Consider the following 47,757-nt stretch of genomic DNA (forward strand, 5'->3'; position numbering starts at 1 on the left):
TGTGGTTGCCGGCCGTGTCGAACGTGTGCTGCAACGTCGCCGTACCGTTCGACACCACCACCGGCGCACCGATATTCGTCGACCCATCCCTGAACTGCACCGAACCCTGAGCATTCGACGGCGTCACCGTCGCCGTGAGCGTCACCGCAGAACCCGTCAACGCCGACGCCGGAGCCGAAACCGTCATCGACGTCGCCACCGACACCGAAACCGACTGCGGCGCCGACTCCGACGCCTTCGCCTTCGCCGTCCCCGCAAACTTCGCCTGCAACGAATGCGCACCCGCCGACGACGGCATCCACGCGAACGTCGCCGCACCCGACGCATTCAACACACCGGTCCCGACCTTCGTCGCACCGTCATAGAAATCGACCGAATCACCCGCCACCGCACCGGACACCGTGGCACTGAGCGTCACCGACTGCCCCACCTGCACACCCGACACCGCAGCCAACGACGTCGACGTCGCGTTCTTCGCGACCGTGACCGTCGGACCCTTGTCCGCATACGTCCCCGAACCCAACGAACCGCTGTAGTGCACCGTCGTCATCAACGGCGTCTCACGCGCACAATCCGCACCCACCCGATACGTCACATCGTAAGTCTGCAAATTCGGCTCGATATGCGGGTACAACGCCCAACTACCCGTCACACGGGTGTAATCCGACTGCACCTCCGGAGTGATCGAACTCCCCGACAACCGAGCCGAACCCGCCACATACGTCATGCACGGAGGATGAATGTCCTTGATCGCCTGGATGTACTCCACCACACCACCGGTACGGTCGAACTGCGTCGACACCGTAACCTGATCACCCTCGTTCGGCGTCGTATTACTCACCGTCCGCGTGATCCGCTCACTCCCGTCATCCCACGTGACGGACCCCGGTGCCGCACCGGACACACCGGCACCCACCGTCACCACAAACCCCGCAGCCACCGCGGCGGCAGCCCCCGCCGCCACGGCCATCCGTTTTCTCGATCGGGCCATTTCCGTTCTCCCTTCAGAGCACTGTGCGGCCCCGAGGGATCTCGAAATCCCGACCGCTCATGTGATCGCGTTTTGACTACCACTCCCCCACGCCGGCCCGACACCGAGCGCAGAAGGTTTCGATCTTGTTGTACGACTGGGTCGGTCCGCTTCCGGACCACGCGAGGCCCTGCCCACTCGGAGCGAAGCCTCGCGTTGTCAGGTCAGGAACCGAACGGTGATCGTCCACCGCCCAGGGAACCGAGCGAACCGGTCCCGCCACCGTCGCCGCCACCGGATGCGGCGACCTGCACCGTCTGGGGCGCGGACGTCGATGCCTGCGAGCCGGATCCGCCGGAGTACACCGCGGTGATCACGTGTGCGCCAGGGGTGGTGAAGGCGTACTCGAGGACCGCCACGCCGTTGTTCACCGACACACCCGCGCCGAGAGGAGTTGTCCCGTCGTAGAACTGGACGGTTCCGCTCAGCTGATCGGCACCGGTCACGCGAGCCGAGAGGCTCGCGGTCCGACCCACGGTTGCAGTTCCCGGAACGGTCACCTCAGTGGTGGTCGCCGGATCGGTCGGATCCGGATCCGAGACCTGCACCGTGTGCGCGGTCGACGTCGATCCGATGAAGCCGGCGCCCGCGGTGAACACTGCTGTGATCGAGTGTGATCCCGAAGTCGTGAACGTGTGCTGGAGGCCGGCGGCACCGCCGTTCACGGCGACCGGATTTCCGATGTTGTTGCCGTTGTCCTTGAACTGCACGGTGCCCGACGCGTTGGCAGGCGTCACGGCCACGGACAGCGCCACAGCCGCACCCGTCTGCGCGGTCGGCTGGACGGTCAGCGCCGTGGTGGTCTCCACGTCCGCCGCGGGCGGGTTGGTCGCGATCACGTTCTTCGCCGTTGCGGTCGATCCGAGGAACCCGGTGCTCCCGGTGAAGACCGCAGAAACGCTGTGGTTACCTGCGGAGGTGAAGGTGTGGCTGAGCTCGGCCTTGCCACCCGACACGGTGACCGGAGATCCGATGTTGCTGCCGCCGTCCGTGAACTGGACCGTGCCCGCCGCGTCGGCCGGATCGATGTCCGCTGTCAACGTGACGGCGGTTCCGGTCTCCGCGGTGGGCGGAACCTGCAGCGTGGTGCTCGTCTGGACGTCGGGAGCGGTGACCGTCACCGGCTGCGGCGCCGATGTCGATTCCCCGAACCCGGCGCCGGACGTGAACGCTGCGGAGATGTCGTGGTTGCCGGCCGTGTCGAACGTGTGCTGCAACGTCGCCGTACCGTTCGACACCACCACCGGCGCACCGATATTCGTCGACCCATCCCTGAACTGCACCGAACCCTGAGCATTCGACGGCGTCACCGTCGCCGTGAGCGTCACCGCAGAACCCGTCAACGCCGACGCCGGAGCCGACACCGTCATCGACGTCGCCACCGACACCGAAACCGACTGCGGCGCCGACTCCGACGCCTTCGCCTTCGCCGTCCCCGCAAACTTCGCCTGCAACGAATGCGCACCCGCCGACGACGGCATCCACGCGAACGTCGCCGCACCCGACGCATTCAACACACCGGTCCCGACCTTCGTCGCACCGTCATAGAAATCGACCGAATCACCAGCCACCGCACCGGACACCGTGGCACTGAGCGTCACCGACTGCCCCACCTGCACACCACCCGACACCGCAGCCAACGACGTCGACGTCGCGTTCTTCGCGACCGTGACCGTCGGGCCCTTGTCCGCATACGTCCCCGAACCCAACGAACCGCTGTAATGCATCGTCGTCATCAACGGGGTCTCCCGAGCACAATCCGCGCCCACCCGATAGCTGAACTCGAAAGTCTGCGACTGCGGGCTGATGTTCGGATACACCGGCCAGTTCCCCGTCACCCGCACATAATCCGCAGCCACCTCCGGACCGGAAGTATTTCCACTGACATACGTGAAACAGGTCGGATGCAGATCCTTCACCGCCTGCAACCACTCGACCACACCACCCGTGCGCTCGAACTTCGTCGACACCGTCACGATGTCACCCTCGTTCGGCGTCGTATTGCTCACCGACCGCGTGAACTTACTACTACCGTCCTGCCACGACACCGAACCCGACGCCGCACCGGACACACCGGCACCCGCCGTCACCACGAACCCCGCAGCCACCGCAGCAGCAGCCCCCACCGCCACGGCCATCCGTCGGCGAGTCCTTCTGTCAGACATAGGTTTCCTCTCGACGACGGACTTCGCCGACCGCCATGGAGTGAGAAGTGGACCTCCGGCCCGGGACCGAGGTCCTGGGCCGGAGGGAAATCGAAACTCGAGGCGACTATCCGCCGAGCGAACCGAACATCGTGCCGAGCGAACCGGCACTGCCGGTGCCGCCACCATCGCCGCCGGTGCCTGCCGGCGCGACGGTGATCGACAGGTCATCGGACGAGGCATTCACGGTGCCGGCACCCGAGTACTCGGCCCGGATGACGCGCTGCCCCTGGGTCGTCGGGGTCCAGGTGACCGATGCGCGGCCGCTGCCGTCGACCGTGGCCGTGCCGATGACGGTGTTGCCGTCCTTGAAGGTCACGGTGCCGCCGGCACTCCCGGTGACCTGCGCCGAGATGGTCTGCGCCACACCGACCTGACCGTTGCCGGCCGAGACGACGGTGCCGGACTCGGTGTTGTTCACCGGCTTCGCGGCGACAGTCACGGTCGCGCTGGAGTTGGAGCCTGTGACTCCGTCCCTGCCGGAGAACTCCGCCTTGATCGTGTGGCTGCCGTCGGTCGTCGGCGTCCACGCGTAGGTGGCCTCACCGGCACCGTTCACAGCGACCTCGGCGAGGAGCTGTCCGCCGTCCGTGAACTTGACGGTTCCGCCGGCGGCGGCCGGGTTGACGGTGGCCTTGAGCGTCGACGCCTTGCCGACCTGGGCGCCCGAGACGGCGGCGATCGCCGTGCTCGACGGAAGGTCCGCCTGGATGACCTCGATACCCTGCACGGCTGACTCGGAAGCGGTGGCCCTCGCGGTACCGAGGAACTTCGCCTTGAGGTTGTGCGTGCCACGCGCCCCGGGCGTCCACGCGTAGGTGGCGGTGCCGTTCGCGTCGAGGGTTCCGGTGCCGATCTTGGCACCGCCGTCGAAGAAGTCGACGGCGTCGCCCTGCACGCCACCGGTCACCGTCGCGGCCAGAGTGGTTACCAACCCGACCTGGGCGCCGGAAACCTGCGCGAGCGTCGTCGACGTGGTGTTCTTGTTCACCGTGATCGTCGGGCCCTTGTTCGAATATGTGCCGCTACCCAGGCTGCCGCTGTAGTGCATCGTCGTCATCAACGGGGTCTCCCGAGCACAATCCGCGCCCACCCGATAGTTGAACTCGAAAGTCTGCGACTGCGGGCTGATGTTCGGATACACCGGCCAGTTCCCCGCCACCCGCACATAATCCGCAGCCACCTCCGGACCGGAAGTGTTTCCGCTGACATACGTGAAACAGGTCGGATGCAGATCCTTCACCGCCTGGATCCACTCCACCGGAATTCCGGTCCGCTCGAACTTCGTCGACACCGTCACGATGTCACCCTCGTTCGGCGTCGTATTGCTCACCGTCCGCGTGAACCGGCTGCTGCCGTCGTCCCACGTAATGGATCCCGGTGCCGCACTCGCCGCACCGACACCGGCAGTGACCGCGAATCCGGCGGCGACTGCGAAGGCACTCAGGCCGGCGAGTACACGACGGGTGTTCTTGTCAGACATGCATTTCCTCTCGACAACGAACCTCGATGAACATCGAACCCACGTTGCGGACGACTGGGGCGACTCGCGTGGTGGACATGGTTGTGCCAGTCAGAGGGCGTATCGGTATGACGATCCGAACACGCGGGCCGCGCGGCACTCCGCCGCTGTTCCCGCGGTCGACGAAGTGAATCGCGTCGTCGATCGGGCCATTCTCCGACTCCCCTCAGAGCACGGTCACCGTGGTTCCGGATCCTTGAATCACCGGGACCACGTGTTCTTCCGCCCAGGTGTCGGCCCGACTCCACACACCTGGCTCGTTCTTCTCGACCACAAACGTCGAGTGAAACGCGCCCCACTGTATCGAACAAACGTCCAGATCTGTGTGGAAACCGTTACCGCGAAAGATTCGAGGCCCCCTGCGCATGCGCAGGGGGCCTCGAATCGAGCATCGGATCAGGAGCCGAACGTCGAGCTTCCCCCACCGAGGCTTCCGAGGCTTCCGGTGCCGGGCGAGATGGGCGCGTCAGCGACCTGCACGGTCTGCGAGGTGGACGAAGAGCCCCTCACACCGGGTCCGCCGGTGAAGGACGCGCTGATCTGGTGCGGGCCGGTCGTGCTGAAGATGTGATCGATGCCGACGACACCGTTGCCGACAGGGATACGGGGTCCGATCGGGTTACCGCCGTCGTAGAACTGGACCGTACCGGTGAGCGGCGCCGTGCTCGAGACCTGCGCGCTGAGACGCACCGAGGTGCCGGCGGTCGCATTATCGGGAGCGGTCATGAGCGTCGCCGATTCCTTGGCACTCGGGTCCGGCGTGGACACCTGGACCAGACGCCCTGCCGCACTCGAGTTGGAGAATCCGGCGCTGCCCGAGAACTCCGCAGAGATCGCATGGGATCCGTCGGTCGTGAACGTGTGCGACATGCTTGCGATGCCCCCGGCCACCGGCACGGGCGCGCCGATGTTCGTGTTGCCGTCCTTGAACTGCACCGTGCCGGACGCGTTCGACGGCGTCACAGCCGCCGACAGGGTCACCGGTGCACCCTTGTCGGCCGTCGGCGGAACCGTCACCGCGGTGGTCGTGTTCGTGACCGGCTGCTGCACCGACAGGTTCAGCTGGTTGAGAGGGTTGTAGACCTGGGTGGAACCGAACGTCTCGACGTTGAACGCCATGCCGGTGTTCCGGGGACCCGGTTGCGCGTTCGCCGCCACCTTGTAGGTGAACGTCAGCGTCACGCCCTTGTTGATCACGGCCATCTTCCCGGCAGGACCCATCGCCGTTCCGTGATCTGTCCACCACAGCTTGACAGCGCCGGAGGGATTCTGCGATCCAGGCCCGTCGAACTGGGCGGGAGCGTTCCAGGCGCCCATGAGCGGGCCACCCCGCCACGCGTTTGCCTGGACTTTCTGCAACTCGTAACCCGCCGGCGGGTAGTCGGTGAAGTCCCGGAGGTAGCGGTCCACTCCGCCGTCCCGCTCGATCACCACTGTCGTCGTCACCGTGTCGCCCGGGAACGGGTTGGGATTGTCGACTGTCTTGGTCGCCTTGATGTTCGACGTCGTCACCGTCTGCGACACCGGATCGGCCGCAGCGACGCCGCCGCCGAGGACCGCCTGTCCGACTCCGAGCGTGGCGACCGCCATCGCCCCGACGAGCATCTTCGACACGGTTCTCCGCATCACCGATCGGGCCATTCCGACTCCTTCCAGAGCGTCCACCCCGCGCGTCGGTGGGGACACCGACTCCACGCAGCGCATACGAACGCATGTGCAAATGATTCGTCGACCGCCGGCCCGACTCCAACGTTCGACCGTGCTCGATGTGCCGCAATGGCACTCGGAGCCCGTCTCGATCTTTATAGAACAAACGTCCAATATCAGCGAGTTTTCGTTACACCCGCCCGAGGAGGACGGCGGATCTCGCCGCCGCCCTCCTCACGGATGCTTACGACCCGAAGCTCGGCAGACCCGCGAGGCTGCCCGTGCCGGTGGTGCCGCCGGGTGCCGTTTCGGTCGAGGTGATCTCGACGACGCGCACATCCGACGACGAACCCTTCAGGCCTGCCGCACCGGAGTAGACCGCGGTGATCCGGTGGGCACCGGACGTGGTGAACGCGTGGTCCCGCGTGGCGACGCCGTCGACCAGTTCGACGGCCTCCCCGATCGGCGTGTCACCGTCGAAGAACTGGACGGTCCCGTCGACGGGGCCCGACGACACCACCGAGGCCCACAACCGGACGGTGCTGCCACTGGCCGCGCCGGCCGGAACTGTCAATGCCGTCGCGGTGTCGGCATCGGTCGGCGCCGGTGCCGTCACGTTCACCATTCGGGTGACGGCCGTCGACCCGTCGAGCGATGAAACTCCGGAGAACACTGCGGAGATCGCATGTGCACCAACGCCACTGAACGTGTGTGGCAGCCTCACCACACCGTCGGTCACCGCGATCGGGGCGCCCAGATCGGCCCCGCCGTCGCGGAACTGGACCGTGCCACCGTCGACGGCGACACCGGCCGACGTCCGGACCGTCGCCCAGAGATCGGTGACGACGCCCGACTTGGCCTCGCCGGGCACACTGAGCAACGTCACCGTTCCACGGGGCGACACGACGGGATCGGTCACCGAGACGGACTGCGGCGGCGACGTCGACGGCTCGAATCCCGCTGCGCCCGAGTACGTCGCGGTGATGCGGTGACTGCCGACGGACGTGAAGGCGTGGTCGAGCGTCGCAGCGCCGTCGACGACGGCGATAGGGCCGCCGATGGCGGTGGCGCCGTCCTTGAACTGCACGGTTCCGCCGGTCGGCTTCGGGCTGACCGACGCCGACAGCGTCGCCGCGGCACCGGTCTGAGCGGCCGACGGCGCGGTGACCGTCGTCGTGGTCTTCAGATCCGGATCGGTGACCGAAACCAGCTGCGGCTCAGAGGCGGACGAAACGAAACCGACGCCGGTGAAGGCCGCCGTGATCGGATGCGTGCCCGCCGAGGCGAATGTGTGAGACACCTGAGCTGTGCCGGCGGTGACCGGAACCGGTGCACCGATGTTCGTGTCGCCGTCCTTGAACTGCACCGTGCCGGAGGCGATCCCGGGCTCGACCTTGGCGGTGAGGTTCACGGCGGTGCCGGTGAGGGCGCTCGGTGGCACCGTCGCGGTCGTGGTGGTCGGGACGTCGGCCTCGGCGACGGACACCGACTGCACGCCCGACTCGGATCCGTTCGCGAACGGCGTGCCGGCGAACTTGGCCTGCACCGACCGCACTCCGGCCGTCGACGGCGACCACGCGAAGGTGGCCACACCCGACGCGTTCAGCTGACCCGAACCGACCTTCGCCGGGCCGTCGTAGAAGTCGACCGGGTTGCCCTCCGCGCCACCGGTCACGGTTGCACTCAAGGTCACCGACTTCCCGACCTGCGCACCCGGCACCGCGGCCAGCGCCGTGGTGGTGGTGTTCTTCGCGACTGTGATCGACGGACCCTTGTTGTTGTACTCCCCCGAACCCAGCGATCCGCTGTAATGCATCGCCGACGTCAACGCCACCCCACGCGCACAGTCCGCACCGACGCGATACGAGAACTCGAACGTGTGCGGCTTACCGTTGATCAACGCGCCCACGGGCCATTCCACGGACGACCCCTGGACCCGTGCGAAGTCGGCGCCCTGGCTCTCCAACCCACGCACCGAACCGTTCACCTTCGCCGACCCGTCGACATACGTCAGGCACGTCGGATGAAGATCCTTGACGGCATAGATGTACTCGCCGGGAATCGCCGTCCGTTCGAACTTCGTCGAAACGGTGATGACGTCGCCCTCGTTCGGCGTCGTGTTGCTCACCGTCCGCGTGAACTTGGTGCTGCCGTCGTTCCAGGTCACCGAGTCCGACGCGGCACCGGCCGTACCCGCGCCGAGAACGACGGTGAGCCCCGCCGACAGCGCGGCCACACCCGCGGCGGCCACCAGCCTCCGCTTGGTCCTACTCGACATGCCCATCTCCCGTTCCTCGTGCCACGTCGTCGTTTTCGTCATTCGCTCGCGCATCGTTTCGTTTCCGCTCACGAGCCGAAGGCCGGGATGGCGATGCTGCCGGTGGTGGTGCCACCGCCGGTGGTGCCGCCGGCTTCGGTGACCGCCAGAGTTCCGGAAGTCGACGTGGCGGCGATGAATCCCTCCGCGCCGCTGTACTTCGCGGTGATCGAGTGGGCACCGGTCCCGGTGAACGTGTGCGCGAGCGTCGCGCGCCCGTCCACCAGGTCCACGGCCACACCGAGGGGCTTGTCGCCATCGAAGAACTGCACGGTGCCGTGCGGGGTCCGCGGCGCGATCACGCGCGCGGTGAGAGTAACCGGGCTCCCGGCCGTGCCGGACGCCGGAATCCCCAGCTCGACAGCCGTCGCCAGGTCGCTCACGGCTGCCGCAGTGACGTTGATGCCCTGAGTGTCGGTGGTGGAGGTGCCGTAGGCTCCCGCGCCGCTGTAGACGGCCGAGACCGCATGCGTGCCGGCGGTGTCGAATGTGTGCACCAGCTTGGCAGTTCCGCCCACGACCGGCACCGGAGAACCGAGATTCGTCGCGCCGTCACGGAACTGCACCGTGCCGCCGTTCGACACCTCGGTGCCCTCGGGCAGCTCGAAGACCGTGGCCCACAGCTCGATCGGCGCGCCCGTCTTGGCCTCACCGGGAGCGTTGAGCAGCGTCACCGTACCGATGTTCGACGCCGTCACGGCCACGTTCACCGGCGAGGCGCTGGAGCCGAGGGAGCCCACACCACCGCTGTAGACCGCGGTGATCGGATGCGACCCGCCACGCGCGAACGTGTGGGCGAGCGTCGCGACACCGTCCGAGACGAGCACCGGAGAACCGAGATTGGTTGCACCGTCACGGAATTGCACGGTGCCGTCGAGAGGTGCCGGGGACACCGTCGCCGAGATCGTCACCTCTGCGCCGACCTCGGCCGTCGAGGGTGCCGTGACGACGGTGGTGGTCGCGACCGCGTCCGGCATCGGCTCGGACACCGTCACCGTCCGGTTGCCCGACATCGAGGGCGCGAATCCGGTGCCGCCCGAGAAGCTGGCGCTGATGCCGTGCGCACCCGTCGTGGTGAAGGTGTGCGACAGCGTCGCGATCCCACCGGCCACCTGGACCGGCGCGCCGATGGCGTTGCCGTTGTTCGTGAACTGCACGGTGCCCGACGCGGTGGACGGCGTCACCGCGGCCACGAGATCGACGGCGAGGCCGGTGGTTGCGTTCGGCGGCACCGTGACCGCCGTCGTGGTGGCGGCTACGGGCGGCGTGACCGTCACGGTTCGAGCCTCCGAAGTCGACGACGCGAAGCCGGATGCGCCCGAGAACTCGGCGGTGATGCTGTGCGCACCGAGCGAGCCGAACGCGTACGACAGAGCAGCCGAACCGTTGGCGACGGGTACCGCCGCGCCGATGGCGTTGCCGTTGTCCTTGAACTGCACGGTTCCCGACGCGTCCGCGGGCGAGACCGCGGCAGTCAGCTGGACGGCGGAACCGGTCGCGGCGGTGCTGGGCACGGTCAGCGCCGTCGTGGTGGCCGCGTCGGGCACGGTGACCCGGATTGTCGCGAGCGGACCCGCGCCCGCGTTGAGGCCGCTGGATTCCCCGTTGCGCGGGCTACAGCGCGTCGGCGCCCACTGCACGCCCAAGAACGACGCCTTTGCAAGCTGGGTACTGAAGTTCTTGTCGTTGTTGTAGCTGCCCGCGTCACCACTCGTGCGGATCTTCGGCTGGATGACACCGGGCTGCCCGGCGACCATCGTGACATCGATCGCCGGCATCTGGAACCAGGAGTCGCCGTTGCCGTTGGGCGTGCCGTTGATGTTCTTCTTCAGCTTGGGGGCCAGAATGCCGCCCTCGCTGTTGGTGCTGTTGGAGGCGCCGTTTCCGATGACCTCGTTGTTGCCGGAGATCCGAAGAATCGTGCCGTTCGGGTCGACGGTTCCGCTGTCGTTGACCCGGATGACGCTCGGTGCGACGCCCGAGATGTTGACCGCGGAGTTCCCCACGATCGACGCGCTGACGAACGTCGCGTTGGTGGGGATCTCGAAATCGTTCTTGAGGCGCGACAGGTTCGTCGTGGACGCACCCGAATCGGAGTCGGGGAACGACTGCGCGTTCGTCTGCATGCGGAAGGTGAACGTCTCACCCGGCGCGACGCTCGCGGGACTCGTCACCGTCACCGAGGCGGCGGGAGTCTTGGTCACGTTCATCGTCGCCGTGGCCCGGCATGTGGTGGTGAACTCGACCGTCGACGTTGCGGCCGAAGCCGGTTGGACGATCAGTAACGGCCCGGACAGCACCACGGACCCGGCGAACGCGACAGCGCAGCGCCTCCGAAACGAGGAACTCATCAAACTCCCTGAACAAACAGTCGAAGGGCGCCGCGGCTGCAGAGCTCCCGAGCCGGAAGGATAGACCCTCCCACTGGAACGTGTGTCAGTTTTCTAAGTCAAACGTTCAGTTAGCCATTTGACGACAACGACCGAACGAACGAACTGGTCGGATGCTGTTCTTTCGCTACACGAAACAAGGAACTATCCGCCGGTGAAGGACGAATGGCCCCCTGCCCGATACCGGGCAGGGGGCCACTCACTCAGGAGCTACGGAGTCAGGAACCGAACAGTAGGCCGCTCAGGCTGCCGAGCGAACCCAACGAACCGTTACCACCGTCACCGCCGCCGGACTGCGCGACGTCCAGCGTCTGCACCGGCGACGTCGAACCCTGCACGCCCGGGCCGCCCGAGTACACCGCGTAGATCTGGTGCGGCCCACTCTGAGTGAAGGTGTGCACCAGTTCGGCGACACCGTTCACCACCGACACCGGCTGACCGATCTCGACACCGCCGTCGAAGAACTGGACCGTGCCCGGCAATGTCGGAGCACCGCCCACCTGGGCAGTCAACGTGAACGCGGTACCCGCCGTTGCCGACTGCCCCGACGCGATCACCACCGTCGACGGCACGTCGGTCGGATTCGGCGCGGACACCTCGACCGGATGCGGCGTCGACGTCGAAGCCGCGAACCCGGCACCCGGAGCGAATACCGCGGTGATCTGATGCGTCCCTACCGTGGTGAACGTGTGATCGAGCGTTGCCGCACCGTTCGACACCGTCACCGGCGAACCGATCTCGATGCCGCCGTCACGGAACTGCACCGTGCCCGTCGGCACCGCCGTCCCGGACTGCGCCTGCACCGTCGCCGAGAGAACCGTCTCGATGCCCGTCGTGGCCGTCTCCGGGGAACCCACCACGGTCACCGTCTCGACATCGATCGGGGCAGGATCGGAAACCGTGATGCTCTGCGTCGCGGCCGTCGAGCCCTCGAATCCGGGCGCGCCCGAGTACACCGCCGAAACCGCGAACGATCCAGCCGAGTTGAACGTGTACGGCATGCCCGCGTGGCCGCTCGCATCCACAGTCACCGGAGCGCCCGCATCGGCACCGGCCACCTTGAACTGCACGGTTCCGCCCGTCGGAGCCGGCGACACCGCCGCCGACAGCGTCACCTGCTGACCGGTCTCGCCGGTCGCGGGAAGAGTCACCGCCGTGACGGTTTGTGTATCCGGGACAACCGGATTCGTCACCGCGATGCCCTGCGGGGCAGCGGTCGAGTTCGTGAATCCGGCAGCGCCGGTGAACTCAGCCGACACCTGGAACGAACCAGCAGCACCGAACGTGTACGGCAGCGTTGCGGAACCACCCGACACCGCCTGCGCGGTTCCGACCGGTGCGCCGTCGACCTTGAACTGCACCGAACCCTGGGCATTCGACGGACTAACCGTCGCCGACAGGTTCACCGAAGCGCCCGTCTCCGCAGAGCCCGGAGCGGCAACCGTCAGCGACGTCTTCTGATCAGGATCCGTCACCGTCACCGACTGGGCCGCAGCCGACGAATTCACGAAACCGGGGCCCGCCGCGAAATCGGCAGTGATGCTGTGGGCGCCCGACGTAGTGAAGGTATGCGGCAGAGTGGCAGCACCGTTGACGACGGCTACCGGGGATCCGATGTTCGTGCCGTTGTCCTTGAACTGAACCGTGCCTGCAGCATCCGATGGCGACACCGTCGCCGTCAGATCAACCTCGGAGCCGGTCTGAGCCGAACCCGGAACCGCCAACGACAACGACGTCTCCTGATCGGGGTCGGTGACCGTGATGTTCTGCGCCGTGGCAGTCGAGTTCGTGAACCCGGCAGCACCGGTGAACTCCGCCGTCACCGCATAGGTTTCAGCGGCATTGAACGTGTACGCGTACGTCGCCGTACCACCTGACACCGTCACCGGGCCACCGACAGCAGTGCCGTCCACCGAGAACTGCACCGTGCCTGCAGCATCCGACGGCGTCACCGTCGCCGCCAGATCAACCTGGGCACCCGTCTCCGCAGAAGCCGGAACACCAACCGTCAGAGACGTGGTCACATCGGGATCGGTCACCGTCACCGACTGGGCCGACGCCGACGAATTCACGAAACCGGGCCCGGCAATGAAATCGGCCGTGATGCTGTGCGAACCAGCCGTCGTGAACGTGTGCGGCAAGGTCGCCGAACCACCCGACACCGACACCGGCGAACCGATATTCGTGCCGTTGTCCTTGAACTGCACAGAACCCTGAGCATCCGACGGAGACACCGTCGCCGTCAGATCAACCTCGGACCCCGTCTGAGCCGAACCCGGAACCGCCAACGACAACGACGTCTGCTGATCGGGATCCGTGACCGTTACCGACTGTGCGGTGGCAGTCGAGTTCGTGAACCCGGCAGCACCGGTGAACTCCGCCGTCACCGCGTAGGTTTCAGCAGCGTTGAACGTGTACGGCATGGTCGCCGAACCACCAGCAACCGGAACAGCTGCACCGACGTTCACACCATCAACCTTGAACTGCACCGAGCCCTGCGCATCCGACGGAGACACCGTCGCCGTCAGATCAACCGACGAACCCGTCTCCGCGGAAGCCGGAACACCAACCGTCAGCGCCGTCTCCACATCGGGATCGGTCACCGTCACCGACTGCGCCGACGCCGACGAATTCACGAAACCGGAACCGGAACCGGCAATGAAATCGGCCGTGATGCTGTGCGAACCAGCCGTCGTGAAGGTGTGCGGAAGGGTAGCCGTGCCACCGGACACCGTCACCGGCGATCCGATGTTCGAACCATTGTCCTTGAACTGCACCGAACCCTGCGCGTTCGACGGAGACACCGTCGCCGACAGATCCACCGAAGCGCCCGTCTCAGCAGAAGCCGGAGCCGCAACCGTCAACGACGTCGCAACATCAGGATCGGTGACGGTGATCGACTGCGCCGCAGCGGTCGAACCCGTGAACCCGGCAGCACCCGTGAACTCAGCGGTCACCGAATACGAACCAGCAGCACCGAACGTATGCGGCAGCGTTGCCGAACCACCCGACACAGGAACCGCCGCACCCGCCGGAGACCCATTCACCGAGAACTGCACCGAACCCTGAGCATTCGACGGAGACACCGTCGCCGACAAATCCACCGACGCACCCGTCTCAGCAGAAGCCGGAGCCGCAACCGTCAACGACGTCGCCACATCAGGATCCGCGACCGTCACGGTCTGCGCCGCTGCCGACGAATTCACGGAACCGGAACCGGCCACGAAGTCGGCGGTGATGCTGTGCGCGCCGGTAGCTGTGAAGGTGTGCTGCAGCGACGCCTGGCCACCGGACACCGTCACCGGGGATCCGATGTTCGAACCATTGTCCTTGAACTGCACCGTGCCCGACGCGTTCGACGGCGTCATCGCCACGGACAGGGTCACCGGAGTGCCGGTCACGGCAGTTCCCGGGACCGACAAGGCGGCGCTGGTTGCAACCGGGGCGTTCACCTGCACGTTCTGCGCGGCGGACTGCGACGAGGCCGCGATCGCCGTGCCCGGGAACTTCGCCGTCAGACTCCGGGCACCCGCCGTGGTCGGAGTCCACGCGTAGGTCGCGACACCCGCCGCGTTCGACTGGCCGTCACCGAGCTTCGTTGCACCGTCGTAGAACTCGATCGTGCTGCCTTGCGCCACGCCGGTCAGCGTCGCACTCAGAGTGACCGCCTGCCCCGTCACGATCGGATTGGGCACCGCGGCCAACGTCGTGGTGGTGGCGTCCTTCGCGACGGTGATCGTCGGACCCTTGTCCGTGTAGGTGCCATCGCCCAGTCCGCCCGAGTAGTGCATCGTCGTCATCAGCGGAGTCGCACGGGCACAGTTCGCGCCCACTAAGTAGTTGAACTCGAACGTCTGCGACTTCGGGCTGATGTTCGGATACACCGGCCAGTTCCCCGTCACCCGGACGTAGTCCGCGGCGATCTCAGGACCGGAAGTATTTCCACTGACATACGTCATACAGGTCGGGTGGAGGTCCTTCACCGCCTGCAACCACTCCACCGTACCGCCGGTGCGCTCGAACTTCGTCGACACCGTGACGGTCTCCCCCACCGACGGCGTGGAGTTGCTTACCGTCCGCGTGAACTTGCTGTTGCCGTCGCTCCAGCCGACCGACGCCGGCGCGGCACCAGCCGCCCCCATGCCGAGGCTCGCCGCGAAGCCCGCGGATAATGCGAAAACACTTATACCGCCGACTATTCGGCGTAGTCCCCTGCCAACCATGCACTTCCCTCTCGACGACGACTCGACGGCCGCCAACTCAACGGATCAGGTACGACCTGGGACATCGCGCTGAGGGGATCGAGTCCGGGGCGCGTTGCAGGGCCCATGCCACCCCCTGCAACCAACCGCAGCCCGACTCCGCGTCTGAAATGCGGCTCGAACTCTACCGGACAAACGTCCAGATCAGGATCGAACGAGGGATTCGACCAGTGGAACGACTGTGGCCCCCGGACCATCAGGTCCGGGGGCCACAGTCTGCGTCAGTCGAGAGGTGTCAGGACCCGAACCGCAGCCCGCTCAGGCTGCCGAGAGACCCCGTCCCCAACGACCCGAAGCTGCCCGTGCCGTCACCGGACTCGGCGACATCGAGCACCTGCACCTGGGACGTCGAACCCGCCACGCCCGGGCCGCCCGAGTAGACCGCGTGAATCTGATGCGGACCGCTCAGGGTGAAGGTGTGCGCGACCTCAGCGAAGCCGCCCACCACCGGCACCGGCTGACCGATCTCGACGCCACCGTCGAAGAACTGCACGGTGCCCGGCAGCGACTGCGCACCGATCACCTGAGCCCTCAACGTGAACGGCGTGCCGGCCGTCGCGGATGTAGTCGACGTCATGACCGCCGACGTCTGGACGTCCACGGGGTTCGGCGCGGACACCTCGACCGGACGCTGCGTCGACGTGGATCCCGCGAAGCCCGAGTCGGGCTGGAACACCGCGGTCATCTGACGCGTCCCCGGGGCGGTGAACGTGTGCTGAAGTGACGCCGAGCCGTTCAGCAGGGCTACCGGCGAACCGATCAGCGAATCGCCGTCACGGAACTCCACCATTCCCGTCGGGACAGCTGTCCCGCTCTGCGCCTGCACCGTCGCCGACAGCGTGGTCTCCACGCCGGTCGTCGCCGAACCCGGAACACCCAGCAACGTCACGGTCTGGATGTCGACCGGAGCCGGATCGGTCACCGTGATGTTCTGACCCGTGGCCGTCGAGTTCGTGAACCCGGTAGCACCCGCGAACTCGGCCGTAACCGTATACGTATCAGCAGCATTGAACGTGTATGGCACTGCCGCAGCACCACCCGACACCGTCTGCGGCGATCCCACCGCGACACCGTCGACCTTGAACTGCACCGAACCCTGAGCGTTCGACGGTGACACCTGAGCCGACAGGCTCACCTGCTCACCAGTCGTAGCGGTCGCCGGCACCGACACCGTCGTCGTGGTCTCCTGATCCGGATCAGTCACCGTCACCGCCTGGGCCGAAGTGGTAGAGCCCGCGAAACCCGCAGCACCGGTGAACTCCGCCGTCACCGCGTACGTGTCAGCGGCATTGAACGTGTGCGCCAGAGTCGCCGAACCACCCGACACCGTCACCGCAGCACCAACCGTGCTGCCGTTGACCGAGAACTGCACCGTTCCTTGAGCATTCGACGGAGTAACCGTCGCCGACAGATCCACCGACGCACCCGTCACCGCAGAACCCGGCACCGTCAACGACAACGACGTCTGCTGATCCGGATCCGAAACCGTGACGTTCTGAGCCGACGCAGTCGAATCCGTGAACCCGGCCGCACCCGTGAACTCAGCGGTCACCGAGTACGAACCCGCAGCACCGAACGTATACGGCAGCGTCGCAACACCACCCGACACCGTCTGAGGCGAACCCACCGCGACACCGTCGACCTTGAACTGCACCGTGCCCTGAGCATTAGCCGGAGCCACCGCCGCCGACAGGCTCACCTCGGAACCGGTCTGAGCCGTACCCGGCACCGTCAACGACACCGACGTCGTCACATCAGGATCCGTCACCGTCACCGACTGGGCCGCCGCCGACGAATCCACGAAACCGGGGCCGGCCGTGAAATCGGCAGTGATGCTGTGCGAGCCCGCAGAGGTGAACGTATGCGGCAACGTCGCAACACCATTCACCACGACAACCGGAGAACCGATCGGGGCACCATTATCCGAGAACTGCACCGTGCCCTGAGCATCCGAGGGAGACACCGTCGCCGTGAGATCCACCGACGAACCCGTCACCGCAGAAGCGGGAGCGGCAAGCGCCAGCGAGGTAGTTACATCGGGATCGGTGACCGTGACGTTCTGTCCCGGGGCCGTCGAGTTCGTGAACCCGGCAGCACCGGTGAACTCGGCCGTCACCGCGTAGGTGTCAGCCGCGTTGAACGTGTGCGGCAACGTCGCCGAACCACCGGACACCGGAATAGCCGTACCCACCGGAGCGCCGTTCACCGAGAACTGCACCGAGCCCTGAGCATCCGACGGCGACAACGTCGCCGTCAGATCCACCTCGGCACCCGTCTGGGCCGAACCCGGAACCGTCAACGACAACGACGTCGCCACATCAGGGTCGGTGACCGTGACGGACTGCGCGGCCGAAGTCGACCCGAAGAAGCCGGCGCCGGGGACGAACTCCGCGGTGACGCTGTGCGCGCCGACCGAGTCGAATGGATGAGAAAACGTGGCCACACCGTTCACCGGCGTCACCGGCGAACCGATGTTCACACCGCCGTCCTTGAACTGCACCTGGCCGATCGCGTTGGTCGGGTTCACGGTCGCTGTCAGCGTCACCGGCTGCCCCGTCGTCGCGGACGTCGGCGCCTGGAGTGTGGTGGTCGTGGCGAACTCCTCGACCCTGACCTTCACGTTGAACGGATTGGCACCCTTCGGGTTTCCGGAGAACGCCCACACGTCCAGCAGCACGCCGCTGTCATACGTACCGAACGCGAAACTGTCCGGTACCCGGTAGCTGGTCTCGAACGTGACGTTCTGCCCGCTCTTGACGATGAACCCGTTGCCGAAGGCGTTGCAGCCACTGCCGCTGCACTTGGCGCTGACGCCGCCATCCGACTCGTTGGTGAAGGTGGCCTTGTTCGTGGCACCCAGGTACGTCACCTTGGGGCTGCCCGACACCAGCGTGAACCCCGCGGGCGGCACGTCTCGAAACTTCGGAATGTAGCGCTCCACACCACTGTCCACCCAGATGGTGCTCTTGTATGTGACCGTGTCGCCTCGATGGAGGACGTTGCTACCGATCACTTCCTTCTTGAACTTGACGTTGTCGGACGAGCCCTGGTTGCTGGCCGGAGGTGGATCGGCCGCGAAGGCCAGGCCACTTCCCGCGACCAAGAGTCCGACCGCCGCTACACCCGCTACGACCGGTGTAGCGAGCCGCCGCAAGGATGACAAACCCACTGAATCCTCCCTCAGGTATGCGCTTCCCCGACCCAGCGGTGTAAAAAGAATGCCGACGCTAGCTGGACTGCAGCGTCACCGTTTGCTGATCGTTGCAGAGTCGTTTCTCGGCAACCGCCAAGAGCGATTTCCATTCGCCAACAATCATTTTCGGATCTGACGATCTCAGGCGCGGCCCCGTCTCCGCATGGAGGCGAGACCGCGCCTGGATCAGGAACTACTTACGAGCCGAACTTCAAGCCACCAAGAAGGCCGCCGAATAGTCCGCTCAGACTGCCCAAGCTTCCGCTCGGGTTGCCCCCGGAGACCTGGACGGTCTGCGAACCCGAGGTCGAGTTCGCGATGCCCTGGCCGCCACTGAACACCGCGTGGATGCTGTGCGCACCCGACGTGGTGAAGGTGTGGTTCAGAACCGCCGTGCCATTGACCACCGGCACCGCGTCCCCGATCGGGTTGGCCCCGTCGAAGAACTGGACCGTGCCGTTCACCGCAACGTCACCCGCACCGGTCACCTGCGCCGACAACTGCACCGAGGTTCCGGCCGTCGCGTTCGCCGGCACCGTCACTACGGTGGCCGTCTCGACGTCGGCCACTGTCGGCACCGTGACCACGACCTGCTTCGCCCCGGCGGTGGAACCGGCAAACCCGGTCGCGCCGCTGAACGTCGCGGTGAGGGTGTGCGTGCCCGCCGCGGTGAAGGTGTGCGCCAATGTGGCAACACCGTCAACCACCGGAGCTGTTCCGATCGACGTTGCGCCGTCGAAGAACTCGACAGTGCCGCCGCTCGGGACGACCTCCGCAGTCGCGGCGTTGTACACGGTTGCGTACAGATCCTCCGACTCACCGGTCTTGGCGTTGCCCGGGACGTTCAGCATCGTCGTGGTGTCCGCCTCCACCGGAGTGGGATCCGAAACCGCGATCGTCTGCGCAGACGCAGCCGAGTCCGTGAATCCGACCGCACCGGTGAACGCTGCAGTCACATTGAACGAGCCCGCGGCAGCAAAGGTGTGCGTGTACGTTGCCGCACCGCCCGACACCGTGACCGGAGCACCGACCGGAGCACCGTTCACCGAGAACTGCACCGTGCCAGCAGCATTCGCCGGAGTGACCGCAGCAGACAGATCCACCGCAGCACCCGTCTCGGCCGTGGCCGGAACCGTCACGCCCAGAGCCGTCTCCACATCCGACGGAGCCGGATCCGAAACCGCGACGTTCTGAGCCGACGCCGTCGAACCCGCGAACCCGGTGGTTCCCGAGTACACCGCGGTCACTGCATACGAACCCTCCGCATTGAACGTGTACGGCATGCTCGCGTGACCGGTGCCATCGACATTCACCAGAGTACCGACATCACTGCCGGCGACCTTGAACTGCACCGTGCCACCGGTCGGAACCGGGGCAACCGCAGCAGACAACGTCACCGAGGAGCCCGTCTCAGCGGTGCCCGGGGCCGTCACGGTGGTGGTGGTCTCGGTGTCCGGCACCACCGGATCGGTCACCGTCACGGTCTGTGCACCCGCGGTCGAGCCCGCGAATCCCGCTCCACCGGTGAAGGTGGCCGTGATGCTGTGCGAACCGGCCGAGGTGAACTGATGCGACAGCGTCGCAACACCGTTCGAGACCGTCACCGGCTGACCGATGTCGGTGCCGTTGTCCCGGAACTGCACCGAACCGACCGCATTCTGCGGAGTGACGTTCGCCGTCAGGTCCACCGCTGCGCCGGTCTCCGCGTCCTGCGGGACCGTGAGCTCAGTCGTCGTCGTGGTGACCGGATCCGTCACAGTGACGTTTTGCGTCTGCGCCGCAGTGGAGGCAGCGAATCCGGCGTCACCGGTGAATGCTGCGCCGACCGCGTACGAGCCGGCAGTGGCGAACGTGTGCGGCAGCGTCGCAACACCGTTGGACACCGTCACCGGCGAACCGATGTTGCTGCCGTTGGCCGTGAACTGCACCGTGCCGGAAGCATTCTGCGGGGCGACGTTCGCGGTGAGCGTCACCTCGGCCCCGGTCGCGGCGTTGGCCGGAGCCGACACCGTCGTCGTGGTCTCGACATCCGGAACCACCGGATCGGCGACGGTCACGTTCTGGGCTCCCGCGGTCGAACCCGTGAAGCCGGGTGCGCCCGTGAAGTCGGCCGTGATCGCGTGTGCGCCGGCCGCGGTGAACGAGTGCGACAACGTCGCCGCGCCGGACGCCACCGTCACCGGGGAACCGATGTTGTTGCCGTTGTCCTTGAACTGCACGGTGCCCGCGGCATTCGCCGGGGTCACGGTGGCGGTCAGGTCGACGGCCGTGCCGGTCTCCGCGTTCTGCGGAACCGTCAATCCCAGCGTCGTCGCGACATCGACCGGGGTCGGGTCGGACACGGTCACGGTCGAAGCCGCCGACGTCGAACCGGTGAAACTACCGGTACCGGTGAACACCGCCGTCACCGAGTGCGAACCGGCAGACGTGAACGTGTGGTCCAGGCTGGCCGACCCGCCCGCAACCGGCACCGGGGAGCCGATGTCGGTGCCGTTGTCCTGGAACTGCACCGAGCCCGTCGCGTTGTTGGGCGCGACGTTGGCAGTCAGTGTGACCGGGGTGCCGGTCTCCGCCGCGGCCGGCGCAGCGAGGGTAGTGGCGGTCGACACCTGAGCAGCAACGACATTGATCGTGGCCAGCGGGCCGGCGCCGGCGTTGAGCCCTGCGCCCTTGTCGTCGCGCGGCGTGCACCGCGTGGGCGCCCACTGGTTCCCGAAGAAGCTCGCCAGCGGCAGGAAGGTGTAGTAGCTCTCATTGGCGTTGTAGTTCGCGGCGCTGCCTGCTGTGCGCACCGTCGGCGTGATCACACCGGCTGACCCAGCCACCATGGTCACGTCGACAGCGGGCAGTCGGAACCAGCTGTCACCGCCGGTCCCGTTGCCGTTGAGGTCCTTCTTCAGCTTGGGTGCCCGAATGCCACCTTCGCTGTTGGTACTGGTGCTCGGCCCATTCGAGATGGTCTGATTGTTGCCGGACAGTCGCAGGATGTTTCCTGCGGCGTCAGGGTTTCCGGAATCGTTGACCCTCAGGACGCCGGGGGCCACACCATCGAGATTGATGGCCGTGCCGGGCACGACCGAGGCGCTGACGAACGTGGCGTTCGCCGGAATCTGATAGTCGACCTTCAGCCGCGACACGTTCGTCGTGGTCGCGCCCGAGTCCGAGTTGGGGTACGAAGCGCCAACCGGCTGTATCCGGTAGGTGAATGTCTCACCCGGTGCCACCGTGGCAGGAGCGTCCACAGTCATCCCGGTGTCCGCAACCTTGTGCACGGTGATTGTGGCCGATGCCTGACATGCGTTCTTGAAGTTCGTCGTGTTGACGACCGCATTCGCCGGGCTCCCGATCAGGAGCGTCCCGGCGACGAGCGCTGTGCCTGTGAGTGGCACGACACAGCGCCTCACTATCGAATTTTGCATACTCGCTTCCTTTGCAGAAGTTGCGGATGGGGGGAGGGGAAATCCGCAGAGGTCCGCACACCATAACGGCGGGATTACGCCTATGTGTCGGTTTTGCCGACCAAACGTCCAAATGTTGCTGGGGATTTGCCAAACACACGTTTGTTACCGGCCGGTACGTCCGATCCGGAAGAAACCCTCGGCCGCCACATGGACACGGAGGCGAAAAAATAGCTTCCAACTGGGTCAACATGCCTGGACATGAGTCCAGTACCATGTCTAGCGTCGCCGTGTGTCCAGAATCGGGAACTTCACCTCGGGATTAACCCTTACGCTTCACCCCGCACCGAAATGAGCCCCAAACTCGACACCGATGGCCCCGCCCTCGCCGAGACGCCGACCGGGAATCGACCCGCTACGGCGAACAAAGAATTGATCACTCCTACATACCGCAGGGTATTATTGAATTGAATTCCAGAAATGGAATTCGGCCCGGCCAGCCACCGGGCCGCGAGCCCGCACCGCCGCGGGTACGGTCTGACGGGTGTCTCCCGAACGTCAGCGCACCTACACCTGGAACGACCCCGCCCCGATCGCGGATGCCAACCGGAACCTCAGTGGACTCGAGTTCGTCCGCGGCCTGGTCGACGGCACCGTCCCGCACCATCCCACCGCGAGCACCCTCGGCTTCCGCGTCACCGACGCCCGCGAAGGCTTCGTCGAGATCACGGCCGAGCCGGCCGAGTGGCACTACAACGCCGTCGGCAGTGTGCACGGCGGCGTCATCGCCACGATGATCGACACCGCGATGGGCTTCTCCGTCTCGAGCACCCTTCCGGCCGGCGTCGGATACACCACCCTCGACATCACCGTCCGGTACATCCGCGGCATCAAGGCCGAACAGGGATCCATTCGCGTGCACGGCTTTTCGGAGCACACCGGCCGCACCACCGCCACCGCACGGGCCGAGGTCCGCGACGACCGGGACCGGCTGCTGGCGACGGCGTCCACCACCTGCCTGATCCTGCGCTGACCCCGAAAACACTTCGGCCGAATGTCACATGCGTTCGGTCCAACTGAACGCATGTGACATTCGGCCAACACCAAAAGTGAGCACTACGGCGCCGTCAGCACCTCACGGCCGACGAACGGCACCAGGGCGGCGGGGACCTTGACGGAACCGTCTGCCTGCTGGTGGTTTTCGAGGATCGCGACGAGCCAGCGCGTGGTGGCGAGGGTGCCGTTGAGGGTCGCGGCGGTCTGCGGCTTGCCGTTCTCGTCGCGGTAGCGCACCGCGAGGCGGCGGGCCTGGTAGGTGGTGCAGTTCGACGTCGACGTCAGCTCGCGGTACTGCTGCTGGGTGGGAACCCAAGCCTCGCAGTCGAACTTGCGGGCCGCGGACGAACCGAGGTCGCCGCCGGCGACGTCGATGACGCGGTACGGGAGCCCCATCGCGTCCAGCATGTCGCGCTCCCAGGCGAGCAGACGCTGATGCTCGGCGTCGGCGTCCTCGGGCTTGCAGTAGGTGAACATCTCCACCTTGTCGAACTGGTGGACGCGGATGATGCCGCGGGTGTCCTTGCCGTAGCTGCCGGCCTCGCGCCGGAAGCACGACGACCAGCCCGCGTACCGCTTGGGGCCGTCCGACAGGTCCAGGATCTCGCCCGAGTGGTAGCCCGCGAGCGGGACCTCGGACGTGCCGACGAGGTACAGGTCGTCGTCCGCGAGGTGGTAGATCTCGTCGGAGTGCTGGCCCAGGAAGCCGGTGCCCTGCATGATCTCGGGGCGCACCAGCACCGGCGGGATCATCATGGTGAAACCGTTGGCCATCGCCTTCTGCGCCGCGAGCTGCAGCATGCCGAGCTGGAGCATCGCACCGAAGCCGGTGAGGAAGTAGAACCGCGAGCCCGACACCTTGGCGCCGCGCTCCATGTCGATCAGTCCCAGCGACTCACCGAGCTCGAGATGATCCTTGGGCTCGAAGTCGAACGTCGGGATCTCGCCGACGGTCTCGAGCGTGATGAAGTCGTCCTCGCCGCCGGCGGGCGCACCCTCCTGCACGATGTTCGAGATCGCGCGGTGGGCGGCCTCCATCGCGGCCTGCGCCTCGTGCTGGGTCGCCTCGGCGTCCTTCACCTTCCGCGCCAGTTCCTTGGAACCCTCGAGCAGCGCGGGACGCTCCTCCGGGGACGCCTGCCCCACCTTCTTGCCGAACGCCTTCTGCTCGGCGCGCAGGGTGTCGCCGGCCAGGACAGCGGCGCGGCGGGATGCATCGGCCTCGAGCAGCGCGTCGACCAGACCGGGGTCTTCACCGCGGGTGCGCTGCGAGGTGCGGACGGCGTCGGGGTTCTCGCGAAGGAACTTGAGGTCAATCACGACCACAAACCCTACTTGGTGACACCACGCTCATTCCGGGTGCTTCCCCAATATCTGCAGATAGTCGTCGCGTCCGAACATGCGTGCGGCATCGAGCGCCGACGGCTGACCGGCCGCCGCGTCGGCCCCCGCGTCCACGAGCGCGGCCACCACGGCGTCCTCGCCCTTGAACACGGCACCCGCCAGCGGCGTCTGTCCGCGGTCGTTCGGGCGGTTCACGTCGGCGCCCCGCTCGATCAGCGCCCGGACCGCGTCGGTGTGCCCGTGGTAGGCCGCGAGCATCACCAGCGTGTCGCCGCTCGCGTTCGTGAGGTTGACCGGGACCCCGGCGTCGACGTACTGCGCCAACGCGGTCGCGTCGCCGGTCCGGGCCATGTCGAACAATCGACCGGCCAACTCCTGTACGTCTCCCGGCAGGTCGCCGTCGTGCTCACCGGGATGTTCCTCACTCATGTCGGACGAACCTACGCGGAAACTTCGGCATCTGCCCCCGATGCGGGCATTATGGAACCAATGTCCGACGATCAACCGCAGCCGACACCACAGCCGGAGCGGCGCCGACACGTGTCCGCGCCGGTGACCAGGCGTGCTCTTGCGCTCGTCGCGATCGGCGCGGTGATCGCCGCCATCGCCACCATCTTCGTCTCCGGCGGTTTCGACCGCGGCGAGAAACTGCCTGTTCACACGGGTGGCGTGGGACCGCAGCCCACCGGCGCCGTCGCCGGCGAGGCGTTCGGCTCGGCCACCACCGGCGATTGCCTCACATGGAGCAGCGCCGACGCCAGCGACCTCGAGAAGGTCGACTGCGCGCAGGCGCACCAGTTCGAGGTCGCCACCGATGTGGACCTCAGCCTGTATCCGGGCGTCGAGTTCGGTCCGGGCTCCAAGTTCCCCGGTGTACTGCGCTTCTCCGAACTCCGCGACGAACACTGCGCGCCGGCCGTCAACAACTACCTGGACGGACGGTTCGACCCCAAGGGCAAGTTCAGCGTCGGCCTGATCAATCCCGGCGAGGCCGGCTGGGCCGCCGGCGAACGCACCATCCGCTGCGGCCTGCAGTTCTCCGGTGTCACCGGAACACTGCTGCCCATCGAGGGCCGCGTCGCCGAGCAGGACCAGTCGAAGGTGTGGAACGTGGGCACCTGCATCGGCATCAACCAGAACGTCCCGTCCGATCCCGTCGACTGCGCGCAGTCGCACGCGTTCGAGGTGGTCGGCGTGATCGACCTGGCCAGCCGCTTCCCCGGTGGCATGCCCTCCGTCGAGGACCAGGACAAGTTCCTCGAGGGCGCGTGCACCGAGGCCAGCAACGGCTACCTCGGCTCCCCCGACACGCTGCGTGACAAGACCCTGACGCTGTTCTGGGACAACCTCGACCTCGACAGCTGGCTCGTCGGCAGCCGCAAGATCAACTGTTCGATCGGCAAGGAGGTCGACGGCAGCGGATTCGCGACCATCGTCGGCAGCGCCAAGGGCGACATCCTCATCAACGGGCAGGCGCCCGTCCCGCCGCCGCCCGCGCCCGAGGGCCGTTCCGTGCCGACCCCGCTGCCCGGCGCCGCGCCGCTCCCCCCGGCCGGGGGCTGACATGCCGGTGACCATGACGGCCGCTCACTTCGAGGAGCTGGTCTCGGAAGCTCTCGACCTCATCCCGCCTCAACTGGCCGCGGGAATCGACAACGTCGTGGTGCTCGTCGAGCCGCGCAACGACGAGGAGCCGACCCTGCTCGGGCTCTACCACGGCATCGCCCTCACCGAGCGGGACAGCCACTACGGCGGCGCCCTGCCCGACACCATCACCATCTACCGCGACGCGATCCTCGACGTGTGCCACACCGAGGACGAGGTGGTGCACGAGGTGATGGTCACCGTCATCCACGAGGTGGCGCACTACTTCGGCATCGACGAGGACCGGCTGCACGAGCTCGGCTGGGGCTGACCCGTCCCGATCCGGTCGAATTCGAATGGAACCGACCGCTCGCTTTCGGCGTCCAAGCAATCAAGGGACGAGTTTCATCTGCTCGCCCCGGTTGCCATCGACCCCGATTCGAGGAGATACCCGCATGTCGGATCACGTGTTCGTCGACCCTGACGTCCTCCTCGCCGCGGCCACCGAACTCGACGCGCTCGCCGTCCGCCTGCAGGTCACCCTCACCGCGGCGGCACCGGCCCTCACCGTCGCGCCGTCCGGCGCCGAGGAGGTGTCGGTGATGGCGGCCGGGTACTTCAACGGCCTGGCGAACAGCTTCAGCCCGGCGGCCGGGCGCAGCATCGAGGAACTCACCGCCGCCGCCGCGATGCTCCGCACGCAGGCCGCGACCTACCGGGACGAGGACCAGACGATCGGGACGTCGCTCGCGGCCGGCATGTGACCACGCCGGACCGGGACCTGCCAGCCACATTCGAGGGGAACGAGGAGAACACAGCATGACCACTGGTGTCACCGGAGTCGTCTGGATGCCGCGCGGTGCGACCGTCAATTCGACGACGCTCACCGCGGGCGCGGGGCCCGTGCCGCTCAGCGCGGCGAGCCCGGCGTGGGCCGCGGTCGCGGAGAGCTTCGCCGACGCCGGCGCGACGCTGAACAGGGTGATGGCGGAGCTGCGCACCGGCTGGGAGGGCGTGGCCGCCGAGGCCGCGCTCGGCAGGATCGCCCCGTTCGCCGCGTGGGCCGAACAGACCGCGACGCTCGCCGCGGACACCGCGACCAAGGCCTCCGTCGAGGCCGGCGCCTACACGTCCGCAGCGCTGACCATGCCGAGCCTGCCCGAGATCACCGCGGTCAAGGCAGCCAAGACCGCCGCCTACAGCACCGGCGGCGTGGTCAACGGCTCCGCCGCCGTCGCCGAGGCCGCCGACCGTGCGATGGACATCCGGGCCGGGCTGGTGATGGAGGCGTACGAGGCGGCGTCGAGCATCCTGGCGACACCGGGATCCTTCACGCAGCCGCCGCCGCTCACCAACGAATCCACCGCCGGCCTCGAGTCCCGCGACGCGGGCGAGGTCGCCCGCCGCCGACTCGAGAACGACTTCCGCACCGACCCGGTCGGCACCATCGCCGCGGCGGCGACCGCCTTCGCCCAGAACCCGACCGTCATGGCGGCCGCATCGCAGGTCGGCACGGTCGCGGGCACCGTCTCGGGTGCCACCTCCGCCGCCGCCAACATCGGCGGTGCCGTGCTCGGCGGCGTCGCCGGTGGCGCCCCCGCGGTCCTGAACACGTCCACCGCGCCCACCTCGGGTGCAGCCGGGGCCGCGACCGCCGGCGGCGCCGGCCGGGGGTCCGGCTACACCGCCGCGCGCGCCGCGGGAGTCAGCGGTGGGGCCGGCGGCGCGCGGGCCGCCCTCCCCGACGGCTGGGCGCAGGCCGGGCAGCTCGACGGGTCGGGCTCGCGCAGCGCCCCGGGGACCGGTGCCGGACCGGCCACCGGCCCGGGCTCGATCGACGCAGCCCGCGCCGACGCGTCGGCGGCCGCGGCCGCCCGCGGGACCGCGATGGGAGGCGCCCCGATGGGCGCACACCGCGGCGCCCTGGCCTCCGACGAGGCCGAGCACGCCACCCCCGGTTACCTCAAGCAGTTCGAGCACTTCGCCGACGGGCGCACGGTGATCCCGTCGGTGATCGGCGCCGACCTGCCCGAGGACGGGCGGTGATCGACTTGGGCATCGAACCGGTGACCGCAACCCTGCCGTCCGCGACCCTGCACGTCGACGAACTCGACCTGCTGGTGGACCTTCTGGACATCGACGTCCTGCCGGTCGTGCTCGACGCGGCCCCACGATTCGATTCGCTGCCCGAGCGGGACCGGGTCTTCCGATCGGCGCAGGACTCCCTCGCGGCGGCCGGGCTGATCGACGGGATCGCGGTGCACCCGGAACTGGCCCGCTGGCTGCGCGCCCTCGCCCGGCCCCGCGACGAGATCGCCCTGCGCCGCTACATCGACGGCACCGTCGCGCGACTGTGCCTGGCCCGCGACGACGAGATGGCCGTGCTCGCGCTGCGCAGCGGCGACACGTTCACCGTCCAGCGGCTCGAGCACGACCTGGCCGGGCCGATCGTCCACGCCCTCGGTGGTGCCGAGCCCCTCGCGTTCGGGGTGGTCAACCGGCCGACCACGGACCTCGGTGCCGCCCTGAACCGGATCGTCGACCCGGGCACGGCGGCCGCCCAGCTGACGGCGATCGGGGTCCCGGCCGCGGAGGCCGCCGTCGTCGGGCCGGCGTTCGTGGGCTGCACGACGTTCACCGAGATCGTCGGAATCGTGCACGAAGCCGGGCATCCCGGTCTGATGCACGGACCGGTCACGGTGTTCGACACCGCCGCCGGGCGCATCGTCGGCACCACCAGCGTCGCCACCGACGGCACCCCGTGGACCTCGTTCAGCCCGGGCACCCCGGGACGGCTCAGGCAGGCACTCGACGGCCTGCTCGCGCAGCTCGACTGACCGTCAGCCCATCGGGTCGTCGGTGGCCGCGGCGGCCTCCGGGTCGAACCACGGCCGCTGCGGCGTCGCATCGAACGGCGGGTCGTAGGTGCCCCACCGCACGCACCGCCAGCCCGTGTCGGTCGGCACCAGCTCCACCGTCGAGGTGTTCTCGAGATGCCGGTCCGCGGCGAACGCGCCGGGCACGCCCGCCAGGTACGCGGCCACCAATCGGATCGCGGCGCCGTGGCTGACCACCACGACGTCGCCACCGGCACCGGCGTCGATGTACTCGGCACGCAGCGAATCGACCACCGGCACATACCGTTCGATGATGTCGATCCCGGACTCGCCACCCGGGATCCGCGCCGACAGGTCACCCGCGTGCCACGTGTGGAACACCTTCGCGAACATCTTGTGCGACTCGATGTCCGAGCGGTCCTCGAGCTCACCGGCCTGCGCCTCGTGCAGCCCCTCCCGCACCTGCAGCGTGATGCCCGACGCCGTCTCCACGAACCCGGCGGTCTCCCGGGCCCGCAGCGCCTGCGACGACACCAGCGCCGTCGGCGGCCGGTCCGCCAGCCGGCCTCCGAGGGTCTGGGCCTGCGTCCGGCCGAGCGCCGTCAACCGCGCCCCGGGGAGCCGGGTGTCGAGCCGCCGTTCGACGTTCGCTTCGGTCTGCCCGTGTCGGACCAGGATCAACCGACCGCTCACGCGTTCTCCTCCCCACGACGCAGGCCTTCGAGCCATGCGGTGTCGTCGGCGACGGGCATCGGTGCGCCGCCACCGGGCACGGCCGACGGCCACGACCCGAGGAAGCGGACGTCGCTGAACCGGTGCAGCGCCTTGAGCGCCTCGGCGACCAGTCCGTCGTCGATGTGCCCGACGCAGTCCAGATGAAACAGATAGGTGCCGAATTCCTTGCGCGTGGGCCGGGATTCGATCCGCGTCAGATCGATGCCCCGGGTCGCGAATTCGGTCATCGCCCGAACCAGGGAGCCGGGCACGTTGTCGAGATGGAGCACCACGCTGGTCCGGTCGTTACCGGTGCGGGCGGGCGCGGGACCCGGCCTGGTCACCAGCACGAAACGGGTGCGGGCTCCGTCGTAGTCGGCGACGCCCGACGCCAACGCCACCAGGCCCAGCCGTTCCCCCGCCAACGCGGTCGACACCCCGGCGTCGGCGACGCCGGCGGCAACATCCTCGGCGGCACCGGCATTCGACGACGCCGGCTCCACACGGGCGTCCGGCAGGTTCCGGTCGAGCCAGCCCTGCACCTGCGCGGTCGCGACCGGATAGGCACGGACGGTGCGGACGTCGTCGAGCGTGGCGCCCGGGCGTCCGACGATCGTGAACGCGACGTCCAGCTCGGTCTCGGCCATGATCTGCAGCCGGTCGCCGAGGGAGAGCGCGTCCATCGTCGGACGGATCGAGCCCTCCACCGAACTCTCGATCGGCACCACGGCGCCGTCGACGTCACCGGCGCGGACGAGTTCGATCGCCGCGGCCTGGCTTCCGGCGGACACCCGCTCGACGACACCGTCGAACGTGCCGCCCGACTCGAGCTGGGCGAGGGCCATCTCCGTGAAGGTCCCGCTGGGTCCGAAGTACGCGATACGAGGCACGCCTACGAGATTACGCACTCCCGTCCGGCGCACTTCGCGGATCGGTTCCGGTTCCGTTACAGCAGACCGGCGTCGGCGAGCACGCCCTCGATCTGATCGGGGTCGTCGACCTCGATGCCGAGCAGCACGCCGCGCACCGCCTCGGCCGCCTCCGGGATCAGCGCCGCCAGCGCGGCCGGATCGGGTGCGGACAGGGCGGCCCGGACGTCGTCTCCGCGCAGCGCCGCGACGGTGCCGGACAGCAGCGCGAGGACCTCGGCACCGTCCCGCGCCCGCCCGACGAAACCGACGGACGTGTGCGCGAGGACCGCGAGGAAATCGGCGACGACGTCGGCCGGGCTGCCGGCGATCAGCCCCGGGCTGTGGCCGGCGTCGGCGAGCAGTTGCGCGGACTCGGCAAGGCTCGCGGCGTCGGCAGCTTCAGGGGCGGAGGGGTCCGACGCCGTGACGAAGACGGTGACGGGCGCGGGCAGTCGGAGACGGATCGCGTCCTCGACCTGCTCGGTCGTGCAGGTCACGTGGTAGCGCAGCGCACGGTGCTCGACGGCCCCGGCCAGCTCGTCCGGATCGATGTCGAGGTCGATGACGACGGCACCCGCGTCGGCGTCGGTCCCGGCTGCGGCGGTGAGGATCGACGCGGCCACGATCTGCGGTCCGGTGGTGACGGCGTCGCGAACGACGGCCGGGACGGCGGTATCCCGCCGCCGGAGAAGTAGCCCCGCCACGAGCGGCTGCGGCGCGCTGTTGCGGGACGGAAGAGTCGGCATCGACAGGGAAACAGGAATCGACACCCCAACACGTTAGCCCGGACCGGCGAAAACTCCCGCTTCCGCGTCCGAGGGGTTGCCGTCCACCGCTCCAGGAATTAGCTTAGGTTTACCTCATTTCGCAGCTCTCGATCGCACCGCCACCGCCTCCGTCTCGCGTCTCGACCCGAAGGATGCCGCCATGAACCGCACCACCACCGGACCGTCCACCGCCGAACGGATGCGGAGCACCAGCGCCCGCGCCACCGGAGCCGTGCTCGCGATCGCCGGCAGCGATCCCACCGAGACCTCACTGCACCAGCTGCGTGCCGACGGCACCGCCGTGCTCCTGGCGCCGTCCGACTCGACGGCCATCGGACTCGCCTGGCAGGCCGGAGCGGGCGGACTGCCCGCGGTCCTCGAGCTCACCGACTTCGCACCCCTCGCGCTGCGCGAACCCGTCCGCTCCCTCGTCTGGCTGCGCGGCACCCTCGTCGCCGTCCCCGACGACCGCGCCCGCGGCCTGGCCGACGACGTCGCCGCCGACCACCCGCACCCGGCCCTGCTCGACGTCGGGCACGGCGCGACGCTGCTCCGTCTGCGGCTCGACTCGGCCGTCGTCGCCGACAGCAGCGGCGCCGAGGCCGTCACCGTCGAGGACTTGCTCGCCGCCGACCCCGACCCGTTCTGGGAGGTCGAGACCGGTTGGCTGCAGCACCTCGAGGAGGACCATGCCGACCTCGTCGAGCTGCTGGCCCGGCGGCTGCCCTCGGCGCTGCGCACCGGCCCGGTCCGCCCGCTCGGCATCGATCGGTACGGGATCCGGCTGCGCATCGAGGGGGTGTCGGGCGACCGGGACGTGCGGATGGACTTCACCGAACCCGTCGACGACGCGCCGTCGCTGAGCCGGTCCCTGCGGATCCTCGTCGGCTGCCCGTTCGTCAACGGATTGCGGGCGAGGCACTAGTTCCGTTGCGGGTCGGTCACTGCGGACCGATACCGGCCCCGCTCGCCGTACTTGGGTGTACAGAGAATTTGTGAGCCTGCATCGCGGTGCGCGATGACGACAACGACGCTGATGTCGCCGGTGGACGTGCTGCTGCTCGCCGGCGAGATCGGCTCGCGCACCCTTCACATCGGCGCACTGCTGGTCTTCGGCCCGTCCCCTGACGGCACCGACACCTTCGCCGCCGACGCCTACCGGGCCGCGCTGGACGCCACCAGCGCGCAGTCCGCACTGATGGCGCAACCGGTTCTCTCGTTCGCCACCGCGGGCTTACCAACCTGGCAACCCGCCGAGCGGATCCTCATGGACCGGCACCTGCGACGGCTCGCGCTGCCTTCTCCGGGTGGCGACGACGAACTGTTCGCGCTGGTCGCGCGCCTACACGAGACCCGCCTCGACCGCTCGCGGCCCATGTGGGAGGGCTACCTCATCGAGGGTCTCGCGGGTGGCCGGTTCGCGCTGTACGGGAAGATCCACCACGCCACGCTCGACGGGATGTCGGGCATCCGCATGATCGAACAGTCCATGGACCCGGACCCCCAGCGCCGCGGCATGCCGCTGCTGCTCACCCCGGACGAGCCGGAGCCCACCTCCGACCACCGTTCCCGGAACCCCCTCCGACTGGTGCGCGACGGGATCTCCGGCGCCGTCGCGGCCGCCGACATCGTCCGTCACACCGCCATCGGCGCCCTCGACTGGCTCGGCAAAGGCGTCACGACCGAGTCGACCGCTCTGCCTTTGAGCGCACCCCGGACCGTGTTCGACGGCAAGGTCGGACCCGACCGGGCGTTCGTCGGGAAGTCGTGGCCCAAGAAGCGGCTGCGCTCAATCCAGCGCGCGACCGGAGCGACCGGCAACGAGGTGACGCTCGCGATGTGCGCGGGTGCACTGCGTAGCTACCTGTCGGCGCGGGGCGAACTGCCGTCGACGTCCCTGATCGCGCTGGTGCCGGTCGCACAGCGCCGACGCGAGGAGGCCATCGGCGGCAACGAGTTCGGCCTGGCACTGTGCACCCTCGGGACCGACCTGACGGATCCGCGTGCCCGGCTGGACCGGATCCGACACTCGATGGCAGACGCCAAACGGCGCGTGCGGGCGATGGGGTCCAGCGCGTCGATGCTCGCGTCGGTACCCTCGCTCCTCCCGAACGTGGCCCGGATCCTGCCACTGGGCGAACTGCTGCCACCGAGCTACAACGTGGTGATCTCCAACGTCCCGGGGCCGAAGTCCCCGCTGTACTGGAACGGCGCCGAACTGCGGCACATGTACCCGCTGTCGATCGTGTTCGACGGGACTGGCCTGAACATCACGATCTGCCATTACGCCGACCGGCTCGACTTCGGGTTTCTCGCTAATCCGGAATCAGTTCCGGAACTCGAACGTTTTACAGATGAGACCGAGACCGCGCTAGGCGATCTCGAACGAATTCAGGAAGTTCGCTCGATATGACTGCCGCAATCCCACGGCGAGACTCGGGCGGGACCCCTCGTCGCCGTGAGCAGTACCGACCGCCCACGACGATGCTCGTCGACCCGCGGTTCGAGGCGCTCGCGACCCAGTTCTTCCACCTGTTCCGGCGTACCCGCGACGGAGGCGGCGCCCTCGCCGTGTACCTGTACGGCAGGCCCGTCCTCGATATCTGGGCCGGGTGGGCGTCCCCGATCCGCAAGTGGGACTCCGACACCGTCACGCTGTCGTTCTCCACCGGCAAGGGCGTGGCCAGCACCGTACTGCACCGCCTCGCGCAGCGCGGACTGATCGACTACGACTCCACCGTCGCCGAGTACTGGCCCGAGTTCGGCGAGGCGGGCAAGGAGTCGATCACGGTCCGCGAACTCCTCAGCCACCGCGCGGGCCTGCACCGCATCCGCGGACTGGTGCCCGGCCGGCTCGCGCTGCTCGACCACGACCGGGTCAGCGCCGCGCTGGCCGCCGCCGTGCCGGACCCGCGCCGCACCAAGATGCCCGGCTATCACGCCGTCACGTACGGCTCCCTGATCGCGGAGTTGACCGCACGGGTGGCCGGCAAGCCGTTCACCGAACTGGTCCGGACCGAGGTCGCCGAACCGCTCGGCATCCCGGAGTTCTGGTTCCAGGTGCCGGAGTCCGAGAAGGGCCGGATCGCGAAGGTGTTCCCGCACATCAACCCCTACGGGGTGCCGTGGGGCGCGACGTCGCTGGCGTTGTCGCTCGTGCCGCATCTCAAGGACATCGCCGACGCCGGCATGCCGGAGGGCTTCGACCTCCTGGTGCGCGACCCGACGATCCACGACTTCGTGATGCCGGGCTGGAACGGCGTGTTCAGCGCCCGCGCCCTGGCGCGCATGTATGCCGCGTTCGCGAACGGCGGCGTGGTCGACGGCATCCGGTTCCTCGAGCCCGACACGATCGCTCAGCTCAGCGAGGTGCAGACCCGGGCCCGGGACTACGTGCTCGGGATCCGGATGAACTGGCGGCTGGGGTACCACGCGGCGCTGGTCGCCGCCCGCACCCAGCACTCCGGCGCGTTCGGCCATTACGGGCTCGGCGGATCCGGCGCGTTCGCCGACCCCGACACCGGGCTGTCGGTCGCGTTCGTGACGAACCGGCTGGGCAACGCGCTCACACCGTTCGCGGACCTGCGGCTGCCCAGCCTCGGTGCCCGGGCCGAGTCCCTCGCCAAGCACGCCTGACGCCGTTCGCGCCGCGTTCCGTCTAGCGTCGACGGGGTGATCTCGCGTACCACCGTCGACTCGTGGCTCCGTCCGGCGACCCCGCAGCCACCCACGCCGCCGTTGGACGCCCGGGAGCGGCGGGCCCTGTGGTTCGAGATCACCATCGTCCTGCTGGTCACGTTCGGCCTCAACGGGATCTACAGCGCGCTGTCGCTGCTCGAATCGGCGTTGGCCCCGGGCGGGCTGTCCGAGCAGGCCGTCGCGCTCAATCCGTCCCGGTCGACGCAGTCGTACATCGACCTGGCCCGACAGCTGCTCGGTGTCCTCAAACTGGCCGCCTGGGCGGCCCTGGGGTTGTACCTGCTGTGGCGCAGTGGCCTCGGCCCCACCCGGATCGGCCTGGGCCGGACGAAGCTGCGCGACGCGGTGCTGCCCGGCGTCGGTCTGGCCGCGCTGATCGGACTCCCCGGCCTGGCGTTCTACCTCGCGGCGGTCGCGCTGGACGCGAACCTGACGGTGATGCCCAGCACGATCGACGATCACTGGTGGCGCCTGCCCGTGCTGGTGCTGTGGGCGATCGCGAATTCCGCGGCCGAAGAGATCCTCGTGGTCGCCTACCTGATCTCCCGGCTGCGGCGACTCGGGTGGAGCGAGAACTCGTCGTTGCTGGCATCGGCGCTGCTGCGCGGCAGCTACCACCTCTATCAGGGGCTCGGAGGTGGTCTCGGCAACGTCCTGATGGGCTTGATCTTCGGCCGGTACTGGCAGCGCACCGGCAAACTGTGGCCACTGGTGATCGCACACGCCCTCATCGACACCGTCGCATTCGTCGGTTATGCACTGCTGCGCGGGCACGTGTCGTGGCTGCCGTGATCCCGGTCCGACCGGTTCCTGCGTATTCTCGGTGATCGTGAACGGCGAGACCCCCGACAGACGTCAGCCGGGCCCGCCGCCGCGCGGCCGGCCCCAGCCGCCGCGCCGCATTCCCCCGCCGCCGCCAGGCGGTCAGCCGCCGCAGCGCCGGCCGCAGCAGCCTCCACAGCCCGAGGGCACCCAGGTCATCCGCCGCGACGGACGCCCCGGCGGCCCGAACCCGGGCCGCCCCGGACCGGCGCGCGCCTGGTCGCAGGCGCCCGAACCGCAGCAGGCCTGGTCCCAGGCACCCGCCGGACCGCCGCCCGGCGGCTATGCACCGACCCAGAAGCCGCAGCCGTACGCCGAGCCGCGCCGCATCCCGCCGGCCGCACCCCCGCCGCGTGCGCCGCAGCCGCCACGTCCCCCGTCGGCGCCGGCCGAACCGCCCAAGCAGCGACGACCGCGGAAGCGGGGCGGGTGGCTGCGCCGCGTCGCGCTGGTGCTGATCGTGCTCATGGTTGCGTCGGTCGGTGGACTGCTGCTCCTCGACACCAAGCTGAACCGCGTCGACGTGCTCGCCGACTACCCGGGCCGGATCGCCGACACCCCCGGCACCAACTGGCTGCTGGTCGGCTCGGACAGCCGCGAGGGCCTGACCGCGGACCAGGACCGGGAGCTGGCGGCGGGCGGCGACATCGAGGGCAAGCGCACCGACACGATCATCGTCGTGCACGTCCCGAAGAGCGGCGCCACCACGATGGTGTCCATTCCCCGCGACTCCTACGTCAACATCCCCGGCATGGGCCGGGGCAAGATCAACGCCGCCTTCAACAACGGCGGCCCGCAACTGCTGGTGCAGACCGTCGAGGAGGCCACCGGCCTGCGGATGGACCACTACGCCGAGATCGGCTTCGGCGGATTCGCGGGCATCGTCGACGCCCTCGGCGGTGTCGACATGTGCGTGCCGTACCCGATCGACGACCCCCTCGCCGGTATCAATCTGCAGGAGGGCTGCCAGAAACTGACCGGGCCCGAGGCCCTCGGATTCGTCCGCACTCGCGCGACGGCCCTCGCCGACCTGGACCGGATGAACAACCAGCGCGCGTTCATGAGCGCACTGTTGAAGAAGGCCACCTCGCCCACGACGCTGATCAACCCGCTGCGGTTGTGGCCGATGATGTCGAAGACGGCCAACTCGCTGCAGGTCGACGACGGTGACCATCTGTGGAATCTCGCGGGACTCGCCTGGGGCCTGCGCGGCAAGATGGTCACCACGACCGTGCCGGTCGGCGGATTCGAGGTCGTCGACGGTTGGGGCGACGTCCTTCTGTGGGATCGCGAAAAGGCCACGGAATTCTTCGATGCGCTTGCAAATGATCGCCAGGTTCCGCAGACCCTCCTGACCGGCGCGCCGTGATATTCGTCGCTGTGGACGCTTTCACGGCTCAGCGCCGGGTCCGGTCCCCAATCCGGGCGGTAATGTTCGGTCCATGACTGAAGCGGCGCACACGAACGAGTTCCACCGACTGTTGCAGGACCAGATCCGAAATGAATTCACCGCCTCGCAGCAGTACGTCGCGGTCGCCGTCTACTTCGATTCCCACGATCTGCCGCAGCTCGCGGGCCGCTTCTACCGCCAGTCCGCCGAGGAACGCGATCACGCGATGATGATGATCCAGTACCTCATCGACAACGACCTGCCCGTCGTCGTGCCCGGGATCGACGCCGTCGTCACCGAGTTCGGATCGGTCCGCGAGCCGGTCGCGCTCGCTCTCGCGCAGGAGAGGACGGTCACCGAGCAGGTCACTCGCCTCGCCCGCACTGCCCGGGACACCGGCGATTACCTGGGCGAACAGTTCATGCAGTGGTTCCTCAAGGAACAGGTGGAAGAGGTCGCGAGCATGACGACGCTTCTGACCATCGTCGACCGAGCGGGCGACAACTTCTTCAACATCGAGGATTTCGTGGCTCGCGAGATGAGCTCGGGCCTGACGGCGGACTCCACCGCTCCGCGGATCGCGGGCGCCGGAGCCTGACGTTTTTCGGACGTATGCCGCAATTGCCGCTCGGCAATTGCGGCATACGTTTTCCAGGGCAGCCCAGCCTAAATTAGCAAGCACTAATTGAGGCCATACTTGCCTCAATTAGGTACCGCTTGGATGACAGTTCCAGCTGACCAGCGATATCTTTGACACATGAGTGCCTCAGACGATTCGCATCGGACGAAATTTCACGCACTTCTCCACGACCAGATCCGCAACGAATTCAACGCGTCGCATCAGTACCTGGCGACCGCGGTCTATTTCGACAACGCGGATCTCCCCCAGTTGGCCCGGCACTTCTACAAGCAGGGCAACGAGGAACGCAACCACGCGATGATGATCATCCAGTACTTCCTGGATCGGGACATCGCGGTGGAACTGACCGGCGTCGACCCGGCCAAGAGCCACTTCGAGAATGCGCGCGAGCCGATCGCGCTCGCACTCGCGCAGGAGAAGTCGGTCACCGAGCAGATCGTCACGCTCGCCCGCACAGCGCGCGACGACGGCGACTACCTGGGCGAGCAGTTCATGCAGTGGTTCCTCAAGGAACAGGTCGAGGAGGTCGCGCGCATGACGACGCTGCTGACCATCGCCGACCGTGCCGGCTCCAACCTGTTCGATCTCGAGGACTTCGTGGCCCGAGAGATGAGCAGTGTGGACGACGCATCCGGTGCACCGTCCGCCGCGGGCGGCAGCATTTAGCGACCGAAACAGCGAAAGGTCCCTTCACACGTTCGCAGCGTGTGAAGGGACCCTTCCGCGTCTTCTGCGCTGATCAGCGCAGCGTGACCTGACGGCCCCGCAGGCCGTCGCGGGCGCGCAACTCGGCGGCCGTGAGCGGCGCGTCGACGGTCAGCGCCTGCGCCAGGCGATCGCCCAGCTCCGCGGTGGCCGCCGCCCACTCGTTGGCGTGCTTCTCGGGGTCGAGGTCGAAGACCGGCACCAGCAGGCCGTGGGTGCGGAACGAGCCCGCGAAACGCGAACCCTCACCCAGGTGCAGTCCACCGGCGGCGTGGACGCGGGCGAGGGCCGGCATCAGCGCGTCCTCGTCCTCGGGGCGCACCCAGCGCAGGTGCGCCTTCTCGCCGGCATCCACCCACCACGCGGCGACGACGCCGTCGGCCTCGACACGCGCGGACGGCATGATCGCCATATTGGCTTGCTGCACGGTCGCGGCGACGTCGGCGGCCGGCTCGACGCCCTCCGGGATCCACCAGTCGAAGCTCTGGTGGACGGTGATCGTCGGCAGCGCGTCCGCGACGATCAGGTCCGCGAGGCGGGGGCTGTCGGCGCCCGGGTTGGCCGCGGTGAGCGAGGTTCCCGGCTCGGCCGTCTGGGCCCAGGCCACGGCGGCACCGAGGTCGGCGCCGGGGTCGGCGGTGTGCGCCTGCACCTGCAGCCCGACGTATCGGCCGGCGTCGCCGGACTCGTCCCGGACCAGCGCGGCCACGGCACCGGGCAGCACGGTCGCCGCGGTCACGGGCTTACCGGCGTCGGTGACGGGCAGCACGGCGAGAGCGGACGGCACGAACTCGCGCAGCGCGACGAGGTCGCATTCGGCGGCGAGGCCCTCGAACGGCCGGGTCGGCGCGGTTACCTCGGCCTCGCGTGCGAGGCGACGCTGCTCGAGCTTCTCGGCGCGACCGCTGCCCGGCTTGGGACCACTGTTTCTCTTGCTCTTCTTACCCACGGGGCCAAAACCTACACGGACGCGCGGATTCTCTCAGCCGCCCAGCAGTTTCTTGGTGCGTCCCGGATGGTTGGTCGCCACCCAGCTCACCCCGAGCTCCTTGCAGAGCGCGACATCGGCGGGGTCGTCGACGGTCCAGCAGTAGGTGGCGCGGCCGGCCGCGGCGGCCTTGTCGACGATCTCGGGATGCTCCTGCAGTGTCCGGATCGACGGCCCGACGGCGGTGGCGCCGACGGTGGTCGCGGCGCCGCCGCCGAGGTAGCGGGACGCGTCGCCCAGCAGCACGGTCGGCAGCAGTGGCGCCGCCCGCCGGACCCGCCACACAGCGCTGGCCGCGAACGACATCACGACGGCGCGCGAGTGGTCGGCGGACGCGGGCGCGGCCAGCCCGAAGCGGGCCAGTTCGGCGAGGACCTTGCTCTCGACGAGACCGCCGTAGCGGACGGGGTGCTTGGTCTCGATGAACAGTTTGGTCGGGCGCGACGTCCAGTCCAGGGTCAAGGTGATGAGCTCGGCGAGTGTGAGCAGTCCGGCGGGCTCGCCGCCGGCGCCGTAGTCGTGTTCGCCGAGCGACTGCAGTGTCATCTCGCTGACGATGCCGGAACCGGTGGAGGTCCGGTCGATCCGACGGTCGTGGACGCAGACGAGGTGGCCGTCGCGGGTGAGCCGGACGTCGCACTCGAGTCCGTCGGCACCTTCCTGCAGTGCCAGGTCGTAGGCCGCGAGGGTGTGTTCGGGCCGTTCGGCCGAGGCACCGCGGTGTGCGACCACGAGGGGACCTCGTCGATCCGGGCTCATCCGGCCATCGCCTCCTCTGCCTTCTCGGATTGCGGCGCGTTGACCCACCGGGTGACGCGGCGCGGCCGACCGAACAGGTCCAGGCCGTCGAAACACCGGATCACGTACAGCGTCAGCACGGCCGTGGCGGCGCCGACGGCGGCCGTGATCGCGGCCAGCACGACGCTGTCGGCCTGCGCCTGCAGCGAATCCTGGTTGCGCCAGAGCAGTCCGATCGCGACCAGGACACCGTTGGCGGCCCACGTCGCCCACCAGATGCGCACGACGGTGCGGGTTCGGCGGTCGTCGCCTGCGATCTCGGTGAGGTACACCCCGGGCATCACGAGGTTGACGACCGGGACGAGAACGCCCAGGGCGAGCGATCGAGGTGTCCGCGGATCGGCGAGTGTCCGGGCGGCGAACACGTCGCGGCGCGTGACGACGAGCCTGCACACGGTGGTGACGGCAGCGGCCAGCGCGACCAGGGGCGCGGATACCTGCGTCGCCCACACCGCCGCATCCGACACCGCGAGCGTCACCGGGTCCACCAGTCGCACCCGGTTGAACACGAGCAGCGCGTACCGGAAGGCCTCGGAGACCGCGGCGAGCGCGAAGACGATCGCGGTGCACGCGAGAAGGGTGGGCGCGAGGTCCGCGGCCACTTCGGTGCGCGGAGCACGGTCGTCCGGTTCGGGCGGCGGTGGATCGAGCAGACCCCACCGCGGGACCTGGGTGTATCGCGGCGTCGGGCCGAGGCGGCGTGGGGCGGGACGACGACGCCCCAGCGGCGGGTACGGGCTACGCGCGACCCAGCGGAAGTTTCGGCCTGCCGCCGGGGCGGGGCGGGCGGTGTCGACCGGGGAGAGCAGGACGCCGCCGCACCGCGGGCACCACTGGGCCGGGCTGCCGGCCACCGGCCACCGGGATGCGCAGCGCGCGCAGACCTGGACGACGCTCATCTAGTAGATCTTCGCCGAACCGGGGTCGTGGTCGGCGGTGAGCGGCAGTCCCGCGTTCTGCCACGCGACCATGCCGCCGGCGACGTTGTAGGCGTCGAAGCCGAGGTTGTTGAGGTACTCGACGGCGACGATCGACCGCCCGCCCTGACGGCACATGACGTACACCTCGGCGTCGATGTCGATCTCGTCCATACGAGCGGGCACGTCCACCAGCGGGATGTGTTGCGCGCCGGGAGCGTGGCCTAGCTCCCATTCGTCCTCCTCGCGCACGTCCAACAGCACGATCGCCTCAGCGGGTTCGGTCGGCAGATCCGTCACGGCGACGGTGGGAACGTGCGGGATGCTCACAACCTCGATTCTGGCACGAGCGACGTTCCCGGGCCGCCCATCTCTCGTTACGCGCCAGAGCAGTTCGTGACCGGACCGAGACGCTCGAGAGTCCTCGAGTCGCCTATTGGGTCCTAAAATGTGATCTGCAGCACTTGAACTATCGAGTTATCCACAGTTTCCACAGGCTCATCCACAGTTCTGAACAAACTTGGAGGGCATCATCCACAGGTCAGAGGCATGCTCTGGATGATTCGTTGACAACTGTGCACGGCCGGGCGGAGCGGCAATCCACAACCTGTGTGGATTTGCATGGAAACGGGGTGGCGTGAGAGGAGGTCGGCACGGGCCCGCACGGGCCGGAGTTCCCCCACCGACAGGATGTGTGCCCCATCCCTCGTTCCGAACTCCGGCCCGGCTCCCCCCCATTCGTCGGGACGCTCCCGTCCCGACACTTGATCTGACGCGGCATCGGGCGGATCGGTTCCATTCCCTTCGGACACGTCCTCCGGCGCAGGTCACATTCCCGCGTCCGGCACAGTGGGGGCATGGACCTGAGAATCTTCACCGAACCGCAGCAGGGCGCCACGTACGACGATCTTCTTGCGGTCGCCAGGGCGGCCGAAGCGTTCGGGTACGAGGCGTTCTTCCGGTCCGACCACTACCTCGCGATGAACGCCGAGGGCCTGCCCGGACCCACCGACGCGTGGATCACGCTCGCCGGGCTCGCCCGGGACACCTCGACGATCCGCCTCGGCACGCTGGTCACGTCGGCCACGTTCCGATACCCGGGCCCGCTGGCGATCGCCGTGGCCCAGGTCGACGCGATGAGCGGCGGGCGCATCGAGCTCGGTCTCGGCGCCGGCTGGTTCGAGGAGGAGCACCGGGCGTACGGCATCCCGTTCCCGCCGCTCGGTGAGCGCTTCGACCGGCTCGAGGAGTCGCTCGCGGTCATCACCGGACTGTGGGAGACGCCGCTGGGGCAGACCTTCACCCACGAGGGCGCCCACTTCCCGGTCACCGACTCCCCCGCGCTGCCCAAGCCGGTGCAGACGCCGCGCCCGCCGATCGTGATCGGCGGCATGGGCAAGCGCCGCACCCCCGCGATGGCGGCCCGCTACGCGGACGAGTTCAACCTGCCGTTCGTCTCGATCGAGGACACTGTGGCGCAGTTCGACCGGGTCCGGGAGGCGTGCGCGGCCGTGGACCGCGACCCGGACAAGCTCGTCTACTCCAACGCACTCGTCCTGTGCTGCGGGCGCACCGAGGACGAGATCGCGCGGCGCGCGGCCCGCATCGGGCGCGAGGTGGACGAGCTCCGGGAGAACGGTCTGGCGGGTACCCCGGCCGAGCTGGTCGACAAGATCGGACGCTACAGCGAGGCCGGGACGCAGCGGATCTATCTGCAGACGCTCGATCTCGCCGATCTCGACCACCTCGAGCTGGTCGCCTCCGAGGTCATGCCCCAACTGAACTGACCGACAACAAACGTTTGACAAGACAATTTCACAGCTCGGACATGTCAACGGCCGCAGACGATTAGCGGTGACAATGACCGGACACGAAGTGCACACCTGGCGAAACCCGGTGTGCACTTCGCATTTCCGGCACCCGGCCGAAATTCGTGTTCCGTTCAACGGGACAGCTATCTGTGAACGGTCCCGCGCCATCTGTAATGGGCGTCACATCGTGACCCGGACCACATTCCCAGAAAGGCGTTACATGTCAGGAACTCTCGGCACCGCAGCCACCGAGCCGCGCGCCGTATCCGAAGGCGGTTGGACCCCGCGCCTCATCCTGTCGCTGATCTCGATCGCAGTCGTGCTCGAAATCGTCTCCATCAGCTCCACGATGGCCTCGGTCGCGATGATGCCCATCGGCGAGCACTTCAAGACCGATCAGATCGCCTGGGTGACCACCGCTTACCTGCTTGCCGCCGCCGTGGCATGCCCCCTCGCCGGCAAGCTCGCCGACATCCACGGCAAGCGCAAGGTGTTCCTGGTGTGCATGGCCATCGCGGCCGTCGGCGCCCTGATCTCCGCGGTCGCCCCCAGCTTCCTGATCCTCGTGCTCGGCCGCGCCCTGTTCGGCGTGATCATCGCCTGCATGTTCCTCGGCTTCTCGCTCATGCGCGACGTCTTCCCGCCGAAGACACTGGCCCTCGCGGTCAGCCTCGCCGCAGGCGGCATGGGCCTGATGACGATCCCGTCGCCGTTCATCACCGGCCTGCTCGTCGACGCGTGGGGCTTCCGGTCGATCTTCTGGTTCCTCCTGGTCACGCTCGTGGTGATGATCCCGCTCGTCGTCCTCACCACGGCGGAGTCGCCGGTCCGCAGCTCGGCCCGGCTCGACGTTGTCGGCGCCGCCCTGCTCGGCGGCGGCCTGGCCGCGGTCCTCGGCGGCATCAGCTTCGGCCCCAGCTGGGGATGGACGGGCGGCGGTACCCTGCTGCTGATCATCGGCGGCCTCGCCCTCATCGCGATCTGGGTACCGCTCGCTCTTCGCACCACCGATCCGCTGGTCGACCTGCGCTTCTTCCGTCACGGTCCGATGTTCCGGATCTGCCTGTCGGCCGGCTTCGCCTACGGCACGATCTCGCTGTACGCCACGCTCATTCCGATCATGTGCATGACCCCGGCGGTACTGGGCCTCGGCTACGGATTCGGCGTGGACGCCAAGGGCGTCGGGCTGATCCAGATCCCCATGGGTGTCGGCAGCGTCATCGGCGGCGTGCTCGTCGGCCGCATGCTGCGGACCAAGTTCCCGACCCTGACGCTGGCCGGTGGCGCAGCCCTGATGATGCTCGGATCGCTGGTCACCGCCTTCTGGCACGGCGGCAAGGTCGAGGTACTGTTCGGCATCCTGCTGTTCGGCCTCGGCATGGGCGCGACGACGGCGTCGATCCCGAACCTCGTCATCGCGTCGGTCCCGCCGTCCGTGCAGGCTTCGATGGCGAGCATGGTCCAGGCGTCGCAGACGCTGGTCGCGTCGATCATGCCGGTCATCGCATTCGCGGTACTGAACTCCAACATCGCCACGGTGATCGACGGCTACGGCTTCTACAGCGACGGCAGCATGGGTGTCGCATACCTGATCTCGGGCGCGTCGTCGCTCATCGCGATCATCATCGTGATGACGCTGCACCGCCACCGCAAGTCCATCACGGCCCCGGTCGCGGCCGAGTCCGCGACCGAGTCCGCGTCGAACGAGCGTGACCCGGAACCGCTGCCCGCGGCCTGATCTCTCACGGGACGGGCCGGCGCGTACCGGCGTCGGCGCGTCCCGTGGTCTTGTGTCGATCGGGCTCGGGTCCTAGCCTGGAATTGGGTCGCGGCCGAAACCGATACTGCGACACCGGGAGCCCGTCATGAACGGAAGATCCAACGAAACTGCTTCTACCCCTGCAGATACCACGATGATGGGGGTGGTGCACGATGCCCTTCGCCGCGACCTCTCCCGCACGAACGACGTCCTCGAGATCGGCCGGATCGAAACCCGGCAGCGTTGCGCGCTGGCCGCCCACACGCGCTGGATGATGGAGTTCCTCCATGCCCACCACAGCGCCGAGGACCGCGGGTTGTGGCCGCTGATCCGCCGGGCCGACCCGGACGCCGCACCGGTACTGGAGCGGATGGACGCCGACCACGCCCGGATCGGTCCCGAGATCGACCGACTCGAGGCGGCGGCCGCACTGTTCCACGACGACGAATCCCCCACTGCGGAAGGACAGTTCGCCGACGCGCTGGCCGGCCTCGAAGACACACTGCTCCCGCACCTGCGCCGCGAGGAGGACGAGGCGATGCCCCTGGCCACTCGCACACTGACCCAGGCCCAGTGGGACCACTGGGACCAGACCGAGAACATCGCACCGAAATCGAAGTGGGAGTTGGGGATCGAGGGACACTGGCTGGGCGACAGCCTCGATCCGCAGCGGGTCGACCTGCTCCATCACCAAGTGGGTCCGGTGACCCGGTTCGTCCTGTTGCACGTCTTCGACGGCCCGTACCGCCGCGCGTGCGCGGCCCGGTGGGGTGCCGACGTGCCCGTCGGACCGCTGCAGATCCCCGGGTGACCCGACCCGAAGTGAGACTCAGGCGCCGAGACCGACCGGGCAGCTGACGCCCGTCGCGTGAACGGGGCAGTAGCCGCCGGGGTTCTTCGCGAGGTACTGCTGGTGGTAGTCCTCGGCGTAGTAGAACGTGTCGAGCGGCGCGATCTCGGTTGTGACAGCCCCGTAGCCGGCGTCGGCGAGACGCTTGCCGTAGGCCTCGGCGGTGGCCCGGGCCGTCGCGGCCTGCGCGTCGGATCCGGTATAGATCACCGAGCGGTACTGGGTGCCGTGGTCGTTGCCCTGACGCATTCCCTGCGTCGGATCGTGGTTCTCCCAGAACTGCTTGAGCACTGCCTCGTACGAGATCACCTTCGGGTCGAACACCACCGACACCACCTCGGTGTGCCCGGTTCGTCCCGAGCACACCTCTTCGTACGTGGGGTTGGGCGTGTAGCCACCGGCATATCCGACAGCGGTGGAGTACACGCCGTCGAGCTGCCAGAATTCCTTCTCCGCGCCCCAGAAGCAGCCCATGCCGACGACGGCGGTCTCCATGCCGTCGGGAAAGGGCGGCTGCAGCGGGTGCCCGTTGACGAAGTGGGCGTCGGGCACCGGCATCGGGGTCGCGCGGCCCGGCAGGGCCTGATCCGGCGTGACCATCACGGATTTCGCGCCGGCACGGGCGACGATGTCATCGAACCAAGACATACGTCGATGCTACGCGTGGTCCGACGCGTCCACCGGTTGCTCCGGCGCCCCGGTGGGCTCGGGGGGCTCGGGGGGCTCGGGGGGTTTGGGTGGCTCGGACGGTGTCGCCTTCCTGCCGATCCGGCTGGTGCGGGACGACAGCCAGCGCGCGGCCGGCACCTCCACCCACCGGTACAGCACCTCCGAGACCAGGGCGGTGACGGCGAGGAACGCGATGACGGCGCCGGTGCGGCCGAGCGGGCCCACGGCGTTCTCGTAGACGCGGTACAGGATCAGCGTGTGGACGAGGTAGATCGCGTAGCTGCGGGTGGCGGTCCACCGGATCACCGACCACCGCGTCGGGCGTCCCCGGTAGCGACCGAGGAGCACCACGCATGCGGTGACGACGGCGATGGTCCACAGGTAGCGGTCCCCGGCCCAGTACACGCGGATCTCGGTGGCGAGCCGGACCACCTCGATCTGCGCGAGCACACCGACGATCACCCAGCGCCAGTCGGCGAGGCGCGCCCACCACAGATAGATGAGCTGGCCGAGGAATATCGTCGGCAACGTCGCGGCGACCTTGGACAGCATCGGCACGGTGTACGGCTGGGGAACGTAGAGGTTGTAGAGCAGGATCAGCGCGCAGATCGCCGCGCCGAGCAGCGGCACCACGATCGGCCGGGTGCGCAGGATGGGCCGCGCGGCAACGCAGTACACGTAGAACAGCACCTGAACGACCAGTGTCCACGTGACACCGAGCACTGCGACCTCGGGTTTGAGGAAGAACCCGCCGAGCACGAAGCTGAGCGCGGCCTCGCCGTTCGAGAGCCCCGGCTGCCCGCTGAACATGCCGTTGATGCCCAGTTTGACGAGCAGCACGGCGGCGGCGATCGCGATCCAGAACGCAGGCAGCAGGCGGCCCACCCGGTCGAGTAGGAATCGCGCGGGACTGTGCCGGATCGCGGATCGGGTGATGAGCGCGCCGGTCAGGGTCATGAAGATGGCGACGCCGACGAACGACAGGTGCTGGTTGAGGTTCAACCCGTCCACGAACACCTCGTAGACGATGTCGATCATCCACCAACCGGACCCGAGATCGTCGATCAGATAGAAGGAGATGTGCGAGTAGACGACGGCGAGCACAGCGATGGTGCGCAGCAGGTCGGCGCCGGTCAGGTCGACGCGAGGTGCCACCTCTGGCCGCGAAGCTGCAGCGGGCATGTCGGATGGCATCGCCTGATCCTAAGGTTCCGTTCACCGCCTGTTCCAATTACCGGCCCCGCCCGCAATGTCCGACGGGCGCATTCGACGCCCGATTTCAGGGTCGCCGAACTTTTTTGTACGGTTATTCCCACCTCGGCACGCGGCTTGCGCAGGGTGTACCAATGAGATTGGGTTATCCCCGAGCACGATTCAACGAACACACACGTCAGGGCGCCACGCCCGCGAAGAAGGGATTCTCGTGTCTGTCTACACGCTGCCCGATCTCCCCTACGACTACGCCGCCCTCGAGCCGCACATCTCCGGCAAGATCATGGAGCTGCACCACGACAAGCACCACGCCGCCTACGT

The 47,757-nt window shown here is 68.1% G+C and carries 36 protein-coding genes and 1 pseudogene; 17 read left to right on the forward strand and 20 right to left on the reverse strand.

Annotation, left to right across the window (positions count from 1 at the left end):
• The 9 genes from DEU38_RS28735 to DEU38_RS25310 form a co-directional block, all read right to left on the reverse strand.
• Positions 1 to 991, reverse strand: a 991-nt coding sequence (locus tag DEU38_RS28735; protein WP_258558154.1) for an Ig-like domain-containing protein, incomplete at its 3' end; no start/stop codon positions are given.
• A 203-nt stretch (positions 992 to 1,194) separates the two neighbouring features.
• Positions 1,195 to 3,195, reverse strand: coding sequence for an Ig-like domain-containing protein (locus DEU38_RS25275; RefSeq protein ID WP_258558155.1), 2,001 nt, complete (start codon positions 3,193 to 3,195; stop codon positions 1,195 to 1,197).
• Positions 3,196 to 3,301: 106 nt separating this feature from the next.
• Positions 3,302 to 4,717: an Ig-like domain-containing protein gene (locus DEU38_RS25280; protein ID WP_114724133.1), complete on the reverse strand. Its 1,416-nt coding sequence runs from the start codon at positions 4,715 to 4,717 to the stop codon at positions 3,302 to 3,304.
• A gap of 435 nt (positions 4,718 to 5,152) precedes the next feature.
• Positions 5,153 to 6,397: an Ig-like domain repeat protein gene (locus DEU38_RS25285; protein WP_114724134.1), complete on the reverse strand. Its 1,245-nt coding sequence runs from the start codon at positions 6,395 to 6,397 to the stop codon at positions 5,153 to 5,155.
• A gap of 250 nt (positions 6,398 to 6,647) precedes the next feature.
• The gene (locus tag DEU38_RS25290; protein ID WP_114724135.1) at positions 6,648 to 8,723 is read right to left on the reverse strand and encodes an Ig-like domain-containing protein; all 2,076 of its coding nucleotides are present in this window, start codon (positions 8,721 to 8,723) and stop codon (positions 6,648 to 6,650) included.
• A gap of 26 nt (positions 8,724 to 8,749) precedes the next feature.
• Positions 8,750 to 11,071, reverse strand: a complete 2,322-nt coding sequence (locus DEU38_RS25295) for an Ig-like domain-containing protein (protein ID WP_114724136.1) — start codon at positions 11,069 to 11,071, stop codon at positions 8,750 to 8,752.
• A 257-nt stretch (positions 11,072 to 11,328) separates the two neighbouring features.
• Positions 11,329 to 15,252, reverse strand: coding sequence for an Ig-like domain-containing protein (locus DEU38_RS25300; protein ID WP_181818941.1), 3,924 nt, complete (start codon positions 15,250 to 15,252; stop codon positions 11,329 to 11,331).
• Positions 15,253 to 15,607: 355 nt separating this feature from the next.
• Entirely contained in the window at positions 15,608 to 18,541 is a 2,934-nt protein-coding gene (locus DEU38_RS25305; protein ID WP_258558156.1) for an Ig-like domain-containing protein, read from the reverse strand.
• 221 nt (positions 18,542 to 18,762) lie between these two features.
• Entirely contained in the window at positions 18,763 to 21,954 is a 3,192-nt protein-coding gene (locus tag DEU38_RS25310) for an Ig-like domain-containing protein (protein WP_258558157.1), read from the reverse strand.
• Between the two features lie 553 nt (positions 21,955 to 22,507).
• Between DEU38_RS25310 and DEU38_RS25315 the strand changes: the two genes are divergently transcribed.
• On the forward strand, positions 22,508 to 22,996 hold the full coding sequence (locus tag DEU38_RS25315) for a PaaI family thioesterase (protein WP_114724140.1): 489 nt from the start codon (positions 22,508 to 22,510) through the stop codon (positions 22,994 to 22,996).
• Positions 22,997 to 23,079: 83 nt separating this feature from the next.
• Here the strand turns inward: DEU38_RS25315 and serS are convergent, their stop codons facing one another.
• On the reverse strand, positions 23,080 to 24,339 hold the full coding sequence (gene serS, locus DEU38_RS25320) for a serine--tRNA ligase (protein ID WP_114724167.1): 1,260 nt from the start codon (positions 24,337 to 24,339) through the stop codon (positions 23,080 to 23,082).
• Positions 24,340 to 24,369: 30 nt separating this feature from the next.
• Positions 24,370 to 24,792 carry an ankyrin repeat domain-containing protein gene (locus DEU38_RS25325; RefSeq protein WP_114724141.1) on the reverse strand — a complete coding sequence of 141 codons (423 nt, stop codon included), beginning with the start codon at positions 24,790 to 24,792 and terminating at the stop codon, positions 24,370 to 24,372.
• 51 nt (positions 24,793 to 24,843) lie between these two features.
• Here DEU38_RS25325 and DEU38_RS25330 point away from each other — a divergent pair, with 51 nt between their 5' ends.
• The 5 genes from DEU38_RS25330 to DEU38_RS25350 all read left to right on the forward strand — a co-directional run bounded on the left by DEU38_RS25330 (position 24,844) and on the right by DEU38_RS25350 (position 28,784).
• Positions 24,844 to 25,926 carry a septum formation family protein gene (locus tag DEU38_RS25330; RefSeq protein WP_397484759.1) on the forward strand — a complete coding sequence of 361 codons (1,083 nt, stop codon included), beginning with the start codon at positions 24,844 to 24,846 and terminating at the stop codon, positions 25,924 to 25,926.
• Between the two features lies 1 nt (position 25,927).
• Entirely contained in the window at positions 25,928 to 26,278 is a 351-nt protein-coding gene (locus tag DEU38_RS25335; RefSeq protein WP_114724143.1) for a metallopeptidase family protein, read from the forward strand.
• A gap of 124 nt (positions 26,279 to 26,402) precedes the next feature.
• Complete coding sequence (locus DEU38_RS25340; RefSeq protein ID WP_114724144.1) at positions 26,403 to 26,711, forward strand: PE family protein; 309 nt, start codon at positions 26,403 to 26,405, stop codon at positions 26,709 to 26,711.
• A 55-nt stretch (positions 26,712 to 26,766) separates the two neighbouring features.
• Positions 26,767 to 27,993 carry a PPE domain-containing protein gene (locus tag DEU38_RS29715; RefSeq protein ID WP_114724145.1) on the forward strand — a complete coding sequence of 409 codons (1,227 nt, stop codon included), beginning with the start codon at positions 26,767 to 26,769 and terminating at the stop codon, positions 27,991 to 27,993.
• Positions 27,990 to 28,784: an ESX secretion-associated protein EspG gene (locus DEU38_RS25350; RefSeq protein WP_114724146.1), complete on the forward strand. Its 795-nt coding sequence runs from the start codon at positions 27,990 to 27,992 to the stop codon at positions 28,782 to 28,784. Before DEU38_RS29715 ends, DEU38_RS25350 begins: the two co-directional genes overlap by 4 nt.
• A gap of 3 nt (positions 28,785 to 28,787) precedes the next feature.
• Here the strand turns inward: DEU38_RS25350 and DEU38_RS25355 are convergent, their stop codons facing one another.
• From DEU38_RS25355 to DEU38_RS25365, 3 genes are read right to left on the reverse strand one after another with little or no spacing between them, the layout of a single operon-like run.
• Positions 28,788 to 29,477 (reverse strand): histidine phosphatase family protein, encoded by a 690-nt coding sequence (locus DEU38_RS25355; RefSeq protein ID WP_114724147.1) that lies wholly within the window; start codon positions 29,475 to 29,477, stop codon positions 28,788 to 28,790.
• Positions 29,474 to 30,388 carry a prephenate dehydratase gene (pheA, locus tag DEU38_RS25360; protein ID WP_114724148.1) on the reverse strand — a complete coding sequence of 305 codons (915 nt, stop codon included), beginning with the start codon at positions 30,386 to 30,388 and terminating at the stop codon, positions 29,474 to 29,476. The genes DEU38_RS25355 and pheA overlap by 4 nt, the downstream gene beginning before the upstream one ends.
• A gap of 56 nt (positions 30,389 to 30,444) precedes the next feature.
• A complete protein-coding gene (locus DEU38_RS25365) occupies positions 30,445 to 31,179 on the reverse strand; it encodes a hypothetical protein (protein WP_114724149.1) in 735 nt (244 codons plus the stop codon).
• Between the two features lie 157 nt (positions 31,180 to 31,336).
• On the opposite strand from DEU38_RS25365, the gene DEU38_RS25370 reads away from it, so the two are divergent.
• From DEU38_RS25370 to DEU38_RS25400, 7 genes are all read left to right on the forward strand, one after another.
• Positions 31,337 to 32,101, forward strand: coding sequence for a DUF2470 domain-containing protein (locus DEU38_RS25370; RefSeq protein ID WP_114724150.1), 765 nt, complete (start codon positions 31,337 to 31,339; stop codon positions 32,099 to 32,101).
• A 93-nt stretch (positions 32,102 to 32,194) separates the two neighbouring features.
• Positions 32,195 to 33,589 carry a wax ester/triacylglycerol synthase family O-acyltransferase gene (locus tag DEU38_RS25375; protein WP_114724151.1) on the forward strand — a complete coding sequence of 465 codons (1,395 nt, stop codon included), beginning with the start codon at positions 32,195 to 32,197 and terminating at the stop codon, positions 33,587 to 33,589.
• Positions 33,586 to 34,812, forward strand: a complete 1,227-nt coding sequence (locus DEU38_RS25380; protein WP_114724152.1) for a serine hydrolase domain-containing protein — start codon at positions 33,586 to 33,588, stop codon at positions 34,810 to 34,812. Before DEU38_RS25375 ends, DEU38_RS25380 begins: the two co-directional genes overlap by 4 nt.
• Positions 34,813 to 34,848: 36 nt before the next feature.
• Positions 34,849 to 35,667 carry a CPBP family intramembrane glutamic endopeptidase gene (locus DEU38_RS25385; RefSeq protein WP_114724153.1) on the forward strand — a complete coding sequence of 273 codons (819 nt, stop codon included), beginning with the start codon at positions 34,849 to 34,851 and terminating at the stop codon, positions 35,665 to 35,667.
• A gap of 187 nt (positions 35,668 to 35,854) precedes the next feature.
• Positions 35,855 to 37,066: an LCP family protein gene (locus DEU38_RS25390; RefSeq protein ID WP_114724168.1), complete on the forward strand. Its 1,212-nt coding sequence runs from the start codon at positions 35,855 to 35,857 to the stop codon at positions 37,064 to 37,066.
• Between the two features lie 73 nt (positions 37,067 to 37,139).
• Positions 37,140 to 37,685 carry a ferritin gene (locus DEU38_RS25395; RefSeq protein ID WP_114724154.1) on the forward strand — a complete coding sequence of 182 codons (546 nt, stop codon included), beginning with the start codon at positions 37,140 to 37,142 and terminating at the stop codon, positions 37,683 to 37,685.
• Positions 37,686 to 37,844: 159 nt separating this feature from the next.
• On the forward strand, positions 37,845 to 38,393 hold the full coding sequence (locus DEU38_RS25400; RefSeq protein ID WP_114724155.1) for a ferritin: 549 nt from the start codon (positions 37,845 to 37,847) through the stop codon (positions 38,391 to 38,393).
• 73 nt (positions 38,394 to 38,466) lie between these two features.
• Here DEU38_RS25400 and DEU38_RS25405 read toward each other — a convergent pair whose 3' ends face one another.
• The 4 genes from DEU38_RS25405 to DEU38_RS25420 are packed head-to-tail and all read right to left on the reverse strand — an operon-like array spanning position 38,467 to position 41,465.
• Positions 38,467 to 39,381: a DUF5926 family protein gene (locus DEU38_RS25405; protein ID WP_114724156.1), complete on the reverse strand. Its 915-nt coding sequence runs from the start codon at positions 39,379 to 39,381 to the stop codon at positions 38,467 to 38,469.
• A gap of 33 nt (positions 39,382 to 39,414) precedes the next feature.
• Positions 39,415 to 40,179: a glycerophosphodiester phosphodiesterase gene (locus tag DEU38_RS25410; RefSeq protein ID WP_114724157.1), complete on the reverse strand. Its 765-nt coding sequence runs from the start codon at positions 40,177 to 40,179 to the stop codon at positions 39,415 to 39,417.
• A complete protein-coding gene (locus DEU38_RS25415) occupies positions 40,176 to 41,117 on the reverse strand; it encodes a DUF4328 domain-containing protein (protein WP_114724158.1) in 942 nt (313 codons plus the stop codon). Before DEU38_RS25415 ends, DEU38_RS25410 begins: the two co-directional genes overlap by 4 nt.
• On the reverse strand, positions 41,118 to 41,465 hold the full coding sequence (locus DEU38_RS25420) for a rhodanese-like domain-containing protein (protein ID WP_114724159.1): 348 nt from the start codon (positions 41,463 to 41,465) through the stop codon (positions 41,118 to 41,120).
• Positions 41,466 to 41,992: 527 nt separating this feature from the next.
• Here DEU38_RS25420 and DEU38_RS25425 point away from each other — a divergent pair.
• The 3 genes from DEU38_RS25425 (at position 41,993) to DEU38_RS25435 (ending at position 45,516) form a co-directional block, all read left to right on the forward strand.
• The gene (locus DEU38_RS25425; RefSeq protein WP_114724160.1) at positions 41,993 to 42,922 is read left to right on the forward strand and encodes an LLM class F420-dependent oxidoreductase; all 930 of its coding nucleotides are present in this window, start codon (positions 41,993 to 41,995) and stop codon (positions 42,920 to 42,922) included.
• 244 nt (positions 42,923 to 43,166) lie between these two features.
• Positions 43,167 to 44,684, forward strand: coding sequence for an MFS transporter (locus tag DEU38_RS25430; protein WP_114724161.1), 1,518 nt, complete (start codon positions 43,167 to 43,169; stop codon positions 44,682 to 44,684).
• Positions 44,685 to 44,811: 127 nt separating this feature from the next.
• Positions 44,812 to 45,516 carry a hemerythrin domain-containing protein gene (locus DEU38_RS25435; RefSeq protein ID WP_114724162.1) on the forward strand — a complete coding sequence of 235 codons (705 nt, stop codon included), beginning with the start codon at positions 44,812 to 44,814 and terminating at the stop codon, positions 45,514 to 45,516.
• Positions 45,517 to 45,534: 18 nt separating this feature from the next.
• Here the strand turns inward: DEU38_RS25435 and msrA are convergent, their stop codons facing one another.
• On the reverse strand, positions 45,535 to 46,203 hold the full coding sequence (gene msrA / locus DEU38_RS25440; RefSeq protein WP_114724163.1) for a peptide-methionine (S)-S-oxide reductase MsrA: 669 nt from the start codon (positions 46,201 to 46,203) through the stop codon (positions 45,535 to 45,537).
• Between the two features lie 9 nt (positions 46,204 to 46,212).
• Positions 46,213 to 47,418: an acyltransferase gene (locus DEU38_RS25445; protein ID WP_258558158.1), complete on the reverse strand. Its 1,206-nt coding sequence runs from the start codon at positions 47,416 to 47,418 to the stop codon at positions 46,213 to 46,215.
• Positions 47,419 to 47,596: 178 nt separating this feature from the next.
• Here DEU38_RS25445 and DEU38_RS25450 point away from each other — a divergent pair.
• Positions 47,597 to 47,757: pseudogene (locus DEU38_RS25450) on the forward strand (hypothetical protein); the annotation flags it as partial.

This window comes from Rhodococcus sp. AG1013 (assembly GCF_003350365.1).
Classification (GTDB): domain Bacteria; phylum Actinomycetota; class Actinomycetes; order Mycobacteriales; family Mycobacteriaceae; genus Prescottella.

Excerpts from the sequence above, each read along its gene's own strand:
- DEU38_RS25275 (WP_258558155.1), bottom strand. The coding sequence starts at position 3,195 with ATGTCTGACAGAAGGACTCGCCGACGGATGGCCGTGGCGGTGGGGGCT.
- DEU38_RS25280 (WP_114724133.1), bottom strand. The coding sequence starts at position 4,717 with ATGTCTGACAAGAACACCCGTCGTGTACTCGCCGGCCTGAGTGCCTTC.
- DEU38_RS25285 (WP_114724134.1), bottom strand. The coding sequence starts at position 6,397 with ATGGCCCGATCGGTGATGCGGAGAACCGTGTCGAAGATGCTCGTCGGG.
- DEU38_RS25290 (WP_114724135.1), bottom strand. The coding sequence starts at position 8,723 with ATGACGAAAACGACGACGTGGCACGAGGAACGGGAGATGGGCATGTCG.
- DEU38_RS25295 (WP_114724136.1), bottom strand. The coding sequence starts at position 11,071 with ATGAGTTCCTCGTTTCGGAGGCGCTGCGCTGTCGCGTTCGCCGGGTCC.
- DEU38_RS25300 (WP_181818941.1), bottom strand. The coding sequence starts at position 15,252 with ATGGGGGCGGCTGGTGCCGCGCCGGCGTCGGTCGGCTGGAGCGACGGC.
- DEU38_RS25325 (WP_114724141.1), bottom strand. The coding sequence starts at position 24,792 with ATGAGTGAGGAACATCCCGGTGAGCACGACGGCGACCTGCCGGGAGAC.
- DEU38_RS25330 (WP_397484759.1), top strand. The coding sequence starts at position 24,844 with ATGGAACCAATGTCCGACGATCAACCGCAGCCGACACCACAGCCGGAG.
- DEU38_RS25335 (WP_114724143.1), top strand. The coding sequence starts at position 25,928 with ATGCCGGTGACCATGACGGCCGCTCACTTCGAGGAGCTGGTCTCGGAA.
- DEU38_RS25340 (WP_114724144.1), top strand. The coding sequence starts at position 26,403 with ATGTCGGATCACGTGTTCGTCGACCCTGACGTCCTCCTCGCCGCGGCC.
- DEU38_RS29715 (WP_114724145.1), top strand. The coding sequence starts at position 26,767 with ATGACCACTGGTGTCACCGGAGTCGTCTGGATGCCGCGCGGTGCGACC.
- DEU38_RS25370 (WP_114724150.1), top strand. The coding sequence starts at position 31,337 with ATGAACCGCACCACCACCGGACCGTCCACCGCCGAACGGATGCGGAGC.
- DEU38_RS25375 (WP_114724151.1), top strand. The coding sequence starts at position 32,195 with ATGACGACAACGACGCTGATGTCGCCGGTGGACGTGCTGCTGCTCGCC.
- DEU38_RS25380 (WP_114724152.1), top strand. The coding sequence starts at position 33,586 with ATGACTGCCGCAATCCCACGGCGAGACTCGGGCGGGACCCCTCGTCGC.
- DEU38_RS25395 (WP_114724154.1), top strand. The coding sequence starts at position 37,140 with ATGACTGAAGCGGCGCACACGAACGAGTTCCACCGACTGTTGCAGGAC.
- DEU38_RS25400 (WP_114724155.1), top strand. The coding sequence starts at position 37,845 with ATGAGTGCCTCAGACGATTCGCATCGGACGAAATTTCACGCACTTCTC.
- DEU38_RS25410 (WP_114724157.1), bottom strand. The coding sequence starts at position 40,179 with ATGAGCCCGGATCGACGAGGTCCCCTCGTGGTCGCACACCGCGGTGCC.
- DEU38_RS25415 (WP_114724158.1), bottom strand. The coding sequence starts at position 41,117 with ATGAGCGTCGTCCAGGTCTGCGCGCGCTGCGCATCCCGGTGGCCGGTG.
- DEU38_RS25425 (WP_114724160.1), top strand. The coding sequence starts at position 41,993 with ATGGACCTGAGAATCTTCACCGAACCGCAGCAGGGCGCCACGTACGAC.
- DEU38_RS25430 (WP_114724161.1), top strand. The coding sequence starts at position 43,167 with ATGTCAGGAACTCTCGGCACCGCAGCCACCGAGCCGCGCGCCGTATCC.
- DEU38_RS25435 (WP_114724162.1), top strand. The coding sequence starts at position 44,812 with ATGAACGGAAGATCCAACGAAACTGCTTCTACCCCTGCAGATACCACG.
- msrA (WP_114724163.1), bottom strand. The coding sequence starts at position 46,203 with ATGTCTTGGTTCGATGACATCGTCGCCCGTGCCGGCGCGAAATCCGTG.
- DEU38_RS25445 (WP_258558158.1), bottom strand. The coding sequence starts at position 47,418 with ATGCCATCCGACATGCCCGCTGCAGCTTCGCGGCCAGAGGTGGCACCT.